This is a genomic window from Corynebacterium fournieri (assembly GCF_030408775.1).
GTDB lineage: Bacteria > Actinomycetota > Actinomycetes > Mycobacteriales > Mycobacteriaceae > Corynebacterium > Corynebacterium fournieri.
Genome location: NZ_CP047210.1, coordinates 1,126,960 through 1,182,781, shown reverse-complemented (window position 1 = coordinate 1,182,781; position 55,822 = coordinate 1,126,960). Strand labels below are relative to the sequence as shown.

The 55,822-nt window shown below is 65.7% G+C and carries 55 protein-coding genes, 1 tRNA gene and 1 rRNA gene (2 of these 57 running past the window's edge); 24 read left to right on the top strand and 33 right to left on the bottom strand.

Annotated elements, in window-relative coordinates; translation table 11 throughout:
* Positions 1–691, top strand: partial view of a twin-arginine translocase subunit TatC gene (gene tatC, locus CFOUR_RS05740; protein WP_085957964.1) — the 3' portion only. The gene continues 320 nt to the left of window position 1, outside the view; 691 of the gene's 1,011 nt are visible here — the last part of the coding sequence; its start codon lies beyond the left edge, outside the window; it ends in the stop codon at positions 689–691.
* Between the two features lie 5 nt (positions 692–696).
* Positions 697–3,459: a DEAD/DEAH box helicase gene (locus CFOUR_RS05735; RefSeq protein WP_085957963.1), complete on the top strand. Its 2,763-nt coding sequence runs from the start codon at positions 697–699 to the stop codon at positions 3,457–3,459.
* Here CFOUR_RS05735 and CFOUR_RS05730 read toward each other — a convergent pair.
* Positions 3,456–4,034 (bottom strand): trypsin-like serine peptidase, encoded by a 579-nt coding sequence (locus CFOUR_RS05730; RefSeq protein ID WP_085957962.1) that lies wholly within the window; start codon positions 4,032–4,034, stop codon positions 3,456–3,458. The genes CFOUR_RS05735 and CFOUR_RS05730 overlap by 4 nt on opposite strands.
* Before the next feature lie 35 nt (positions 4,035–4,069).
* Here CFOUR_RS05730 and CFOUR_RS05725 point away from each other — a divergent pair, with 35 nt between their 5' ends.
* From CFOUR_RS05725 to CFOUR_RS05705, 5 genes are read left to right on the top strand one after another with little or no spacing between them, the layout of a single operon-like run.
* The gene (locus CFOUR_RS05725; RefSeq protein WP_085957961.1) at positions 4,070–5,188 is read left to right on the top strand and encodes a M24 family metallopeptidase; all 1,119 of its coding nucleotides are present in this window, start codon (positions 4,070–4,072) and stop codon (positions 5,186–5,188) included.
* Positions 5,181–5,903, top strand: coding sequence for an SDR family oxidoreductase (locus CFOUR_RS05720; RefSeq protein ID WP_085957960.1), 723 nt, complete (start codon positions 5,181–5,183; stop codon positions 5,901–5,903). The genes CFOUR_RS05725 and CFOUR_RS05720 overlap by 8 nt, the downstream gene beginning before the upstream one ends.
* Before the next feature lie 26 nt (positions 5,904–5,929).
* Positions 5,930–6,478, top strand: a complete 549-nt coding sequence (locus tag CFOUR_RS05715) for an FxsA family protein (protein WP_085957959.1) — start codon at positions 5,930–5,932, stop codon at positions 6,476–6,478.
* 1 nt (position 6,479) lies between these two features.
* Positions 6,480–8,042: an apolipoprotein N-acyltransferase gene (lnt, locus tag CFOUR_RS05710; RefSeq protein ID WP_085957958.1), complete on the top strand. Its 1,563-nt coding sequence runs from the start codon at positions 6,480–6,482 to the stop codon at positions 8,040–8,042.
* Positions 8,043–8,053: 11 nt separating this feature from the next.
* Entirely contained in the window at positions 8,054–9,055 is a 1,002-nt protein-coding gene (locus CFOUR_RS05705) for a polyprenol monophosphomannose synthase (RefSeq protein WP_085958478.1), read from the top strand.
* 78 nt (positions 9,056–9,133) lie between these two features.
* Here the strand turns inward: CFOUR_RS05705 and CFOUR_RS05700 are convergent, their stop codons facing one another.
* Positions 9,134–9,511 (bottom strand): RNA polymerase-binding protein RbpA, encoded by a 378-nt coding sequence (locus CFOUR_RS05700; protein ID WP_085957957.1) that lies wholly within the window; start codon positions 9,509–9,511, stop codon positions 9,134–9,136.
* A 118-nt stretch (positions 9,512–9,629) separates the two neighbouring features.
* Here CFOUR_RS05700 and CFOUR_RS05695 point away from each other — a divergent pair, with 118 nt between their 5' ends.
* Positions 9,630–9,980 (top strand): hypothetical protein, encoded by a 351-nt coding sequence (locus CFOUR_RS05695; protein ID WP_230471843.1) that lies wholly within the window; start codon positions 9,630–9,632, stop codon positions 9,978–9,980.
* Positions 9,981–10,017: 37 nt separating this feature from the next.
* The gene (locus CFOUR_RS05690; RefSeq protein ID WP_085958476.1) at positions 10,018–10,698 is read left to right on the top strand and encodes a YceI family protein; all 681 of its coding nucleotides are present in this window, start codon (positions 10,018–10,020) and stop codon (positions 10,696–10,698) included.
* A gap of 149 nt (positions 10,699–10,847) precedes the next feature.
* Here CFOUR_RS05690 and CFOUR_RS05685 read toward each other — a convergent pair whose 3' ends face one another.
* Positions 10,848–12,167, bottom strand: a complete 1,320-nt coding sequence (locus tag CFOUR_RS05685) for an SAM-dependent methyltransferase (protein WP_085957956.1) — start codon at positions 12,165–12,167, stop codon at positions 10,848–10,850.
* Between the two features lie 134 nt (positions 12,168–12,301).
* Here CFOUR_RS05685 and CFOUR_RS05680 point away from each other — a divergent pair, with 134 nt between their 5' ends.
* The 5 genes from CFOUR_RS05680 to CFOUR_RS05660 all read left to right on the top strand — a co-directional run bounded on the left by CFOUR_RS05680 (position 12,302) and on the right by CFOUR_RS05660 (position 18,480).
* Complete coding sequence (locus tag CFOUR_RS05680) at positions 12,302–13,639, top strand: NAD(P)/FAD-dependent oxidoreductase (protein WP_085957955.1); 1,338 nt, start codon at positions 12,302–12,304, stop codon at positions 13,637–13,639.
* A 291-nt stretch (positions 13,640–13,930) separates the two neighbouring features.
* A complete protein-coding gene (locus CFOUR_RS05675) occupies positions 13,931–15,982 on the top strand; it encodes a pyruvate formate lyase family protein (RefSeq protein ID WP_230471909.1) in 2,052 nt (683 codons plus the stop codon).
* Positions 15,983–16,038: 56 nt separating this feature from the next.
* Positions 16,039–16,290, top strand: coding sequence for an autonomous glycyl radical cofactor GrcA2 (gene grcA2 / locus CFOUR_RS05670; RefSeq protein ID WP_038611508.1), 252 nt, complete (start codon positions 16,039–16,041; stop codon positions 16,288–16,290).
* Between the two features lie 3 nt (positions 16,291–16,293).
* Positions 16,294–17,169, top strand: coding sequence for a pyruvate formate-lyase-activating protein (gene pflA / locus CFOUR_RS05665; RefSeq protein ID WP_085957954.1), 876 nt, complete (start codon positions 16,294–16,296; stop codon positions 17,167–17,169).
* Positions 17,170–17,427: 258 nt separating this feature from the next.
* The gene (locus CFOUR_RS05660; protein ID WP_230471842.1) at positions 17,428–18,480 is read left to right on the top strand and encodes a magnesium and cobalt transport protein CorA; all 1,053 of its coding nucleotides are present in this window, start codon (positions 17,428–17,430) and stop codon (positions 18,478–18,480) included.
* Here the strand turns inward: CFOUR_RS05660 and CFOUR_RS05655 are convergent, their stop codons facing one another.
* On the bottom strand, positions 18,481–18,930 hold the full coding sequence (locus CFOUR_RS05655; protein WP_230471841.1) for a PaaI family thioesterase: 450 nt from the start codon (positions 18,928–18,930) through the stop codon (positions 18,481–18,483). It abuts the gene before it with no gap.
* Between the two features lie 52 nt (positions 18,931–18,982).
* Here CFOUR_RS05655 and gnd point away from each other — a divergent pair, with 52 nt between their 5' ends.
* From gnd to CFOUR_RS05625, 6 genes are read left to right on the top strand one after another with little or no spacing between them, the layout of a single operon-like run.
* A complete protein-coding gene (gene gnd, locus CFOUR_RS05650) occupies positions 18,983–20,452 on the top strand; it encodes an NADP-dependent phosphogluconate dehydrogenase (protein WP_085957952.1) in 1,470 nt (489 codons plus the stop codon).
* Between the two features lie 43 nt (positions 20,453–20,495).
* Positions 20,496–21,812, top strand: coding sequence for a DEAD/DEAH box helicase (locus tag CFOUR_RS05645; RefSeq protein WP_085957951.1), 1,317 nt, complete (start codon positions 20,496–20,498; stop codon positions 21,810–21,812).
* 17 nt (positions 21,813–21,829) lie between these two features.
* Entirely contained in the window at positions 21,830–23,200 is a 1,371-nt protein-coding gene (locus CFOUR_RS05640; protein WP_085957950.1) for a hemolysin family protein, read from the top strand.
* Positions 23,197–24,249 (top strand): hemolysin family protein, encoded by a 1,053-nt coding sequence (locus CFOUR_RS05635; protein ID WP_085957949.1) that lies wholly within the window; start codon positions 23,197–23,199, stop codon positions 24,247–24,249. The genes CFOUR_RS05640 and CFOUR_RS05635 overlap by 4 nt, the downstream gene beginning before the upstream one ends.
* On the top strand, positions 24,249–25,106 hold the full coding sequence (locus CFOUR_RS05630) for a 3-methyladenine DNA glycosylase (RefSeq protein WP_290180232.1): 858 nt from the start codon (positions 24,249–24,251) through the stop codon (positions 25,104–25,106). The genes CFOUR_RS05635 and CFOUR_RS05630 overlap by 1 nt, the downstream gene beginning before the upstream one ends.
* A gap of 49 nt (positions 25,107–25,155) precedes the next feature.
* Complete coding sequence (locus CFOUR_RS05625) at positions 25,156–26,625, top strand: vWA domain-containing protein (RefSeq protein ID WP_085957947.1); 1,470 nt, start codon at positions 25,156–25,158, stop codon at positions 26,623–26,625.
* Positions 26,626–26,717: 92 nt separating this feature from the next.
* Here the strand turns inward: CFOUR_RS05625 and CFOUR_RS05620 are convergent, their stop codons facing one another.
* The 5 genes from CFOUR_RS05620 to secA2 form a co-directional block, all read right to left on the bottom strand.
* Entirely contained in the window at positions 26,718–27,284 is a 567-nt protein-coding gene (locus CFOUR_RS05620) for a MerR family transcriptional regulator (RefSeq protein ID WP_085957946.1), read from the bottom strand.
* 118 nt (positions 27,285–27,402) lie between these two features.
* Positions 27,403–27,963: a bifunctional nuclease domain-containing protein gene (locus CFOUR_RS05615; protein ID WP_085957945.1), complete on the bottom strand. Its 561-nt coding sequence runs from the start codon at positions 27,961–27,963 to the stop codon at positions 27,403–27,405.
* Entirely contained in the window at positions 27,963–28,724 is a 762-nt protein-coding gene (gene ftsR / locus CFOUR_RS05610; protein ID WP_230471840.1) for a transcriptional regulator FtsR, read from the bottom strand. The genes CFOUR_RS05615 and ftsR overlap by 1 nt, the downstream gene beginning before the upstream one ends.
* Positions 28,725–28,744: 20 nt before the next feature.
* Positions 28,745–29,170 (bottom strand): oxoglutarate dehydrogenase inhibitor Odhl, encoded by a 426-nt coding sequence (gene odhI, locus CFOUR_RS05605; RefSeq protein WP_085957944.1) that lies wholly within the window; start codon positions 29,168–29,170, stop codon positions 28,745–28,747.
* A gap of 87 nt (positions 29,171–29,257) precedes the next feature.
* Positions 29,258–31,549 (bottom strand): accessory Sec system translocase SecA2, encoded by a 2,292-nt coding sequence (gene secA2, locus CFOUR_RS05600; RefSeq protein ID WP_085957943.1) that lies wholly within the window; start codon positions 31,547–31,549, stop codon positions 29,258–29,260.
* 109 nt (positions 31,550–31,658) lie between these two features.
* Between secA2 and CFOUR_RS05595 the strand changes: the two genes are divergently transcribed.
* The 3 genes from CFOUR_RS05595 to CFOUR_RS05585 all read left to right on the top strand — a co-directional run bounded on the left by CFOUR_RS05595 (position 31,659) and on the right by CFOUR_RS05585 (position 33,443).
* Positions 31,659–32,885 (top strand): bifunctional alpha/beta hydrolase/OsmC family protein, encoded by a 1,227-nt coding sequence (locus CFOUR_RS05595; RefSeq protein WP_085957942.1) that lies wholly within the window; start codon positions 31,659–31,661, stop codon positions 32,883–32,885.
* Positions 32,885–33,292, top strand: a complete 408-nt coding sequence (locus CFOUR_RS05590; RefSeq protein WP_085957941.1) for a YchJ family protein — start codon at positions 32,885–32,887, stop codon at positions 33,290–33,292. Before CFOUR_RS05595 ends, CFOUR_RS05590 begins: the two co-directional genes overlap by 1 nt.
* Positions 33,293–33,369: 77 nt before the next feature.
* Positions 33,370–33,443 (top strand) — tRNA-Pro (locus CFOUR_RS05585).
* 39 nt (positions 33,444–33,482) lie between these two features.
* Here CFOUR_RS05585 and CFOUR_RS05580 read toward each other — a convergent pair.
* From CFOUR_RS05580 to CFOUR_RS05560, 5 genes are all read right to left on the bottom strand, one after another.
* Complete coding sequence (locus CFOUR_RS05580; RefSeq protein ID WP_085957940.1) at positions 33,483–33,875, bottom strand: VOC family protein; 393 nt, start codon at positions 33,873–33,875, stop codon at positions 33,483–33,485.
* 64 nt (positions 33,876–33,939) lie between these two features.
* Positions 33,940–34,449: a 3-hydroxyacyl-CoA dehydrogenase family protein gene (locus CFOUR_RS05575; protein ID WP_230471839.1), complete on the bottom strand. Its 510-nt coding sequence runs from the start codon at positions 34,447–34,449 to the stop codon at positions 33,940–33,942.
* 23 nt (positions 34,450–34,472) lie between these two features.
* Positions 34,473–35,021, bottom strand: a complete 549-nt coding sequence (locus tag CFOUR_RS05570) for a gamma carbonic anhydrase family protein (RefSeq protein WP_085957938.1) — start codon at positions 35,019–35,021, stop codon at positions 34,473–34,475.
* A 47-nt stretch (positions 35,022–35,068) separates the two neighbouring features.
* A complete protein-coding gene (locus CFOUR_RS05565; protein WP_179154844.1) occupies positions 35,069–36,034 on the bottom strand; it encodes a diacylglycerol/lipid kinase family protein in 966 nt (321 codons plus the stop codon).
* A 36-nt stretch (positions 36,035–36,070) separates the two neighbouring features.
* Complete coding sequence (locus CFOUR_RS05560; RefSeq protein WP_085957936.1) at positions 36,071–37,012, bottom strand: CE1 family esterase; 942 nt, start codon at positions 37,010–37,012, stop codon at positions 36,071–36,073.
* A 20-nt stretch (positions 37,013–37,032) separates the two neighbouring features.
* Between CFOUR_RS05560 and CFOUR_RS05555 the strand changes: the two genes are divergently transcribed.
* On the top strand, positions 37,033–37,824 hold the full coding sequence (locus CFOUR_RS05555; RefSeq protein WP_085957935.1) for a class I SAM-dependent methyltransferase: 792 nt from the start codon (positions 37,033–37,035) through the stop codon (positions 37,822–37,824).
* On the opposite strand, the gene CFOUR_RS05550 is transcribed toward CFOUR_RS05555, so the two are convergent.
* From CFOUR_RS05550 to rrf, 19 genes are all read right to left on the bottom strand, one after another.
* Positions 37,818–38,516, bottom strand: a complete 699-nt coding sequence (locus CFOUR_RS05550; protein WP_085957934.1) for a CE1 family esterase — start codon at positions 38,514–38,516, stop codon at positions 37,818–37,820. The two genes, CFOUR_RS05555 and CFOUR_RS05550, sit on opposite strands and share 7 nt — an antisense overlap.
* 4 nt (positions 38,517–38,520) lie before the next feature.
* Positions 38,521–40,149, bottom strand: coding sequence for a ribosome biogenesis GTPase Der (gene der / locus CFOUR_RS05545; protein WP_085957933.1), 1,629 nt, complete (start codon positions 40,147–40,149; stop codon positions 38,521–38,523).
* Positions 40,146–40,847: a (d)CMP kinase gene (cmk, locus tag CFOUR_RS05540; protein ID WP_290180221.1), complete on the bottom strand. Its 702-nt coding sequence runs from the start codon at positions 40,845–40,847 to the stop codon at positions 40,146–40,148. The genes der and cmk overlap by 4 nt, the downstream gene beginning before the upstream one ends.
* Complete coding sequence (locus CFOUR_RS05535; RefSeq protein WP_085957931.1) at positions 40,847–41,776, bottom strand: pseudouridine synthase; 930 nt, start codon at positions 41,774–41,776, stop codon at positions 40,847–40,849. The genes cmk and CFOUR_RS05535 overlap by 1 nt, the downstream gene beginning before the upstream one ends.
* Positions 41,777–41,787: 11 nt before the next feature.
* Positions 41,788–42,381 carry an SMC-Scp complex subunit ScpB gene (scpB, locus tag CFOUR_RS05530; protein ID WP_230471838.1) on the bottom strand — a complete coding sequence of 198 codons (594 nt, stop codon included), beginning with the start codon at positions 42,379–42,381 and terminating at the stop codon, positions 41,788–41,790.
* A gap of 37 nt (positions 42,382–42,418) precedes the next feature.
* Positions 42,419–43,243, bottom strand: coding sequence for a segregation and condensation protein A (locus CFOUR_RS05525; protein ID WP_085957929.1), 825 nt, complete (start codon positions 43,241–43,243; stop codon positions 42,419–42,421).
* On the bottom strand, positions 43,243–44,112 hold the full coding sequence (locus CFOUR_RS05520) for a ParA family protein (protein WP_085957928.1): 870 nt from the start codon (positions 44,110–44,112) through the stop codon (positions 43,243–43,245). Before CFOUR_RS05520 ends, CFOUR_RS05525 begins: the two co-directional genes overlap by 1 nt.
* A gap of 61 nt (positions 44,113–44,173) precedes the next feature.
* Entirely contained in the window at positions 44,174–45,328 is a 1,155-nt protein-coding gene (locus tag CFOUR_RS05515; protein WP_290180218.1) for a hypothetical protein, read from the bottom strand.
* A gap of 45 nt (positions 45,329–45,373) precedes the next feature.
* On the bottom strand, positions 45,374–46,294 hold the full coding sequence (gene xerD, locus CFOUR_RS05510; protein ID WP_290180216.1) for a site-specific tyrosine recombinase XerD: 921 nt from the start codon (positions 46,292–46,294) through the stop codon (positions 45,374–45,376).
* A 3-nt stretch (positions 46,295–46,297) separates the two neighbouring features.
* Positions 46,298–46,945: an NUDIX domain-containing protein gene (locus CFOUR_RS05505; protein WP_085957925.1), complete on the bottom strand. Its 648-nt coding sequence runs from the start codon at positions 46,943–46,945 to the stop codon at positions 46,298–46,300.
* A gap of 9 nt (positions 46,946–46,954) precedes the next feature.
* Positions 46,955–47,806 carry a copper transporter gene (locus CFOUR_RS05500; protein WP_085957924.1) on the bottom strand — a complete coding sequence of 284 codons (852 nt, stop codon included), beginning with the start codon at positions 47,804–47,806 and terminating at the stop codon, positions 46,955–46,957.
* 12 nt (positions 47,807–47,818) lie between these two features.
* Positions 47,819–49,051, bottom strand: a complete 1,233-nt coding sequence (gene steA / locus CFOUR_RS05495) for a putative cytokinetic ring protein SteA (RefSeq protein WP_101706402.1) — start codon at positions 49,049–49,051, stop codon at positions 47,819–47,821.
* Between the two features lie 52 nt (positions 49,052–49,103).
* Positions 49,104–50,840 carry a DNA repair protein RecN gene (gene recN, locus CFOUR_RS05490; protein WP_290180212.1) on the bottom strand — a complete coding sequence of 579 codons (1,737 nt, stop codon included), beginning with the start codon at positions 50,838–50,840 and terminating at the stop codon, positions 49,104–49,106.
* A gap of 30 nt (positions 50,841–50,870) precedes the next feature.
* Positions 50,871–51,791 carry an NAD kinase gene (locus CFOUR_RS05485; RefSeq protein WP_085957921.1) on the bottom strand — a complete coding sequence of 307 codons (921 nt, stop codon included), beginning with the start codon at positions 51,789–51,791 and terminating at the stop codon, positions 50,871–50,873.
* Positions 51,792–52,616, bottom strand: coding sequence for a TlyA family RNA methyltransferase (locus CFOUR_RS05480; RefSeq protein ID WP_085957920.1), 825 nt, complete (start codon positions 52,614–52,616; stop codon positions 51,792–51,794).
* A 24-nt stretch (positions 52,617–52,640) separates the two neighbouring features.
* Positions 52,641–52,811 (bottom strand): hypothetical protein, encoded by a 171-nt coding sequence (locus CFOUR_RS05475; RefSeq protein WP_179154843.1) that lies wholly within the window; start codon positions 52,809–52,811, stop codon positions 52,641–52,643.
* Between the two features lie 5 nt (positions 52,812–52,816).
* Positions 52,817–53,800 carry an HAD-IIA family hydrolase gene (locus CFOUR_RS05470; protein ID WP_085957918.1) on the bottom strand — a complete coding sequence of 328 codons (984 nt, stop codon included), beginning with the start codon at positions 53,798–53,800 and terminating at the stop codon, positions 52,817–52,819.
* Positions 53,801–53,804: 4 nt separating this feature from the next.
* Positions 53,805–54,788 carry a tetratricopeptide repeat protein gene (locus tag CFOUR_RS05465; protein WP_230471837.1) on the bottom strand — a complete coding sequence of 328 codons (984 nt, stop codon included), beginning with the start codon at positions 54,786–54,788 and terminating at the stop codon, positions 53,805–53,807.
* Positions 54,789–55,767: 979 nt separating this feature from the next.
* Positions 55,768–55,822 (bottom strand): 5S ribosomal RNA (gene rrf / locus CFOUR_RS05460); it runs 63 nt beyond the window's last position.

Here is a 55,822-nt window from a genome sequence, read left to right as displayed (position 1 = left end):
GGGGTTGGTGCTGGCGTCGCCGGTGTGGCTGATGCAGATCTGGAACTTCATTACCCCCGGCCTGCACAAGAATGAGCGGCGCTACACCTTCACGTTCGTCGCCGTCGCCGTCGTCCTTTTCGTCGCCGGCGCGCTGTTGGCCTACTTCGTGCTGGACAAAGGCTTGTACGTGCTCATGACGATGGGCAATGAGTTCCAGGTGGCTGCCCTGACAGGCGGGGAGTACTACAACTTCCTGCTCGCGCTCGTCGTCATTTTCGGTGTCAGCTTCGAGCTGCCGCTGATCATCGTCATGCTCAACCTCATCGGGATTTTGCGCTACGAGCACGTGAAGGAAAAGCGCCGCCTGATCACCGTGCTCATCTTCATCTTCGCCGCGGTGATGACGCCGGGGCAGGACCCGTTCTCCATGGTTGCGCTGGCCATTTCCATCACGCTTTTGGTGGAGCTCGCCTTCCAGTTCTGCCGCTGGAACGACCGCAAGAACCACCGGCAACGCCCGGAGTGGATGGACTTGGACGATGAGCAAGCGTCCGGTCCGATTGCGGCACCGACACCGGTGGGAGGGTCCAGTGCTATCGGCACGGACGCGATTGAGCGGCCCGCGCCGATACAGGAAGCGTCGCCGCGGCGGAACATCGCCTCGCAGCGGGGCTTCGCGGGCGGCACAGATTTCGGGGACGTACTGTAGGGGGCATGCTTTCCCCCGAACCTGGTACCTCGTTTCTGCGGGAATTCGCCGCCGCGAAGCCGTTTGCTCTCGACGATTTTCAGCTCCAGGCCTGCCAGGCGGTGGAGCAGGATCGCGGAGTGCTCGTGTGCGCCCCGACAGGCTCCGGCAAGACCATCGTCGGCGAGTTCGCCGTCGCACTCGCCCTGCACCGCGGCACGAAGTGCTTTTACACCACGCCGATTAAGGCGCTGAGCAACCAGAAGTACCACGACCTCGTTGCAGAGCACGGCGCCGAGGCAGTGGGGCTGCTCACCGGCGACACCAGCATCAACGGCTCCGCCGAGATCGTGGTGATGACCACCGAGGTCCTGCGCAACATGCTCTACGCGGAGTCGCCGCAGCTGGCGCGGCTCTCACACGTGGTGATGGATGAGATCCACTATTTGGCCGATCGCGACCGGGGTGCGGTGTGGGAGGAGATCATTCTCAACCTCGACGATTCGGTGAGCCTGATCGGGCTGTCAGCCACCGTTTCCAACTCGGAGGAGTTCGGCGAGTGGCTCGACGCTGTGCGCGGGGATACCGAGGTGATCGTCTCCGAGCACCGCCCGGTGCCGCTGAGCCAGTACATGATGGTGGGCCGCAAGATGTTCCCCCTGTTCGAGCCGGGCGCGGACGGCAGAGTAAACCGAGGCTTGGAACACGCCATCGAGCGCATTGAGGCGGGATCGTCGGACGAGGGCCGCCGCGACTTCGAAGAGGGCCGCGGGTTCCGCGCGCGTTCACGCAGCGGTCGTGTGCGCGGCCAGGACAAGATCCGCCCAGTCGGCCGCCCGGAGGTCGTCTCCGCGCTGCAGCGCGAAGACATGCTGCCGGCCATCGTGTTCATCTTCTCCCGCGCTGGATGCGACGGCGCGCTGTTTCAGTGCCTGCGCTCGCGCAAGGAGCTGACGTCCCCGCAGGAGCGCGCCGAGATCGAGCAGATCATCGACGAAGGCATCGATGGCATCCCCGAAGAAGACTTGGAGGTGTTGAACTTCCGCCAGGTGCGCACCGCCTGGATGCGCGGCTTCGCCGCCCACCACGCCGGCTTGCTGCCCGCCTTCAAGCACATTGTGGAACAGCTGTTTGTCCGCGGGCTGGTCAAGGTCGTCTTCGCCACCGAAACCCTCGCGTTGGGCATCAACATGCCCGCGCGCACTGTGGTGTTGGAGAAGATGGTCAAGTTCAACGGCGAGGCCCACGTAGATCTCACGCCGGGCCAGTACACGCAGCTCACTGGCCGTGCGGGACGCCGCGGCATCGACCACATCGGCAACGCAGTGGTGCAGTGGGCACCGGCGTTGGATCCGCACCAGGTGGCGGGATTGGCGTCCACACGCACCTATCCGCTCATCTCCCAGTTCCAGCCCGGCTACAACATGGCCATCAACATGCTCGCCATGAACGGCTACGAAGACTCCATCCGCCTGATCGAGCAATCCTTCGCGCAGTTCCAAACGGACCGGTCTGTGGTGGGGGAGGTGCGCGACATCGAGCGGCTGCAGCAGAAGGTGCGCACGCTGCGCGACAAGCTCGACCGCGACATCTCCGCGTTCGCGCCGCCGAGCGACGACGCGGCGGCCGAACTGGTGGAATACTCCCAGCTGCGCCGCGACCTCACGGACGCCGAGAAGCAGGCGCGTCGCGACCACCTGGACAGCCGCCACACCGAGACGAAGAAGATCCTCGGTTCCCTTCAGGTCGGCCAGGTCATCGCTCTGCCCGGCAAGCGCAAACCCGAACTTGCGGCAGTGGTGCAGCCTGCGGGCAAACCGCACGACCCGCGGCCCTGGGTGACCACAGAACGCGGCTGGTCCGGCCGCATCGATGCGGCGGCGTTCACGAACCCGCCCGTCGTGGTGGGCCGCGTGAAGGTGCCGCGCCATATGCAGGACAAGCCGCGACGGCACGCGCGCAAGGTGGCGGATCTGCTCCACCGGGGCCATTTCAACGCACCCAAACGCCTGCGCGAGCACTCCCGCGTGCGGCCCAACAAGCAGATCACTGCGCTGCGCGAGGCTATCCGCAACCACCCGGTGCACGACTGGCCGGCTGCTGACCGCGAACTGCTCGCCCGCACTGCCGAGGACATCGTGCGCGAGGAGCGCGCCCTGGCCAAGCTAGAGCAACGCGTAGACACCTCCACCGATTCGCTGGGCCGCACGTTCGAGCGCATCATCGGATTGCTCACAGAGATGGACTACGTCGAGCTTCACGACGGCGAACCGCAGGTCACCGACGAAGGCGAACGCCTCTCGCGCATCCACAACGTCTCCGACCTGCTTGTGGCGCAGTGCCTCAAGCGCGGCATCTGGGACGGGCTGGACCCGGCGGAACTCGCAGGCGTCGCCTCCATGCTCGTCTTTGAAAACCGACGTGCAACTGGCGGCAACCCCGAAGCAGCGACCGACGCCATGGCCGACGCCATGAACGAGACCATGCGCATCTACGGCGAACTGGTCTCCGACGAGCAGCGCCACAACCTGCCGGCGACCCGCCTGCCGGACCCCGGTTTCTGCTTGTCCGTCCACCAATGGACCGCGGGCGCCCCGCTCGGGTACGCGCTCGCCGCCGCAGCCGAATCTGGCGCAGAGCTGACACCGGGCGACTTCGTGCGTTGGTGCCGTCAGGTGATTGACCTGCTGGAGCAGATCAAGAAAACAGGGTACTCGGACACGATCCGCGACAACGCCAACCGAGCCGTGGACGCCATCCGCCGCGGCGTGGTGGCAATTGGAAACTAGGCGCGTCCGTCCAAACCGCGCAGCGCGGCGGCCAGGCCCACGGGCCACAGCGCCACCGTGGCGATGCGCAAGTTTCGGCCCCACGGGTCCAGGATCAACGACTGCACGCCGACGACCTTGCCGTCGACCAACACCGGCCCGCCCGAATCGCCTTTGACCGCGGGCGGGTTAGCGTATAAAAGCCCCGCCGGGCGCACGCGTGTCGCACCCGTGCGCGACCACGACAGCGGCAGTGTGCCCAGGAACAATCCGGGACGAGTTTGCACGCTATCGGCCCTCCCGCCGAAGCCAAGCGTCATCGTCCGGGAAAGTGGGCGCGGCAGAGGCCCGAGGGGAAGGGGAGAAGCCTCGACCGGCTTTGGCAGGCGCACGAGCGCGACGTCCGTGCCGCGGACTGTGCTGAGGCTGCTAAGCGGGTACGCGGAGCCGTCAACACGCACGCTCACGCTCGAGGCTTCGCGCCGCGCGAAGAAGTGGGCGCAGGTCAGCACCACGTCTGGGCCGATGAGCACGCCCGAGCAGTAGCCGCCGCCGGGGGTGGAAAGGCGGGCTACGCAGCGTTCGAGGGCAGGCATCACGTTCTAGATGGTAGCGATCTACCATCTAGGCCATGACTGCATTCAACTCTGATGTGTACATCGAACGCCGCGCAAAGGCAGGCGAGCTGGTAAAACAGCGCGGCTTGGGGGGGCTAGTCATCGGCACCGGCGCGGAATTTGCTTACCTCACCGGCTCCTGGGCGTCCTCGCACGAGCGCCTCACGGCGCTGGTCATCGCACCTGATGCAGCGGCGGTTATCGCGCCGGTGACGGACATTCAATCGCTCGGGTTGGAGGATGCATCGGACGTCAACGTGGTGGGCTGGCGCGACGGGGATAACCCGTACAAGCTCGCTGCCGAGCGCCTCTCCCAGGGCACGGTGGGACTGGGCAGCTCTCTGACCGCGGACCACGTTTTTGCTCTGCAGGCGCTGCTGCCGGAGACCGAACTCGCCGCCGACGCTGTCGCTGACCTGTTCATGGTCAAAGACGCCGAGGAAGTCGCGCAGCTGAGCGCTGCTGGCGAAGCAATCGACCGTGTGCACGAGCGCGCAGCCGAGCTGCTAAAGCCGGGCCGCACCGAACGCGAGATCGCCGAGGAGCTGCACGCGATGATTCTGCAGGAACACGAGCGCGTGGAGTTCGTCATCGTCGGTTCCGGCCCGAACGGTTCGAACCCGCACCACGATTTCTCCGCCCGCGTGCTGCAGGAGGGCGACCCGGTCGTGGTGGACCTGGGCGGAGCGCTGCCATCGGGCTACCAATCCGATTGCACCCGCACCCACGTCGTGGGCGATCCTGCTCGTGCGCCGCAGGACTTCCTCGATGCCTACGCGGTGCTCGAGCGAGCCTTCCAGGCAGCGTGCGACGCCGCACGCCCCGGCATCACCGCAGGTGAGCTCGATGCCGCAGCGCGCGATGTCATCACAGAAGCCGGGTATGGCGAATACTTCACTCACCGCTTGGGCCACGGCATCGGCCTGTCCGGCCACGAGCAGCCCTTCATCATCGCCGGCAGCGACGTCGTCTTGCGCGAAGGCATGGCCTTTTCCATCGAGCCTGGCATCTACAAGCCCGGCGAATGGGGCATGCGGATCGAGGACATTGTGCGCATGACCGCCGACGGTATTGAACCGCTCAACCGCACCCGCCGCGACCTTGGGCACGACCTCGGGCACGATAATGCCTAGCGGCACCGTGCTGCTGCTGGGCGCACGCAGCGACATCGGCGGCGAGATCGCCCAACGCGTCTGCCGGGGCAGGGATGTCGTTCTGGCGGCGCGCGGCGGCGGGGAACTGGAAGACGTCGAAAAGCAGCTGCGCAGCGCCGGGGCAGCAAGCGTTGTCGCGGTGGACTTCGACGCGACCGACCTCGAATCGCACCGCCGCGTCGTACGCGAGGCCGGTGAGGTGACCACCGCCATCGTCGCATTCGGCATCCTCGGCGACCAGGAGCTGGCAGAGCGCGACGAAACAGAAGCCGCCCGCATTGCCACCGTGGACTACCTCGCGCAGGTGAACATGCTCACGGTGCTCGCAAGTGAGATGGCAGCCGGCGAAATCTACGCTTTTTCCTCCATCGCGGGATGGCGCGCCAGGAGAGCCAACTACGTCTACGGCTCCACCAAGGCCGGTCTGGACGCATACTGCCAGGGCCTGATGGACCGACTGCACGGCACAGACGTCAACCTCATCCTCGCCCGCCCAGGCTTCGTCATCGGATCCATGACGGAGGGGATGAAACCCGCGGTGATGTCGGTGACCCCGGATGTGGTCGCTGAAGCCGTCGTCGAGGCGGCAGGACGCGGCCGCAGCGCCACGGTGTGGATCCCGCGCCGTTTGGCGGTCCTGGCCGCGATCATGCGCCTTGTGCCGCGCCCGGTGTGGAGGCACATGCCGAGGTAGGCGTGCGGCCAGGTAACCTCGTGGCCATGCCGATTCCTCTTCTCGCATACTTCCTCGTTGAAGCGCTCGCTTTCTTCCTGGTGGCCAAGGCCATCGGCGTGGGCTGGGCGCTGCTTGCCATCTTCGTGCTCATGATCGCGGGCGGTGCCGCGGCCAGCTTGTCGCTGCGCGGAGCGTTGCTCGACGCCGCGGACGGGCGCTCCAGCGTGGGTAAACTCGCAGGTGATAGTGCACTTTTGATCGGCGGGTGGACCTTGAGCGTCATCCCCGGCTTTGTCACCTCCTTAATCGGCCTGCCGCTGGTGTTTGGCCCAACGCGCAACCTGATCCGCAAAGCCATGACCCGGCGGGCGCGCGCTGCCGTGGAAAACCTGGGCGTTCGCGTGTACGAGGCGACGCCGATGGGGCAGTTCCAAACCAGCTACGGCTCGTTTACCCAGCCAGGTGGGCCGCAACAGTCTGAGGCGCAGCAGTCGGAGGCGCAGCAGCGCCCGGTCATCGACGCCGAGGAGCTGGAGAAGTGGTACCGCATGGACGGCCCTGAAGACCAAAACGGCACTGGCGGGGCACGCTAAAGTGCCAGCCTTTCTCCGCTTCGGCCTAGCGGCCATTTCCGGCTGGCTGGTGTACTTGTCCTACGAGCCGGTCGGGCTCTGGTGGTCGGCGCTGCTCGGCATCGCTGTACTGTGGCTGACCCTTGTGCCCTGGCCGCGACGCGCCACCTCGGCGCTCGGGATGGCCGGGGAGGCCCAAGAGCGCCCGAGTGTCCGCTTCGGCGCGCTGATCGGTTTTGCGCACGGGCTGTTTTGCTACCTGTTTCTTCTGCCGTGGGTCGGCGAGTTTGTCGGTGCGATGCCGTACATCGCGCTCGCGGTCACCATGGCGCTCTACGCGCTGGCCACCGGCGCGTTCGGGGTGATCCTCGGGCGCTGGCGCTTCGGCGCGTTCGCCTTCCCGCTGGTGTATCTGGCCGTGGAGTTTGTCCGTTCGTCGTGGCCCTTCGGCGGTTTCGCGTGGGTGCGCCTGGCGTGGGGCCAGATCAACGGCCCGCTCGCCGCGCTGGCTGCCTGGGGTGGTCCGGCGCTGGTGACTGTCTCGGCGGTGTGCGTGGCTGTGGGGCTTGTGGCGCTTGTCGACGCAGCTACGCGCCGCGCCGCCGCAGTAGCAGTCGCCCTGCCGCTGGTCGCCGGACTCATCGCGGGCGCGGGCGTCGATGGCGATGACGCGACGGTAGGCCAGGCGCGGGTGGGTGCCGTGCAGGGCAACGTGCCGCGGATGGGCCTGGACTTCAACGAGCAGCGCCGCGCGGTGTTGAGCAACCACGTCAACGAGACGCTGAAGCTGGCGCAGGAGGCAGAGGATTCCGGCGAGAAGCTAGACATGGTGATCTGGCCGGAAAATGCCTCCGACGTCAACCCGTTTACCGACGCAGAAGCTGAGGCGCTGGTGGGGGTTGCGGTACGAGGCGTGGATACGCCGCTGCTGGTGGGTACGCTCACGCGAGACGAAGTCGGTGCCCGCAACACCATGGTGGTCTTCGACCCGGAGACCGGGGCGGGGGAGCGGCACAACAAGCGTTTCCTGCAGCCGTTCGGCGAATACATGCCCATGCGCGATTTCTTCCGCAAGTTCTCGGACCTGGTGGATTTGGCGGGCGATTTCAAGCCGGGCGACGACAACGGCGTCGTGCACATGGGCGGCATTCCGGTCGGCGTGGCCACATGCTACGAGGTGGCGGAAGACGAGGCGTACCGAATGGCGGTACGCGGCGGCGCGCAACTGTTGACCACTCCGACGAACAACGCCACGTTCGGGTTTACCGACATGACGTACCAGCAGATGGCGATGAGCCGGATGCGGGCGTTGGAAACCGACAGGGCAGTGGTTGTCGTGGCGACCTCGGGCGCCTCCGCCATCGTGCGCCCGGACGGGTCCGTCTCCCAGCAGACACGCATCTTCGAACCCGCCCACTTGGCGGAGACGTTGCCGTTGCGCTCCGGCGAAACCCCTGCGGTGCGCTACGGGCGGGTGCTGGAGTGGATCCTTGTCGCGGCTGGAGCACTGCTCATGGTCGCCGCAGCCGTCTCCGCGCGCCGCGGACGGCGGGGGTATGCTCCCTACGAGAACACAACAGCGTAACTACGAGGAGAATTAGCGCCGTGGCCAACGAGACCCTGGTGATTATCCCGACCTACAACGAGGTGGAGAACCTGCCGCTGATCGTCGACCGCGTTTTGGCGGCCAACGATGCAGTGGACATCCTCGTCGTTGACGACAATTCGCCGGACGGCACCGGTGCGAAAGCTGACGAGCTGGCGGCCAAGCACGATGAGGTCAACGTGTTGCACCGCACCGGCAAGGACGGCCTGCTCGCCGCGTACCGCGCCGGTTTCAACTGGGCACTCGAGCGCGATTACCAGGTGATTGTGCAAATGGACGCGGACGGTTCCCACGCTCCGGAGGAGTTGCACCGCCTGCTCGACGCCGTGGCAAATGGGGCGGACCTGGCCATCGGGTCGCGCTACATCGACGGCGGTGAGGTGGTCAACTGGCCGAAGAACCGCTTCCTGCTGTCTAAGCTGGGCAACCAGTACATTTCCGTGGCACTGGGCACCGACGTGGCGGATATGACCGCGGGCTACCGCGCGTTCAAGCGCGAGGTGCTGGAGGAGCTGGACCTGGATTCCCTGTCCACCAAGGGCTACATCTTCCAGGTGGAAATCGCCCACAAGGTGGATCAGCTCGGCTTCGACGTGCGCGAAGTACCCATCACCTTCGAGGACCGTAAGTTGGGCGAGTCCAAGCTTGACGCCAGCTTTGCGACGGCTTCGCTCGCCGAGGTGACCAAGTGGGGAGTGGCGGACAAGACCACCTTTGTCAAGGATTTGGCGACGGAGACCGGCCGTCAGATTGTCTACGCCGTGGAGCACTCGAAGCTCGCCGGGCTGGGCAAGAAGGTCGAGGATGCGCCGGAGCAGATCATCAACGCCATCTCCGAGTTCGGCGCTGTGGCCAAGCACGAGATCCAGGGCGCTGACTTGGGCAAGGCTCGCTCCAAGGCGACCCGCCGCGTCAACGACGCGATCGCGCTCGGTGAGGTGACCCTTAAGCAGGCGCTGCACGCGGTCGGACTGGACGGCAAGCGCAAGTAGCCTCCCGCGTACTAAGGCAACAGCAATGCCCGCCCTGCACACGCAGGGCGGGCATTCATGTTTGTGGAGGACGAGCGGCTAGCTCTGGTTGGCCTGCTGCTGTTCCTTAGCAATGCGGGCGGCGACGCGGCGGCGCTTGCGCAGCTGCTCCAGACGCTCCTCGAGCAACACGTCGAGCTCTTCGATGCTGCGGCGTTCGCGCAGCATGTCCCAGTGCGTCCGCGGGGGCTTCGCGGGCTTGGACTCCACGCCCTCGCCCTCCATCAAGGTGCCAACCTGGCCGTTCTTGCACATCCACTCTTCGGGGATCTCTGCGTCGTCCGCGAACGGCACCTCGAAGACCTCACCGTCGGGGGTGCGGTACTTTGCCATCTGGCGCGGCGCAAGGTCGTGGTCGCGGTCCGTTTCGTAGCTGACTGCGCCCATGCGGCTTCCGCGAAGAACTCGATCAGCCATGGCACTCACCATCCTTTTCAACCCGATTGTTTTCAGTCGCTCCAGTATAACGGTGCGTTTGCGTAATTTGTTCCCGGCTACTTTTTTCAATAAGACACTTGTAATAGAGTAGGGGGCTGTGACGGATAAATTGCGCTCTCTGACTAAGAAGAATCAGCCGGTATGCGCCTGGTGCGGCAAGGAAATTCCCGTCAACCGCGGGCGGGGCCGGAAGCGTAAGTACTGCAGCCCTTCCTGCAAGCAACGTGCGTACGAGCAACGCACCATGCTTGCGGGGACCGCCGTGGAGGAAGACGCGGTGATCCTCAACCGCAACAAGGTCGCCGAGATCCGCGATCGGCTGTACGCGCTGCGGTGCGCGGCGGAGGATATCCGCACAGCCAGCGCCGAAGGGGCCAGCGCCGACGATTTGGCTCCGCTGTGTGACGAATTAGTAGGATTGGCTCAGCAACTGGAAAAGCTGAGGTGATTTCCGAGTGGAAACGAGTGTGGCTAACACCGCAAAAATGCGTAAAACCCTCATCGTCGCTGTGTCCGCTTTCATCGTCTTGGCGGTCGTGGTGGCGATGATTCCGCTGTTCAGAGCCCTGATGCAAGGCGGCGGAGTGAAAACAGAGGGGATTGACGCCAGCCGTGTGTCAGCGGCATCCACAGACGTAGACGGCGACTGGCAGGTCACCAACAAGCCGGGCAGCAACTTCTCGTCCGCCGGCTTTACGTTCGACGAGGTGTTGCCGGGCGAGCGCCGCAGCACGTCGGCTTCCACGAAGGACGTGTCAGGCTTTGCGACGGTCACCGAAGGCACGTTGACCGCCGGCGAGATTGTCGTGGACATGCAGCACCTTTCCTCGGACACCGACAAGCGCGACGAGTCCGTGCGCCGCCGCATTTTCCACACGGACGAGTACCCGGAGGCGACGTTTACGGTGACGCAGCCCGCGGACATTGCTGACATGCCTGACGACGGCACCGTCGGGTCCGTTGAGCTAACCGGAGATCTGACCATCCACGGCACGACCAATCAGATCACTCAGCGCTTCGATGTCGCGCGCTCTGGCGACCGGATCATCGTGGCGGGCGACATCCCGATCAACCGCCTGGATTACGGTGTGGAGACCCCGGAGCTGGTCGCGGCGAAAATCAACGAGGAAGGCGAAGTTAACGTCCGGGTGAACCTGACCAAGTAGTCGGGCCTTATTACGTAACGTTACGTTAAAAGCGGGCTACAGCTGGGCGTCGGGCACGAGAAGCGTGCGGCGCCTTTTCTTTATCCAGGTGCACGAATGTCCGATAATGTACATTATGTCAAGTAGCGTTCTGGAGGGTACGGTAGCCCTTATCGGCGCCCCCTCCTATTGCGCCGCGCCAACGTAATCTGCGCGAGGTCGATCATGCCCAGTCTCGCCATCGCCTCGCGCAGCGCGAACTGCCACGTCCAAAGGCGGCGGAACACCACGTCGTATCCGTCTGCGGCCGCATCGCGCAATTTGCCGTCGAACGTTATGCGCTGCAGGCGCAGCGACGCAGCCAAGTGCTCCGGCGCTGCAGTCTGCGCGACCACGCGCAGATCCGTCTCCCGGTCGACCGTCTTCGCAATCTCCTCAGCGCTGGCAAAGTGCAGCCCCGGCCAGATATAGGCGCGAAGCGATTCCACGGCCAGGTCGGCCGCTCGGGTGTATTTGTCGGTACGCATGATCGCCTGCAGCCCCGCACGGCCGCCGGACGCAAGCAAGCCGTCCACGGCCCGCAGGTACTGCCGTTGTTGCCGCGGCGGCATCGTTTCCAGCGCCTCCATACTCGCCACAGCGTCGTAGACACCATGCCGCTGCTGCGCCAGCGCCTGAGGCCCCTCCGCGACCCTGTCCACGGTGACCGAACCGTCCGTTCCCGACAAGATGAGCCGCTCGCGCATTGCCGCGTACATGCGCGCATCCCTCGCGACCGCGTCGACGGTTGCGCCCCGGGACGCTGCAGTGAACGCGAGCGCACCTCCGCTGGAGGGATACTCAAGCATGTAGGTGCCGGAAGATGCCCCAATTCCGTCTAAAAGCATGTCCATGCTGCGCCGTTGCGCGTCTGCCAGGTCGTCCCGGTCAGACTCCAAAGGTGCGCCGAATTCCGTCACGTCTACGAAATGGTGGGCAGGCTCGGATCCGCGTCCCGCCCCTTTGGTGTGGGATTTGAGCTGAGCACGCTCGGTTGTGGCCACTCCGGTGGCGAAGTGGCCCTGAAAAGCGCTCATGCCGTCGCCGGAAAAGTGCGCCACCAATTCCGGCGGCAGATCCCCTGCCGTGGCCGGACGAGGCGCGTCGACCCGCTGGGTACGCGGGTGGTAACCGGTGCGCAACAGGGCCGTGAGGACGTCGACAAGCTGCTGCGAGCCGGGAGTCGTCCACTCGCCTGCCATGTAGCTCTCCGCGAATCCGACCCAACCACCAGCCGCAATGCGTTGAAACACTTCGGCCCGCTCCACGGTGACGCCCGCATTATCGCCTTCGAGCTCTATCCCCGCCGCAGCGCAGGCCCGGGCGAAGGACGCCTCCGCGCGACGGGTGCGAAACCTCCCCGGCTGCGGCACCGCCGCCACCCCTGGCCAAGCGGCAGCGTCGATGGATTTCAGGTGCGCATACGTGGCTGCAGGCGTGCTCTCGGACATTCCTCGAATGCTAGTGGCCCAACAGCCTTCAGGCGGAGTGCCACGGCGGAGGCAGCCCTCGCCGTTGTGCGGCACACGCGTACTATGTACCCCGTTCCAATAAATAACGTCATTGACCCGAGGAGAGATCACCTATGGCCTCACACGTGTACCGCCCCGAAGGCAGTCGCCACCACGTTGTCATTGTGGGCGCAGGTTTCGGCGGCGTGAACGCGGCGAAGGAGCTCGCGGACGCTGATGTCGACATCACGCTGATCAACAACACCAACCACCACCTGTTCCCGCCGCTGCTCTACCAGGTGGCAACCGGCCTGATGTCCTCCGGCGAGATCACCGGTGACATCCGCCAGATGTTCGCAGACCAGCAGAACGTCCGCGTGGTGCGCGGCACGGTTGAAACTGTCGACGCGAAGGCGAAGATCGTCACCTCCGTCGAGGGCGGCAAGGAGACCACTTTCTCCTACGACTCCCTCATCGTCGCTGCAGGCGCTGGCCAGTCCTACTTCGGCAACGACCACTTTGCGCAGTTCGCCCCGGGCCTGAAGACGTTGGATCACGCTTTCGAGATCCGCGCTCGCCTCATCGCAGCCTTCGAGCGCGCTGAGCTGGCGCAGACGCCGGAAGAGCGCGAGCGTGAGCTGACCTTCGTCATCGTCGGCGCAGGTCCGACCGGTGTGGAGCTGGCTGGCCAGGTCGCCGAGATGGCGCACCGCGCATTCACATCCGGCCGCTACTCCTTCTCCACCGAACAGTCCAAGATCTACCTGCTGGATGGCGCACCGCAGGTCCTGCCGCCGTTTGGCAAGCGCCTGGGCAAGAAGGCGCAGCGTGAGCTGGAGAAGGCGGGCGTGACCGTCATCCTCAACGCGATGGTGACCAACGTGGACGCGGACTCCGTGACCTACAAGGACATGAAGACCGAGCAGGAAACCACCATCGACACCCCGACCAAGATCTGGTCCGCCGGCGTTGCCGCTTCCCCGCTGGGCAAGCAGATCGCCGAACAGCTCGGCGTCGAGGCGGACCGCGCCGGCAAGGTTGCGGTCAACGCCGACCTGTCCGTGGGCGATGAGCGGAACCTGTTCATCATCGGCGACATGATGAACCGCGACCGCCTCCCGGGTGTGGCGCAGGTGGCTATCCAGTCCGGTGCTTACGTGGGCAAGACCATTAAGGAACAGGTTGAGCACGACGTCGCTCCGGAAAGCCGCGACCCGTTCGAGTACTTCGACAAGGGCTCCATGGCGATCATCAACCGCTTCAACGCTGTGGTGAAGATGGGCAAGGTAGAGATCACCGGCTTCATCGGCTGGCTGATGTGGCTCGGCGTGCACCTGTCCTTCCTCACCGGCACCCGCAACCGCCTCGTTGCGGCCAACGAGTGGACCATCAACGCCTTCTCGCGCACCCGTCACAACCTTGCTGTCACCGAGGGTCAGATCGTTGACCCGCAGGTCAAGGACGATAAGTAAACTCAACTCCCCTCCTGCCCGGCCCCGAATCCACTGGTGATTCGGGGCCGGGAATCTTTTTGGGTGAGAGTGGCGACAATCACACCAAACGTATTACCTATTCTCTGTCGCAGCGTCATACAATGGGTGTCGAGCGGCAAGCGCTTTGAAAGTACATGGGATTGAGATTTGGGCAAGCGCAGCCGCAGGTAAGCTTCAAGTTTGACCAAGAAGGACCGTGCAACTGTGACTGTTTCAGCAGAGCCGCAAGTTCAAGACCGCGCGTGGGAAGGCTTCACGCCGGGACCGTGGATGGAACGCATCGATGTTCGCGATTTCGTCCAACGCAACTACACCCCGTACGACGGGGATGCCTCGTTCCTCGAAGGCGCAACGGAGAAGACCCTGCGCCTGTGGGATCACCTTGACAAGAACTACCTGGCCGTCGAGCGTGAGCGTCGCGTCTTCGATGTCGACACCGAAACGCCGGCCGACATTGACGCCTTCAAGCCTGGTTACATCTCGGAAGACGACGATGTCGTCGTGGGCTTGCAGACCGACACCCCCACCAAGCGCGCCATGATGCCGAACGGCGGCTGGCGCATGGTCGAGCAGGCCATCAAGGAGGCCGGCAAAGAGGTCAACCCGGATGTGAAGAAGATCTTCACGCAGTACCGCAAGACCCACAATGACGCCGTGTTCGACATTTACACGCCGCGCATCCGCGCCGCTCGCTCCTCTCACATCGTGACGGGCCTGCCGGACGCATACGGCCGCGGCCGCATCATCGGCGACTACCGCCGGGTGGCGCTCTACGGCGTGGACTTCCTCATCGAGGAAAAGAAGCAGGCCAAGGACGCTTCCCTGGAGAAGGGCTTCTCTGAGCACTGGGCACGCTACCGCGAGGAGCACTCCGAGCAGATCAAGGCACTGAACAAGCTGAAGAAGATGGCGGCCGACTACGGCTTCGACATCTCCGGCCCGGCCACCAACGCCAAGGAAGCCGTGCAGTGGACCTACTTCGGCTACCTCGCCTCCGTGAAGAGCCAGGACGGCGCCGCGATGTCCATCGGCCGCCTCTCCCCCTTCCTGGACGTCTACTTCGAGCGCGACCTCGCCAACGGCACGCTGACCGAGGTTGAAGCTCAGGAAATCATCGACGCGCTGGTGATGAAGCTGCGCATCGTCCGCTTCCTGCGCACCGAGGACTACGACCAGATCTTCTCCGGTGACCCCTACTGGGCTACCTGGACCGACGCCGGCTTCTCTGAGGACGGTCGCCACCAGGTGACCAAGACGGCGTTCCGCCTGCTGCAGACCCTGCGTAACCTGGGTCCGGCTCCAGAGCCGAACATCACCATCTTCTGGGACCCGGCGCTTCCGGCTGGCTACAAGGAATTCTGCGCAGCCATCTCCATCGAGACGTCCTCCCTGCAGTACGAGTCTGACAGGCAGATCCGCGACAAGTGGGGCGACGACGCCGCGATCGCCTGCTGCGTCTCCCCGATGCAGGTGGGCAAGCAGATGCAGTTCTTCGGCGCCCGCGTCAACGCCGCGAAGGCTCTGCTGTACGCCATGAACGGCGGCCGCGACGAAGTCACCGGCAAGCAGGTCACCGACGGCGACCACACGCCGATCGAAGGCGACGGCCCGCTGGACTTCGACGAGGTGTGGCAGAAGTACGAAGAGATGCTGGACTGGGTGGTTGGCACCTACGTCGAGGCTTTGAACATCATCCACTACTGCCACGACCGCTACGCCTACGAGTCCATCGAGATGGCGCTGCACGATTCCGACATCGTCCGCACCATGGGTTGCGGCATCGCTGGCCTGTCCATCGTGGCCGACTCCCTGTCCGCGATTAAGTACGCCAAGGTCACCCCGGTGCGCGACGAGACCGGCTTGATCGTCGACTACGTCACGGAAGGCGAGTTCCCGTTCTACGGCAACGACGACGACCGCGCGGACGACATCGCCGCCACGGTGGTGCACACGGTCATGCAGAAGATCAAGGCCATCCCGCTGTACCGCGACGCTATCCCGACCCAGTCGGTGCTGACGATTACGTCGAACGTTGTCTACGGCAAGGCCACCGGCTCCTTCCCGTCCGGCCACAAGGCTGGTACCCCGTTCGCACCGGGCGCCAACCCGGAGAACGGCGCAGACAGCCACGGCATGGTCGCTTCGATGCTGTCCGTGGGCAAGCTCGACTACAACGATGCGCTGGACGGCATCTCGCTGACCAACACCATCACCCCGTCGGGCCTGGGCCGCAACAAGGATGAGCAGGTGACCAACCTGGTCGGTGTCCTCGATGCCGGCTTCATCATGGACAACGCCGACGTGGCCATCCACCCGGCATAACCCCTGTAAAGCCACAGACCTCCCTACCCCATCTACCCATTCTGAAGGAGAACATCATGTCTACCCCTACTTTCGACGAGCGCCTCGCTTCCATGAAGGCTTCCCGCTCCGCACACAACATGGAGTCCGGCCTGTACCACGCCAACATCAACGTGCTGGATGAGTCCACCCTCGAGGACGCCATGGAGCACCCGGAGAACTACCCGAACCTCACCGTTCGCGTCTCCGGCTACGCTGTGAACTTTGTCAAGCTGACCAAGGAGCAGCAGCGCGACGTTATCTCCCGTACCTTCCACCAGGGCGCATAGTTCATGGCCCAAGACGGAACGAGCGGCGTCGTCACGCTATCGCCCGAACAGGGTGAGCGCGTGCGCGGCGTCGCCGCCGGTTTAGGCGGGCTTTCCACCGACGACCTGGAGATCACCCGTCCCGAGCTGTTTGAGGCACGCCGTTCCGGCGAAATCGGCCTCATCCACTCCTGGGAACTAGTGACCGCCGTGGACGGCCCGGGCACCCGGATGACCATCTTCCTGTCCGGTTGCCCGCTGCGGTGTAAGTACTGCCACAACCCGGACACGATGGAAATGAAGGAAGGCACGCTGGAGCGTATCGACGACGTCGTGCGCCGCGTGCTGCGCTACAAGCCGGTGTTCAACTCCTCCGGCGGAGGGCTCACGCTCTCCGGCGGCGAGCCGTTGTTCCAGATCGCGTTTACGCGCCGCCTGCTCAAGGCGGTGCACGACGCGGGGGTGCACACCACTATCGATACCTCGGGCTTCCTCGGCGCGCGTTTGACGGACGAGGACCTGGAGAACATCGATCTGGTGCTGCTGGACGTGAAGTCCGGCGACCCCGAGACCTACGAGAAGGTCACCTCCCGCCAGCTGCAACCCACGATCGACTTCGGCGACCGGTTGCACGAGATGGGCAAAAAGGTGTGGATCCGCTTCGTTGTTGTGCCAGGTCTGACTGACAGCGAAGAAAATGTCCAGAACGTTGCCGACATCGTCGCGCGCTGGAAAGGCACCGTCGAACGCGTTGAGGTGCTGCCGTTCCACAACATGGGCGCCGACAAGTGGGAAAAGATCGGCATGCACTACGAGCTGGAGGATGTCACTCCCCCGTCACCGGAAAAGGTCGAGCATGTTCGTTCGGTCTTCCGCTCCCGCGGACTGACCGTCTTCTAGTACCTAGGGCTCACGCCCTAGGTACTAGGGCAGTCCTCGCGCGAGCAAGCGGTGGTGACCCGGTGTTTTACCGGAGCATCACCGCTTTTGTCCGCTTCGTCCCACCCCCGTTAGACAAGCGCCTAGTAGCGCGTAATATCACCTAAGTTGTCGTGCGCGCGTGTTGCGCGCACTGTCCCGCAGCACAGGGCCCGCACCACTTGGCGCAGGCGCTCGCACAAGTGAAAGGGGGCTGCAGCAATGCCACCACGTATTCCCATGCCAGGTCAACGACCGAAGAAGGTACAGCCCCCTACTGCCGGCATCCCCGTCCCGCTCGAGCGTCAGATCGACTTTTGCCGGGTGTTCGTGGACGGCAAGCGCCAGCCCGGCAACGTGCGCATGGCCCACGCGCTCGAGGTGGTCGATCGCTACGAAAACGCATTTGTGTGGCTGAGCCTGAAAGAGCCCTCCACGGAGCAGATGGAAAAGATCGCGGAGATCTTCGACGTGGAGGATCTGGTGGTCGACGACGTCGTTGACGCGCATCAGCGGCCGAAGATCGAGCGCCACGACGAGCAGCTGTTCATGGTCGTGCGCTCGGTGTCCTACCGCGATGACGAAGAAGTCTCGGATGCCCGCGAGATCATTTCCACCGGCGAGGTGCAGATGATTGTGGGCGAGAAGTTCGCCATCACTATTCGCCACGGCGCGCGTCTTCCGGACCTCACGGCGAAGCTGGAGGAAGAAGAAGAGCTCGCTGTCCTCGGCCCGACCGCTGTCGCCTGGGCGGTGTCGGACTATCTGGTGGATAACTATCTGAAGGTCACGGATCTGTTGGAGGGCGATGTGGACGAGCTCGAAAACGAGGTGTTCACGCCGCACCGCACGATCAACATCGACAAGATCTACACCTACAAGCGTGAGATTTTGGAGATGCGCCACGCCATCGACCCGCTGGCTCCTGCGCTGCGCAACGGCCTGACCAACAACAAGGATGTCATGCGTAAGGTGCTGCGCACCTACTTCCGCGACGTGCAGGACAACTCCACTATCGTGAGCGACCGTCTCTCAGGCTTCGACGAGCGCCTGACGTCGCTGCTGGATGCCTCGGTGGCGAAGATCACCATGCAGCAAAACTCCGACATGCGCACCATCTCCGCGGTCGTGGGCATGGCTGCGGTGCCGACGCTGGTGGCCGGCATCTACGGCATGAACTTTGAAAACATGCCCGAGCTGGGGTGGCGCTACGGCTACCCCGCCGCGCTGTTGGTCATGCTCGCCGCGATTTCTGCGATGTGGTGGTGGTTCCGCAAGAACCACTGGCTCTAGCTACTGCTCGAGCACCATTAATTTGAGGTTGGTCACAGCCGCTAGCTTGTCGCCGTGACTCATCTCCACGCGCCACAAGTGCGTGCGCTTGCCGACGTGCACCGGTTCGGCCACTGCCCGAATCGTTTCTCCTTCACGCACACTGCCAAGCAGGTCGGTGTAGTTGCTCATCCCCACGGCAGGTTTGCCGCTGGCCGCTACAGCGGCGATGGAGGCGACCGTCTCCCCGATCACGCAGTAGAGACCGCCGTTGACAATGCCGGTGGGTTGCAGGTGGCGCTTATCCACCACGAGTTCGCCTTCCAGGCGGTCCTTGGAGCAGAAGGTCAGCTTCAGCCCCAACCGTTGGGCGAAGTCGAAGTCGGTCGAGTTGATGTACACAAGTTCTTCCTGGGTCAGGGGATCCTCGATGACCTCGTGGTAAAGACGCATTTGCTGTGCGGATTCCATGTTGCCGATGATACGGAAACAGCGTGCGGCTGCCCCGCGTAGAATTCGCCCTATGACTGCAGAACGCAACGGTGACCAGCTCGCTCAAATCGGTGTTGTCGGCATGGCGGTGATGGGCTCCAACCTCGCCCGCAACTTCGCCTCCAAGGGCCACACGGTGGCTATCTACAACCGCTCCCCGGAAAAGACCCGTGCGGTGATGGAGGAGTTCGGCTCTGAAGGCAACTTCCTGCCGGCGGAGACGATCGAGGAGTTCGTCGCCTCCCTGGAGCGCCCGCGCAAGGCCGTGATCATGGTGCAGGCCGGCGCGGCCACGGATGCGGTGATCTCCCAGCTGGTGGAGGCCATGGACGACGGCGACATCATTATCGACGGCGGCAACGCGCTGTTTACGGACACGATCCGCCGCGAACGCGAGGTCGCCGCAGCGGGGCGCCACTTCGTGGGTGCCGGTATCTCCGGCGGCGAAGAAGGCGCGCTGCGCGGCCCCTCGATCATGCCGGGCGGACCGGTGGAGTCCTGGGAAACACTCGGCCCGCTGCTGGAGGACATCTCCGCGAAGGTGGACGGCACTCCGTGCGTCACCCACATCGGCCCGGACGGCGCCGGCCACTTTGTCAAGATGGTGCATAACGGCATCGAGTACGCCGACATGCAGGTCATCGGCGAGGCCTACCACCTGCTGCGCTACGCGGCCGGGCTCGAGCCGGCGGAAATCGCCGACATCTTCACCGAGTGGAACAAGGGCGATCTGGACTCCTACCTCATCGAGATCACGGCAGAGGTGCTGCGCCAGGTGGATGCGCGCACCGGCAAACCGTTCATCGACATCATCGTCGACGCGGCCGGCCAGAAGGGCACCGGCAGGTGGACGGTGAAGGAAGCGCTCGACCTGGGCGTGCCCACCACGGCCATCGGCGAGGCTGTCTTCGCGCGTGCGCTGTCTTCTGCCCTGGCACAGCGCGAGGCTGCGCAGGAGACCACGCTGCCGTCGGGTGAGACTCAAACGCTGGAGACCGTAGGCGTCGACAAGCAATCGTTCATCGAAGACGTGCGCCGGGCACTCTACGCCTCCAAGCTGGTGGCCTATGCCCAGGGTTTCGACGAGATCAACGCCGGTTCCCAGGAGCACAACTGGAACATCAAGCCGGGCGATCTGGCCCGCATCTGGCGCGGCGGCTGCATCATCCGCGCAAAGTTCCTCGACCGCATTACGGAGGCCTACGAAAAGGACCCGGAGCTGCCGTCGCTGCTGCTCGACCCGTACTTCAAGGGCGAGCTGGAAAAGGGGCTGGTGGATTCCTGGCGCCGCGTCGTCATCGCCGCGACGCAGCTCGGTCTGCCGGTGCCGGTGTTCGCCTCCTCGCTGTCCTACTACGACTCGCTGCGCGCCACGCGCCTGCCGGCGGCCCTGATTCAGGGCCAGCGCGACTTCTTCGGCGCCCACACCTACAAGCGCGTGGACATGGAAGGCACCTACCACACCACCTGGTCCGGCGAGCGCGAGGAGCTGAGCTACTAGCTTGGCTAGTCTCCCGGAGTGAGCACCACGTAGACTGTGCCGGATGACTACTTTCGCCGAGCTCGGTTTACCCCGCGGCATCGTGAACGTCCTGCACAGGCAGGGCATCACGGAGCCTTTCCCCATCCAGGAGGCGGCGATCCCCGACGCGCTGGCCGGCCGCGACGTGCTCGGCCGCGGGCCGACAGGATCCGGCAAGACCTTCACGTTCGGCCTACCCATGCTGGCGCGGCTCGCAGGCGCGCCGAGCACGCCCGGCCACCCTCGCGCCCTGGTGCTGGCGCCGACGCGTGAGCTGGCCGCGCAGATCCGCGAGCGGCTCGAGGAACCCGCGGGTGCGCTCGGCTTGCGGGTGCTCGACGTGGTCGGCGGTGTGAACATCAACCACCACATCCGCTCGCTGGCCTCTCCGGTGGACCTGCTGGTGGCTACCCCGGGCCGTGCAGAGGACCTGATCAACCAGAAGAAGCTGTCGCTTAATGCCGTCGAGATCACCGCGCTCGACGAGGCGGACCAGATGGCGGACATGGGCTTTTTGCCGCAGGTGCGTAAACTGCTCGACCGCACGCCGAAGGACGGGCAGCGGCTGTTGTTCTCCGCGACGCTCGACGGCGACGTGGAAAAGCTCATCTCGCGCTACATGCACGACCCGGTCACCCACTCCACTGCACCTGTTCAGGCCGCGGTCGACACGATGGAGCATTACCGCCTCATGGTCGGCGGACGTGAGCAGCGCAACGAGATCGCCCTCCAGATCGCCGCCCGCGACGGCAAGACCATCATGTTCATGCGCACCAAACACGGTGTGGACCGGCAGGTGAAGAAGCTCCGCCGCGCGGGCATTTACGCTCAGGGCTTGCACGGCGACAAAGGCCAGGGTGCACGCACCCGCGCCTTGGAGGGCTTCGCGGACGGCTCGACCCCGGTGCTGGTGGCAACGGACATCGCCGCCCGCGGCATCGACGTCGACGATGTCTCCCTCGTCGTACACGTGGATCCGCCCGCCGAGCACAAGGCCTACCTGCACCGGGCTGGCCGCACCGCGCGTGCCGGCACCTCCGGCACCGTGGTCACGCTGGTGATGGACGACCAGGCGAAGGAAGTTGCCCAATTGCTGCGGAAGGCTGGTGTGGACGCCTCCGAGGTCAGGGTCGCTCCAATGTCGGAGTCCTTGGTTACAATCACCGGTGCACGTATCCCGGACGGCGCACCTCTTCCTCCCCCGGGCCAGTCCCCGCGTGGGAGCAAGCCGGCCGGCAATTCCCGCCGTAAGGCGGGAGGCAACCGGAACCGCAATGCATCCGCGAACCGCAACCGCACCCGTCGCACGGGTCGAAGTCGAAGGAGTAACGGCCGCTAAGGCACAGACCACCACCTATGGACCTCTTGCTTTCCATTCTCGCTCTCGTTGCGTTTGTGGTGCTCACAGCATCAACCGGGCTGTTCGTCGCGATCGAGTTCGCCATGACCGGTCTTGAGCGCTCCACCATCGACACCCATGTCAAGGAACGCGGCGACAGCACCGCACGCGCGGTAGCGCGCGACCACGGCAACCTCTCCTTCGTGCTTTCCGGCGCGCAGCTGGGTATTACGGTGACGACCCTCGCCGCCGGATTCCTCGCCGAGCCGGTGCTGGGCAAGTTCTTCACTCCCGCTTTAGAGGCTGTGGGGCTGCCCGCCAGCGCCTCAACTACGGTCGCGCTTATTTTGGCGCTGACGGTGGCAACGCTGCTGTCGATGGTGTTCGGCGAGCTGGTGCCGAAGAATATGGCGATCACGGACCCGCTCAACACCGCCCGTGCGGTGGTGCCGCCGGTGCACTACTTCAACACCGTGGCAAAGCCGTTTATCCACTTCCTCAACACGTCGGCGAACTGGGTGGTGCGCAAGATGGGCATCGAGCCTGCCGACGAGCTCGCGTCGGCCCGCTCCTCGCAAGAGCTCGGCGCTATGGTGCGCAGCTCCGCTGAGGCCGGGGGCCTGGACGCCGCTACCGCTGCGGTGATCGACCGCTCGTTGCGCTTCGGCGAAACCACGGCCGAGGAGGTGATGACGCCGCGCTCCACCATCGATTCCTTGGACGCCGACGACACGGTGGCGGACCTGATCACGCTGGCGCGCCAGACGGGCCACTCCCGGTTCCCCGTGCGCCGCGGCGATTTGGACGACACCCTCGGCGTGGTGCACATCAAGGATGCCTTCTCGGTCCCGCACGAGCTGCGGTCGAGCACGAAGTTGGGCTCTCTCGCACGCCGGGTGCCCTTTGTGCCCGGCACCCTTGACGGCGATTCGGTGCTCAACCGGGTGCGCTCTGCAGGCTCGCAGGTCGTCCTCGTCGCCGACGAGTACGGCGGCACCCAGGGTTTGGTCACTATCGAGGACCTGGTCGAGGAAATCCTCGGCGAGGTCTACGACGAGTACGACGACGTGGAAAGTGAGAAGGATTTCACCCGCTTTGGCACGTCTTGGCAGGTGGCGGGGCTTGTACGCCTGGACGAGCTGGAAGAAAAGACTGGTTTTACCGCGGCGGACGGCCCGTACGAGACGCTCGGCGGCCTGATCATGGCCACGCTGGGCCGCATCCCCGAGGTCGGCGATGAAGTGGTGCTCAGCGGTGCTTCCGGCAGCTTCCAAGAGGAGTTCCAATCCGGCGGCGCCGGCAATTGGCTGGCGCAGGTGACCGATATGGACGGCCGCCGCATCGACCGCGCCATGCTGCGCCCGATTCCCCCGGAGGAGGCCGAATGAACATCTGGCTCGCCGCAACCCTGATCATCGCGCTGTTGGCGGCAAACGCGTTCTTCGTGGCAATCGAGTTCGCGCTTGTGTCCTCCCGCAAAGACCGCCTGGAAAACCTTCTGGCCCAGGGCAAAACCAAGGCCGAAGGCGTCCTCTACGCCACCGAGCACTTGTCCATCTACCTGGCAGGCGCCCAGTTTGGCATCACGGTCGCCTCCCTCATCTTGGGCAAGGTGGCAGAGCCAGCAATCGCTTCCTACATCGAGGCCCCGTTTGAAGCACTCGGGATGCCGGGCGACCTGCTGCATCCGGTGTCGTTCGTGATCGCCCTGCTCATCATTTCCTTCCTGCACATCCTGTTCGGCGAGATGGTGCCGAAGAACCTGGCCATCGCCGGCCCGGAGCAGATGGCCATGTGGCTCACACCTGCGATGACGGTGTGGATGAAGCTGACCCGCCCGGTGATCGAATTGCTCAACTGGATCGCGCGCAAGACGCTCCTGTTGTTCGGCATCGAGCAGCGCGATGAGCTTGAATCCACGGTGGACCAGGAGCAGCTGGCCAGCATGATTCAAGAGTCCCGCGAAGAGGGCCTGCTGGACGCGGAGGAAACGGTGCGTCTGGCCAAGGCGCTGCGGCAGGACTCCCGCCAGCTCAACGAGGCGATGATCCCGCTTTCGCAGGTGACCACTATCCCCTACGACCCGCGCGGCATCCGCCTGTCCGTGATTGAGCAGGCGGTGCAGGACACCGGCTACTCCCGCTTCCCTGTGCGCATCGACGCCAGCTCGCTGGCCGGCTACGTCCACGTCAAGGATATTTTGGACCTGATGGAGTACCCGCAGGGCGATCCGCGTGTTTCGCTCAAGCGCATCCGCCCGCTGACCACGATCGAGGCAACGCAGTCCATGGACGACGCGCTTGCCCTGCTGCACCGCCGCTCCGCCCACATGGCGGAGGTCCACGACGGCGGCAAGCTGGTCGGCGTGGTGGCGCTGGAGGACCTGATCGAGGAGTACGTGGGCACTGTGTCCGACTGGACCCACGAGGACGAATAATGCAGGTGCTCAGCGCCAACGAGTACCTGCCGCGCATCGCCGCGCACGAGGCCCGCGCCGAGCGCTGGGCGGGACCGCGCGTCGCCCGCAGAGCCCGGGGCGAATACCACCCGGTGTGGGACTTCCTGTTCGACTACTACCCGCAGCGTCCCTCGCACCTAAAGCGGTGGCACCCTGGCGTGGGAGTTGGTCTGGAAGGCGCCGAGTCGTTGCCGCATGCGGGCTGGCGCGATTACGTGTGCGACGACGGCGTTGTGCGTGTCGACGTCCACAGGTTTCTCGCTCACCGTCGTGCCGATGTGGAGGAGGCGGAGGCGATCCTGCGGTCCGTCGATAAGCGTGAAGCCCACTTCGACTGCTTCGGCATGCACGAGTGGGCGATGGTCTACCGCACCGACAAACCGCGCCATAGCCTGCCGCTGCGCCTCGGCGTTGAAGGCACAAACGCTGTCGTAGAGGCGCACAACATCAAGTGCTCCCACTTCGACGCCTTCCGCTTTTTCACGCCTGCGGCCCGCCCCCTGAACCTGACCGTGCTCACGCGCGACACGCAGCCGGACAACGACCAAGCCGGATGCGTGCACGTGAGCATGGACTTGTACAAGTGGGCGATGAAGCTCGGCCCCCTGGTCCCCGGCGAGCTGCTGATGGATTGCTTCGAGCTCGCCGCGGATGCCCGGCGGCTGGACATGGAGGCCTCCCCCTACGACTGCCGCGAGCTCGGCTTCGGCGTGGTGGAGGTGGAAACCCCGGAGGGCAAAGCGCAGTACGTCGCCCGCCAGCGCGAGCTTTCCCGCCGGGCGCAACCGCTGCGGCAGCGGCTTGTCGCGGTCATCGACGCTGCCTACGACAGCTAGACTCGAGAAGAAGTTTTCACTCGTTCGATCTACAGAGGCGGCGATTGCGGTGGCGAAGCACGCAAGTGGCAAGAACAACTACACATTGTCCGGGGAGTTGATCGCCTTACTCATAGCCGTTGCGCTGGTCCTCGCCGGAATCATCTGGTGGGCGACACACCGCGGCGGCAGCGACGGCACGGACGGCACCGAGGCGAAGCCGCAGGACTGCGTCGCCGGCGAGCTCACCCTCCCCGTCGCAGCCTCTGACAAGGGCGCGGGGCAATCGCTTATCGACGCCTACGGTGCCTCCTCCCCCGTCGTCCGCGACTTCTGCGTCAAGCCCCAACTCGTGGACAACATCGCAGACGCAGCCGTCTACGTTGCCCCGAACACGACCGTGACCCACCAGGCGCTGGACAATGCCGGCCGAACGCAGGCAGTGTCCGACCCGCAGCCCGCCTACAGCGAACCCGTCGGCGTGGCAGGCAAGGACAAGGCCGCGCTGGACAGCCTGACGCTGGACAAGCTGCGCTTCCCGGTCGCCGACGAGCCCGCCGCCTCCGCACTGGTAGCCTCCCAGGTGGCCGGCAACGACAACGACGCCGTGCAGGCGCTGACGGACCAGCGCATCGGAAAGATCGACGAGTTCAACGCGGAAGACGGCCACTACCTCGCCACTGCGCAGGACAGCGTGCCCGAGGACCTGGAGTTTTCCCCTGTCGGTGCGGATGCGGTCTACACCGCCTTCCCGCTGAACCAGAACGAGAAGGTCGATGAGGACAAGGCCCGCGCCGGGCAGGACTTCGCGCGTTTCGCCGCCGAGCAGTTCGACGGCTCCGCAAAGGACCAGCCGGCCATCTCCGACCTGGTGTGGGCGGCGGCGCTTCCGGCCGGCGGCGAGTCCATCACCGCGGACGCGAAGAACGCCAACGACGCCCAAGACGGCGCCGACGCCGCCAAGCCGGCCGGCGATCCGGGTGATAAGGCCGCCCAGCAAGCCGGTGCCCTGCAGCCGGAGAACACCCTGTTCCTCTTGGACACCTCCGACGGAATGGCCCCTTACATCCAACCCGCCAAGGAGGCCATCGCGGACGCCGCTATCGACCTCGGCGGACGCGGCAAACAGGTGGGCCTGTGGAACTACTCCTCGCCGCTGAACCCGGGCGTCGTCGTCGGCTACCGCCAGAACCTCAACGTCTCCCCCGACGCTGAGTCCGTCGCGGTGGCTGTGCGCCGGTTCCTCACGGGCGGTGTCCCGCAGACCCGCCAGGCTGTGGAGGCCGCCGCGCTCGCCTACGGCGACGTGGACGCGCCGACCCGCGTGGTTGTGGTGACCACGGGCACCGCCGATGCTGGCGACGACAAGGCATTCGAGGACGCGGTGCGCAACGCCGCGGGCGACAAGGTCGACGTCACCGTCGTGCGGGTCGGCGAAGGCGAGCCCGATGCGGCGCTCGAGGCGCTGTCGGCCAAGACCGTCGACGCGAAGCAGGCTGACACCATCGCCGGTGCGGTCAAGCAGGCCGCCGGGCTCTAATACAGCCGGGCGTTCACGGCCTACACACATGCGAAAACCCGGGCTGGAGGGAGTAGTTCCCAGCCCGGGCTTTCTGCCGTTTGCGGAAGGTTTTAGGAGGTCTTGCGGCGGCGACGGTCCGCGAGTTCATCGAAGCCGATGACGTTGTCGGCCGCGTCGTCGATCACGCGCTCGGACGGGAACGCGGAGATGGTGCCGGTGAGTTCCTTCATAATCTGCGGCACTGCGATGCCGAAGACGCCCTGGCCGCCGCCGAGCAGGTCGATGATCTCCTCGTTGGAGCGGCACTCGTAGACAGTCACGCCGTCGGAGACAAGCGTGATCTCCGCGATGTCGGACACACCACGATCGCGCAGCTTGTCCACGGCGAGACGAATGTTCTGCAGGGAGATGCCGGTATCCAACAGGCCCTTGACAATCTTCAGCACGAGGATGTCTTTGAAGGAGTACAGGCGCTGGGAACCGGAGCCCTTCGCGCCGCGGATGGACGGGCGGACCAGACCGGTGCGCGCCCAGTAGTCGAGCTGGCGGTAGGTGATGCCGGCGACCTGGCATGCGATGGGCACGCGGTAGCCGACCTCGTCGGTCGGTCCGACGTCGAAAAGCGATTCCTGCACAGCCTGGATTTGGCCGTCCTGCGTTTCCTCGATGATGCTCACGTAATTACTCCCATGAAAGTTAGCTGTAAGCCTAGTGACTATTAAAGGCTAAGCATACGTAACCGGTCAATAGTCACATGCGTAACACGCCGAAACTCTCAAGGAATACTTGAGGGTTTTACCCCTCCTCGGGGTCATCCTCCCCTAAATCCGCATCCTCGACACCGAGGTTGCGCATCAAGGCCTCAAAATCCGCGTCCGCTTGAGCATCGCCGCTGGCGGAGGTGGAATCATCCACGAGCTCCGCTTCTTCGATCTCGGCCTGCAGATAACGCAGGGCATCCTCCTTGGAAAGGAAGAGCGATGCCTGGGCGGCGACAGTCTCATCGACCGTGAGCTCCAAGTCCAACTCGCTGGCCAACAACAGCGCGTCTGAGGCACGGAGATCGATCTCGGCACCGCCGTACAGCGTCAACGTGGCCATGAACGTGCCGTTGACGTAGTTGGACAGCTCCAGACTCTCCGCACCGTTGGTGGTGCTGTCGATGAGGTCGGCAATCGCGTCGACGGGGCGCGGTCTGTTCGGTGCCCATCCATCGATACGGGCCGCCAGTTCCGCGCCCTCAATCGGCGGCAACCAGACCGGAATGCAACGCCCGCCCAGTGGTCGCTGCAGCAGCGCGCAAAGGAAGTCTTCCGGTCCAACCGGAAAAACGCCGATCAGGCTGACGGCCTCCATTAGCTCCCCAGCTGCTTGCGCAGCTCGTTTTTCACCAACGACGCGTGCAGGGAAACCACCAGCGCGGACATCTGCTGCGCGATCTCTTCTGCCTTCTGCTTTGCGGTCACCTTTCCGGATTTCGCCACCGGCTCCGCCACCTGGTTGATCATGTCCGCCTGGCGGGCCGCAGCAGTACGCAGCGTTTTCAGGTGGCGCGCGTCGAAACCGAACTCCGCAAGCGACAGTGCGGTGGTAACGGTACGCACGTCGTCAGCCGTGAACAGCCCTGCTGCATCCGGGGTGATCAGGCCGACCTTGATGTACTCCTCCACCGTCGACGGGTCGGCCTGGGCCTGCTCCGCCACGTCGGCGTCGGTCAGCTGTGTTGCGGACGGCGCGCGGAAGGTCTCCGGGGAGATCATCGGCTCGGACTCGCCCGCAGTGAGGATTGCGGTGACATGGCCGGAGTCCATCGCCTCCAGCTGCTCCCGAATCACCTTCAGCGGCAGGTAGTTGTCGCGCTGCGTCACCAGGATGTAGCGCAGACGCTCCACGTCCTCTTCGGTGAAGCGGCGGTAGCCGGACGCGGTGCGCTGCGGAGTGATCAGTCCCTCGGATTCGAGAAAGCGGATCTTGGAGACGGTCACATCCGGAAACTCTGCGCGCAGCCGCTCAAGCACCACGCCGATGGACATGGTCTTGGCGGTCTTCGCGACCTTCGCCGGCTTCGCAGACGCGGCGGTGGTTGCTGTGGGTGCCGTCTTACGGATAGCGCTCACGTGATCGAACTCTTCTCTAACTACTTGCTGGCGGTGATGAAGACGAGACGGAACTTACCAATCTGGATCTCGTCGCCGTGCGTCAGCTCCTGCGAATTGCGCGGCTCGCGGTTGACATAGGTGCCGTTGAGGGAACCCACGTCCACGACTTCGTAACCGCCCTCGTTGCGGCGGAACTCCGCGTGGCGGCGCGAAACGGTCACGTCGTCCAGGAAGATGTCGGCCTCCGGGTGGCGGCCTGCGGTGGTGGACTCCTGGTCCAGAAGGAAGCGGGCGCCGGCGTTCGGGCCACGCTTGACTACGAGGAGAGCCTCCCCATCCGACAGCTGGTCTGCGCCCGCAGCCGAGTCGGCGGACGACGCTGCCCCGGACTCCATTTCCTTGAGCAGGTCAGCGCGGAACACCGAGGTGGTTTCGACCTGGTTCTGCGGCGTGTTGTCGCTCATGGGTAACTCCTGACTTTCGAGTCGTGGTTGAGATCTCTCGCCATAATAGCGCCCGACCCGCCCGCGGGTGGGCCGAGCGGAAAATGCTTAGCGGAAAATATTGCCGATTCCAGAGATTACCGAGTTTCCAGACCCGGCAAGCGGGTTGTCGGAAACCATGTAGGTCCACGTCGCGCTCGGCCGCTTCCAGCCCGCGTCGGCCAGGTGCGCGCCCTGCGCGTCGATCTCGACGGTGCCAAAGGTCTCTACTGCCGCTTCCACCGCGCGGTTGGCCAGATCCTTGAACTCTCGCACGGCAATGCGGTGGTATTCATCAATCGGCGTCTCACGCGCAATGGCGCGCAGGTGGATCGACTCGCGGACATCGTCCATCAGCGCCAGGTGCTCGGACCACTCCGCATCGAGGTGGAACAGCATGATCTCGCGCGCTGCCTGCTCGAGCACGTCTTGGGGCAGGCCAGACAGTTCCGCGGCGCGCTGCGGCGCGCGCTGGGACAACTCCCGCCAGGCGGTGTCGGTATCCAGCAGGGCGGCGCGGCGCTCGTCGAGGATGTCGCGGTGATCCGCGAGCAGCTTGTTGTACTTCCAGGTCTGCGAGTGGATCTCCAGCAGCTGCCCTTCGGTCACCCGCTGGCAGTGCTCAATGAAGTGCTGCGCGCGATTGCCCGAGATCCGACCGTCCGCTTCCGGGTGAGCGGTGAACTGTTCGCCGTCGCCGCCGCTGGTGACAATGTCGTCGTCGAGGGAGACAAAGAACACGCTCAAGCCCGGGTCTCCCTGGCGGCCGGCACGCCCGCGCAGCTGATTATCCAAGCGCGCGGTGCGGTGGCGCGCGGTGCCGATGACCGCCAGCCCGCCGAGCGAGGCCACCTTGTCGTGGTCGCGCTCGTCCGCCCCGCCGAGACGGATGTCGGTGCCGCGGCCCGCCATCTGCGTGGACACGGTCACGCGCCCGACATCGCCAGCCTCTGCGATGATGCGGGCCTCCTCCGCATCGTTTTTCGCGTTGAGCACGTTGACGTCGATGCCACGCTGCTTCAGCGCCTCGGCCAACGCCTCCGACTCCGCCACATCGTGGGTGCCCACCAGCACCGGCTGGCCGGTGTGGTGGAGGTGTTCGATTTCATCGACGATGGCGGCGTTTTTCTCCTCCATCGTGGCATAGATCCGGTCCGCCTCGTCGAAGCGCTGCAGCTCGTTGGCGCGGTCGATCACGGATACGTGCAGGCCGTAGAAGGAGCGCAGCTGGTCGGTCGCTTCCACGGCGGTACCGGTCATGCCGCACACCAGCGGGTAGCGCCGCATGAGCGCTTGCAGCGTGATCGAGTCCAGGATGCGCCCGCCCTCGGAGACGTCCAGGCCCTCCTTCGACTCGACGGCGGCCTGCAGCCCGTCCGGCCAGCGCTGCAGCTCGGCCACGCGGCCGCGGGATGCGTCCACGAGCGCGACCTTGCCGTCTTCCACGATGTAGTGCACGTCCCGGATCAGCAGCGCCTTGGCGTGCAGCGCGAGGTTGACCCGCACCAGCGTGGAGCCGATGTGCTCGTCGGAGTAGAGCGAGTCGATGCCCAGCAGGCGCTCGACCTTGGTCGCGCCGTCGTCGGTGAGGAAGGCGTTCCTGCCGTCGGCGTCGATGGTGTAGTCCTTGCCCTCGTCGAGGTGGGAGACGGCCTCGGTGATCTGGCCGGTGGCTTGCTGGGAGCCTTCGGAGCCAGCGAGCACCAGCGGGACGAGCGCCTCGTCGACGAGCACGCTGTCAGCCTCGTCGACCAGTGCGACATCGGCCGGCGGTTGCACCGTCTGGTCGCGCGAGGTGATCTGGTTGTCCCGCAGGTAGTCGAAGCCGATCTCGGTCACAGGCGCGTAGATGACGTCGCTGCGGTAGGCGGCGACGCGCTCGTCGCGTGTCGACGCCTCCGTGACCGCCGCCACCGTCAACCCGAAAAACTCCACGAGCGGGCACATCCACTCCGCGTCGCGGGCCGCCAGGTAGTTGTTCACGGTGATCAGGTGCACGCGCTTGCCCTGCAGCGCGAACCCGGTCGCGGCCATGGCGCCGACGAGGGTTTTGCCCTCGCCGGTGGCCATCTGGATCACGTCGCCCTCGAGCAGGCGCAGCACTGCCTGGTTCTGGACTTCAAACGGGGTCATGCCCAGGGTGCGCTGGGAGGCGACGGACAACCCGGCGAGGAACCGGGGTTTGTCTGCGATCGCCCCGTCGCGCACGGTGGTGCGGACTGCGGAGGCCAGCGAAGCATCGTCGAGAAGCGACAGCTCCTCGATCAGCCCGTGCGCGTCCGCGACCACGGCCTTCGACTTTTTGTTGTTGCGCTCCGAGGTGGAGCCCATGGCCTTCCAAAACCAGTCAAACTTGCCCATAAGAGGTAAGAATAACGCCAACGTGCCAAACCGTTGGTGCGACGATTAGTCTTGCAGCGAAAGTAACCGTTGCGTACAACCGCCGAGCCGCAGGAGGAAACGGCTACCCATGCTGTCTATGAACGTCAAAGTCCCGTCGTCGAAGGGCCACATGATGGCTGGCACCATCGACCGCCCGGACGGGCCCGCGCAGGCCTACGCCATCTTCGCGCACTGCTTCGCCGGATCACGCCACACCCCTGGCGCGTCCCGCATTTCGAAGCGCCTGACCGAACACGGCATTGCCACCCTGCGCTTCGACTTCCCCGGCCTGGGCCAGTCCGAGGGCGAGTTCAGGGACACCTCGTTTTCTGAAAACGTCGACGACATCGTCGCGGCCGCGCAGTGGCTGGAGGAAAACTACAAGGCGCCGCAGCTGCTCATGGGCCACTCCCTGGGTGGCGCGGCAGCGCTGAAGGCCGCCACCCGCCCCGAGCTGAAGAAGATGATCAAGGCGGTGGCCACCGTCGGCGCGCCCTTCGACCCCGCGCACTCCGTGCTGCACTACGCCCACGCGATCGGCGAGGCGGACGCAAACGGTTCCGTCGGCGTGGTCCTCGGCGGGCGCGAGCTGACCATCTCCCGCGAGTTCTTGGAGGATCTGGCGGAGACTAACCCGGAGGAATACCTGCCGAAGCTGCGCAAGCCGCTTCTGATCGTGCACTCGCCTATCGACGTCACCGTCGGCATCGACAACGCCCAGAACATCTTCTCGCTGGCCCGCTACCCCAAGTCCTTGATGTCGCTGGACAAGGCGGACCACCTGCTCACCCGCCAGGGCACCGCGCAGCGGGCTGCGGACATCATCGGTTCCTGGGCCGTGCAGTACACCGAGCAGCTGTTCGTGCCGGCGAAGACCACCGACACCAACGCGGTTTCCTACTCCGCCCGCGGCACGAAGTACGGCGACGTGGTGCGCACCTCCGATGTGGCGATTACCACCGACCGCTCCAAGAACACCGGTGGCAAGGGCCAAGGCGTGACCTCCACCGGCCTGTTCATGTCCGCGCTCGCCGTGAGCTGCTCCCAGGCCGTGCGCGAGGCTGCCAAGGGCATGCCGCTTGACGACGTGCGCGTGGAAGTCAACCACAACGGCGACGGCACCTTTACCCGACTGATCACGCTCTACGGCGACTTGTCCGACGCCGAGGTGGAGAAGCTGCGCGCCGCCGGTGCCGCCTCCACCGTGGACGGGTACGTGGAAAAGGGCGAGATCGCCACTACCGTGGAGACCGCCTCCCTGGAGCGCCGCCGCCGCCAGAACAGGCTCCACCGCGCGGAGCGCCTGGGCAAGTAATGGCTTCTGCGTCTTCCGGGCCTTCTGCGTCTTCGGGGTCGAAGCTGTGCCCCTGCGGCCTGGGCATGCCCTACGAGGCATGCTGCGGCCGCTACATCTCCGGTGCGGCCACCGCACCCACCGCTGAGGTGCTCATGCGCTCGCGCTACACCGCCTACGTGCGCGGCGCGGGCGACTACGTGGCGGCGACCTGGGCCGAGGAGACCCGGCCCGCGGATTTGCCTGTGGAACCGGCCGGCGAGCCGTTCACCCAGCTCGAGGTGCTCGACACGGAGCGCGGCGGGCCTTTCGACGCTGCCGGCGTGGTCGAGTTCGCCGCCCACTACCCCGGCGGTGTCATGCGGGAACGCTCTCGCTTCGAGCGACGCGCCGGCCAGTGGGTCTACGTCGACGGTGTTGTCCAGTGACCGTCCAGTGACCTGCCGGTTTTGGGTGCGTATGACAGTGCTGTAATATTTACGGAGTTACCGTTTCGGTAGCGGATCGGGCTGTGGCGCAGTTTGGTAGCGCACCACACTGGGGGTGTGGGGGTCGCAGGTTCAAATCCTGTCAGTCCGACAAAGTCTTTTTGGGGGGTCGCGGGGTTGGGGGCTCCCGCTAGTCAATTGGTGCGACCCGAATTTTGTTGCCGTCGGGATCAGCAACGACGAATGTCGTGCCGAAGACGTCTTCGTAGGGCGCACTCAGCACGGCCACGCCCTTGCCCTTCCAGGCCTCAAAAGTGTCCATGACACGCTCGGAGTCCATGTTGAGGCAGATCTCTGTCGTGCGTGCGGGAGCATGGCTCAGCTCTTCTGCATTGCCGGTCCATAGCGCAAGCGCCACACCATCCGCCAACGCAAACGTGACGTATCGAGGAGACACGAAGTCCGTCTCCAACTCGAGTAGCTCAGAATAGAACGCTACAGCCTTGTCTATGTCGCTGACGTAGACGATAAAGACTATTTCTCTCGACACTTCGAAATCCCTCCACGCTCGGGTATTACGCATAAAAAGGCCCTCGGCAGAAGGCTACAGCACTCTGCCGAGGGAGGGTATTGACTTCCCCGTGGGGCTAGGACACGATCTTGCCGTTGGCGTCGTAGGTGAAAAAGCCACGGCCCGCTTCGAGCCCGGTCCTGCCGTCCGCGATCATCGGCTTTAAGGTCTTTTCCACGAAGTCCTTCTGCCATTCGGGGGCGTTGGCGTTGGACTCGATCACCGCGACCAGGGTGCGTACGCCGACGAGGTCCATGATCTCGATGGGCCCGCGCGGCGAGCCGGTGGAGTTGCGCCAATCGCGGTCGATGTCGACAGGGTCAGCGATGTCGTGGTGCAGCAGGTACATACCTGCGCTGAGCAGTGGCACGAGCAGCGTGTTGAGCACGTAGCCGAGCTGCTCGACGTACCTCGGGTTGGCGCCCTCGTGCGGCATGATCTCGGCGGTGTTCTGGATCCAGATGTGGTTGGCAAAGTGCAGCACCAGGAAGCGCTCCGGAGCTCCGGTTACATCTGCGAACTTGCTCGGCATCAGTGTGGAGGTGTTGGTGGCGAGCACGGCGTCTTCCGGGGCGTACTGCCCCACCCTGTGTGACTGTGGATGCATTTTTACTGTGACATTTTGGACACATCCTCGCGCGTAACCGGGACCAAGCCGCTCGCGGCGCGCCGGCCCAGCTCGACGTAATACGCGGCGTGCTTTAACCGCGCCGCAAAGGTCTCCGGCTCGAGAGTGCGCTTCACCTTCGCCGGCACCCCGGCCGCCAAAGAAAAGGCCGGCAGTTCCTGCCCCTCCAGCACCACTGCTCCCCCGCCGACGATGCTGCCCTTGCCAACCCGGGAGCGCGACAGCACCGTCGCGCTCATGCCGATCAAGCAGCCCGGCTCGATGTGGCATCCGTGAACCATGGCGAGGTGGCCGATGGTCACGTCTTCTTCGAGCACGGTCTCGCCGTCGGTATCCACGTGCAGCACCGAGCCGTCCTGAACGTTGACGCGCTCGCCGATGCGGATGGTGCCCACGTCGCCGCGGATAACAACACCGGGCCAGATGTTGGCGTCCTCGCCGATGGTCACATCGCCGATGATGGTGGCCTCCTCCGCGACGAACGCGGAAGGATGGATTGTCGGAGTTTTGCCTTCGAAGCTGTAAATCATGGGGCCCATTGTGCCCTCAGCGGCTGCGGTGGCGCCTGCGCTGCCATTCAGCACACCACACGCAAGGTGCCCGGCATCACGTCGAAGCTCACGGAGCTGACCGCACCGGCCGAGTCGCCGTCGAGCTCCAGCGGCTCCGGCTCGGCGAATTCCAAAGTGATCCGCCGGCCCGCGAGGTACTGCATCGTCGACGGCGTGGCCCCCGATGGGCGCGCCGGGTGCCCGCCCGGCAGCAACGCATTGATGTTGCCGCGCACGGTATCCACCGCCAGCTTGCCGCCGATGCCGGCCCAGTCCGCTACGTCCTGAGCGCGCAGGCACACGGCGTCGAGCACGCCGTCGTCCGGCAACGCATCCGGCAGCAGCGGGATGCCGCCGACGAGGTCGCTGCAGTTGCCCACGATGAAGGTGTGCAAGGCGGTGGTGACCGGAGGATCGTCGTCAAGCGAGATGCCCACCTCGACGCTGTTGCCGCCGCCGAGGGACTGCAGCACCGCGGGCACATACGCCAACGGGCCAACCGCAGCCTTCACGCTCTCCCGGGTCCGGCGGATCATGCCGGCATCGACGCCGACGCCCGCCATCACCGCGAAACCGGAGTGCTCCGTGCGCCCGGACAGATACGTCATTTCCGCACGGCACAAATCAATCAGCCGATCCCCGCCAGCAAACGCACGGTGCACGGCGCTCTCCAACAGCAACGGGATGCCCAGGTTGCGGGCCAGCATGTTGCCCGTGCCCGCCGGGACGATCGCCATGGGCACCCGCGAACCGGAAACGGCCAGCGCGACCATGCGCACCGTGCCATCGCCGCCTGCCGCAATGACCAAGTCTGCGCCTTCCTCCACGGCGTGGTCGGCCTGGGCGAATCCGGGCCCCTCACAAGTCGTGGCCGCCCACTGAACGCGCGCGGAAGGCCACGCATAGCGCTCCACCGCCCGCCGCAGCCGGCCCAGGTGCACCTTGGCAGGGTTGTAGACGACCGTCACCTGGGGGTTCGGAGGAACATGCACAGCATTCATGGTAGCCGGATCGAACGCGCGCTGCCCCTACGACAAACCGACGCCGAGGAACTTCAACAGCGTGTTGGTGGCAAATCCCGCAGAGACCAACCCGGAACCGTCGACGCTGCCGCCGGGCCAGACGTGCGGCCCGCCGTCGATGCGGAAGTGCGCTTGCGCGGCATCGCACCCCTCCCAGGTGAGCTCCGTGACCGTCGGGGACAGCGCAACGTCTTCGCCCCTGCCCGCGCAGTGGTTGCGCACCGCGGATTCCTCCAGCATCTCCGGCGTGGAGTTGTACACCGTTTCGTGGCGCTCGCCGCCGTCATAGGAAATCACCGGGTCCGCGGTGCCGTGGAAGTCCACGTGCTTCATGGGGATCTGCGAGCACTGCTCCGATACGCGCTGGTAAAACGCGCCTGCCACGGTGGCGATGCCGCTGAACTCTTGGGGGCGCTGGCACCCCACGAACGCCGCAAACCCGCCGCCGTTGGAAAACCCGGCGGCGAACACGCGGGTTTTGTCTATGGAGAACTCCCCCTCCAGCTGGGAGACGACGTCGTCGACAAATTGAAGGTCCTGCTGCCCCGTCGTCTCCGCGTAGGGCGCGGGCGCCCAGGCATTGCCCACGCCGTTCAGAAACGCCACCACAGCGTCCGCCCGATCCAGCTGGGAGTGCTGGCGGAACCGCTCCGCGTCCTCCCGGTAGCCGTGAAAGGCGAGGATTAGCGGCAGCCGCTCGCGCTGTTTCGCCCCCTTCGGCACCGACACGATGTAGCTGCGCTTCAGCCCGGCCGAAGTGACCTGCCGGCTTTCGCGGGCGGGATCGGACCACGGTTCCACTTCCCGCACGACGTCCTCCGGCTGGTCGGGCAACGTCGTAATCGCGGTGCGCAGCCCGCCGGACTGATCCGAGCACCCGGCCACGCTCAGGCACCCGGCTACCAGCACGGTGGGTGCCACTGCGCGCACTACGTCCCGGAAAAACACGAAAGGTAGATTAGACCATCATGCAGGCGAGCGGAACACAGCCGGGGCCCAGCAGGAAAGCCGGGCCCACGTTTAGGGACCCGAAGCACAGAAGCGGCACTGCAGCCGCCTTTTCCCGCGACGCCACCCGCTACGACGCGGCGCGTCCCACCTACCCCGCCGCCCTCGCCGAGCTCGTCGGCCCGGGCGTCGTCTGCGACCTCGGCGCCGGCACGGGCAAGTTCACGCAGTTGCTTCTCGACGGAACACGTTCCGTTTACGCCTGCGATCCCAGCGAGGACATGGCCCGGGTATTCCAGCGCGTCCTGCCGGAGGTACCAGTCTGGCGCGCCACCGCCGAAGCCACCGGCCTGCACAACGCCTCTGTGGACGCACTGACCTGCGCCCAATCCTGGCACTGGGTGGACGCCAACGCCGCGAGCGCCGAGGCCGACCGCGTGATCCGGCCCGGCGGCCGGCTCGTGTTGTGCTGGAACACGCTGGCCGTGCGCCACCCCTGGGTGTTGCGCCTGAGCCGCATCATGCACTCCGGCGACGTCCAGCGCGAGGGCTTCTACCCGGACGTCGCCGCCCCGTGGGAGCTCAAGCGGGAACTGCGCAAGGAGTGGGTGCACCCAATCGCGGTGGAGCACTGCTTCGAGCTCATGGCCACCCGCTCCTACTGGCTCAGAGCCAACGAGCGCACCCGCGCCAAGATGGAAGCGAACCTCAATTGGTACCTCTACGAGGGCCTCGGCTTCGACCCCGGCGACACCGTTCCCCTGCCCTACCGCACCGACGCCTTCGTCTACCAGCGCCAGCGTGGTCAGTAATCCACGCCGAAAAAGTCCAGCACCGCCTCAGTGGCATCCACGCCGCGCCGGGCGGCCGGCATGCCTGTGGGCCACGCGTGCCCCATCCCCTCAACGCGGATCAGCTCCGCGCGGGCCCGCCCCTCGTTGCGCCTGGCAAATGCGGCCACCACGTCGGGCGCGCCGAAGGTGGTGTCGTCCTCGGCACCGCTGTACGGGGAGCGCTGCTCGCCGTGAAACGGCACAACATCGTCGAACGTGCCGTGGATGTTCAAGTAGTCCAGTGCGTCGCCCGCGGCAATCTGGCGCGGGGTGGCCCGCACCGCGGCGGCGACGGTGGCCACCCCGTCCAGCTCGAGGTCGCTCAGCGCCAAGTGCACGGCCAGGCCTCCGCCGTTGGAAAACCCGGCCACGAAGGTCTTCGTTGTGGGGAAGGTAGACCGGAGGTCATCGATAATCGCGCGCACGCACGCCACATCCTCCTCGAGCGAGGTCTGCGCGTACGGCGCGGGCGCCCACGCAAGACCCACGCCCGTGGGCGTCGCAACGATCGCGCGCGCCCGGTGCAAGCCCGTGCCGGCGAGAAAGTCGTGGCCGTTGTCGCCTTTGCCGTGCAGCGCCACAACGACCGGCAGCGCAACGGCTGTGCCCTGGGGGACGCTCAGGTGGAAGCTGCGTTCACGCCCCATGACGTTCACCGTGCGCTGGCGCATCGTGCTAGCCCTTCTTGCCGCGGCGCTCGCGCACGCGTACAGCGATGCGCACCGGGGTTCCGTGGTAGCCGAACTGCTCGCGGAACTTCCGCTCCAAGTAGCGGCGGTAGCCGGCATCCAAAAAGCCGGTCGTAAACAGCACGATTGTCGGCGGACGCGTGCTCGCCATCGTGGCAAACAGCAGCTTGGGCAGGCGGTTGTTCTTCATCGGAGGCGGGTTCGCCGCGATCGCCTCACGCAGCCAGTTGTTCAGCTGGCCGGTGGAGATGCGCTTGTCCCAGTTGTCCAGCGCTTCCTTCATCGCCGGTTCCAGGCGGTGCAGGCCGCGGCCGGTGTCCGCGGAGATGTTGAGCTTGGTCACCCATTTGAGCTGACCCATCGTCTCGTCGAACTCGCGGTCGAAGTCGTACCTGCGGTCCTCGTCCATGAGATCCCACTTGTTAAAGCAGATCACCATCGCCTTGCCGGCCTCGAGCACCATGGAGATCACGCGCTGGTCCTGCTCGGAGATCTCCTCCGAAGCGTCGATGAGCACCACGCACACCTCGGCAGCCTCGATGGTGCCGCGGGTGCGCAGCGAGGCGTAGTACTCGTGCCCCTGCGCGTTTTTGACCTTCTTGCGCAGACCGGCGGTATCGATAAACGTCCACAGGTCGTCGTCGAGCTGCACCAACTCGTCCACCGGGTCCACCGTCGTACCGGCGACGTTGTCCACCACAGAACGGTTGGACTTAGTCAGCTTGTTCAACAGGCTCGACTTGCCCACATTCGGCCGCCCCACAAGCGCAACGCGCCGCGGGCCGCCGGTGATCGATTCCTTCACCCGCGGCTCGTCCGGGAACAGGCGCAGGATCTCATCGAGCACGTCCGCGCCGCCGCGGCCGTGCAGCGCCGAGACCGGCCACGGATCGCCCAGACCCAGCGAGTAGAAGTCGGCCACGTCGCCCCACTGGCTGTCGGACTCGAACTTGTTGGCCACCAAAATCACCGGCACCTCGGCGCGCTGCAAGTTGCGGGCCATCACGGCATCGGTCTCCGTCACACTGGTCTTGGCGTCGACCACCATGACAATCACGTCGGAGGTGGCCATCGCCGCCTCAGCCTGGCGGGCGATGGCGGCGTGAATGCCCTTCGCGTCCGGGTCCCAACCGCCGGTGTCCTGCACCCAAAAGCGGCGCCCGCCCCAGTCCGCGATGTAGCTGACGCGGTCGCGTGTGACACCCGGGTGGTCCTCCACCACAGCCTCGCGGCGGCCGATGAAGCGGTTGACCAGCGAGGACTTGCCCACATTCGGGCGGCCGACGATGGACACCGTCGGCAACGCCTCGGTGACGACGTCGGGCTGGGCCAGACCATATTCGGCCTCGAGAGCAGCCCACTCTTCCTCAGTCAGCTCGTCGTCGCTGTCGTATCCGTCGCCGTAGTCGGCTTCGCCGAACTCCGCTTCGTCGAACCCCTGAAGGTCCTCCTCGGCATCGAAGTCCTTGTCTTCGTAGTACTCCGCGCTGTCCGCGTCGACCTCGTAGGCCTCCATCGCGCTATAGCCGGACGCGTCGATGCCGGGCTGGATGAACTGGGTCTCCGGCTCGGCCTGCTCGCCGTTTTCACCAGTGTTGTGCGTGCGCTCGCTCATCGCGCGCTCCTTTCCACGATCCCGGTCAGCGCCTGAAGCACCTCGTCCGGGGTCATCTCGGAGGTATCCACCAAAACGGCATCGTCCGCTGGCTTCAGGGGGCTGGTCGCGCGGGAGGAATCAGCCTCGTCGCGGCGCTGCACGTCCGCCAGCACAGCATCGAAATCCGCTTCGCGGCCTGCGGCAACATCCTGGTCGTAGCGGCGCTTTGCGCGCACCTCGGCGCTGGCGGTCATGAACACCTTCGCCGGCGCGTCAGGCAAGACGACGGTGCCGATGTCGCGGCCCTCCACAATCGCGCGGCCCGCCTCACGGGCGAGCTTGCGCTGCAGCTCGACCAGGTTGACGCGCACCTCCGGGATAGCGGAGACAGCGGAGACGTGGCGTGTGACTTCCGCGCCACGGATCTCAGCCTTCACGTCCTCGCCGGCGAACAGCACCTGCGTGGAATCCGGGTCGTCCGAAACCTCCAGAGGCAAATCCGCGGTGGCGTCAATGACCTTGGCCGTATCAGCGGGATCGATGCCGGCACGCAGCACTGCGAGGGTGGCCACGCGGTACATCGCGCCAGTATCGACGTACTTTGCGTCGAGACGCTTCGCCAGCGCACGGCACATGGTGGACTTGCCGGTGCCCGAAGGCCCGTCGACAGCCACGATGAGCCCGCCGCTTTCCGTGTTGGACAGCTGCTGTGCCATCACATCCCCACCGCCTTGTACAGCGAAGCCAGCTCGGAGGAGTTCAACGCTCGCATGGAGCCCGGCTTCATGTCGCCGAGCTGCACGGTGTGGAACTTCGTGCGCACCAGGCGCTGCACCGGGAAACCAGCCTCCTTGAGCATGCGGCGCACGATGTGCTTGCGGCCCTCGTGCAGCTCCACGCGCACGATGGACTGACCGTTGTGGACGTCCACGATCTGCGCGTAGTCAACCTTCGCCGGGCCGTCGTCAAGCTCGATGCCCTGCTTGAGCTGCTTGACCAGGGCGTTGTTCGCCTCGCCCAGCACGGTGGCCAGATAGGTCTTCGACACCTCGTACTTCGGGTGAGTCAGCCGGTTGGCCATCTCGCCGTCGTTGGTCAGCAGCAACAGCCCCTCGGTGTTCGCATCCAAACGCCCCACGTGGAATAGGCGCTGGCCGGCGGCAGTGCGCTCGGACAGGTAGGAGCCGACGGACGTGCGGTCGAGCTCGTCCTTCATGGTCGAGTGCACGCCGCGCGGCTTGTTAAACACGAAATACTCGTGCTCCTCATTGACGTTGATGCGCGCACCGTCGACGCGGATGATGTCCACGTTCGGGTTCACACGCAGGCCCTGGCGGTTGACGATCTTGCCGTTAACCTCCACGCGGCCCTGCTCGATCATCGCCTCTGCGTGCCGGCGCGATGCCACACCAGCCTGGGCGAGCACCTTCTGCAGGCGCACTCCCTCGGCGGCTGCCTTCGCAGCACCGGGATCCTCGTCCCACCAGTTATCGTCCAGCGGGTTCGGCTCGTTCTGGGCGGCGTTTTCACGCCTCTTGTTCAAGCGGACATTCTGTTTCTTCGCCGGCTTGGCGTAAGAGATGTAGAACGGATCGTTCTTCTCACGCTTTTCCGGTGTGCCGTCTCGGCGAGCGGGTGGTGTCATACCCGCGGAGCTTACCAGGCGTCTTCGATGGAATCGACGTCCGGAAGCAGCGGCGCGAGCTCCGGGAGGCGCTCGAGTGAATCGATGCCCAAAAGCTCTAAGAACAGCTCCGTGGTGACGTAGCGGTGCGCGCCGTGCCCGCCCACTGCGCTCTCGTTGTCCTCGCTGTCACCGTTTTCGCCGCCGGGATCCACCTCCGCAATCAGCCCGCGCAGGGCCAGGGTGCGCATCACTCCGTCGACGTTGACCCCGCGCACGCCCGCCACCTGCGCTCGCGTGACCGGCTGGCGGTACGCCACCACCGCCAGCGTTTCCATGGCGGCGCGCGAAAGCTTCTTCTGCGTGCCGTCCAGCAAAAACGCCTCCACCGCATCGGCGTTGTCCGTGCGCGTGTACAACCGCCACCCTTCGGCTGTCTCGCGCAGGTCCATGCCGCTGCCCCGCTCGTCGAGTTCTCGGGAAAACTCCCGCAGCTGGTCGGAGACCTCCTGCGAGGCCGCACCGAGCGCGCGGGCCAACTCCTCCACCGCGACGGGCGCGTCTACCACCAGCAGCACCGACTCGATGCGCGAGCGCAGCTGCGAGACCATGGGCAAGTGTTCCATGCTTCGGCAGTGTATCGGGTGGCTTTGCTGGGGGCTGCTACGTCCAGTTCGACGCCGCCACCACTGCTGGGTCCACGTCCAGGCCGGTCCACGACACGTCGAGCCGCCCCAGCGCCTCCGGCTGCTCCGTCTCCACCGCCTTGGCCTTGTACAGCTCCAACAGGGCGAGGAAGCGGCCCACCACCTCCATGGAACGGGTGCAGTCGCGTGTCAGCGCCGCGAAGGTGAGCCACGCACCGGAACCGGCGAGCTTGAGGGTGTCCAGAATCTTGCCGGCCTGTTCGGGCACGGAAACCGCAACGGCGTGGAGGTGGTCTGTGCGCACCTCCTCCGGCGGGCGCGGGCGGAACACGCTGGCGGCCAGCTCCGCGAAACTCGCCGGGGTGTGGCCCAGCTCCACCGGCGGCAGGAGATCCACAAAACGGGGCTCCATCGACACGGCGCGCGGGTAGCGTCGCAAAGCATGCTTCTGCCACTCGGCGAACTGGTCCGCCACACGCTGGTAGGCGCGGTACTGCAGCAGGCGGGCGAAAAGGAGGTCGCGCGCCTCCAAAAGCTCCAGGTCCTCGATATTGTCGCCGTCGCTGCCCGGCAGCAGCCGCGCAGTTTTCAAGTCCAGCAGCGTCGCGGCCACCACGAGAAACTCCGTGACCTCGTCGAGCGCCTCCGTCTCGCCGAGTGCGCGCGTGTACGCGATGAACTCGTCGGTGACCTCGGCCAGCGCCACCTCCGTCACGTCCAGCTTCTTCGACTGGATCAGGCTCAGCAGCAGGTCAAACGGGCCCTCGAAGTTCTGCAGGGCGAGGGTGAACCCGGTGATCTCGGGCTGGGGGTACTGCTCCGCAGCAGCGGGCGCGGCCACTAGCTGGTGCGCTCCAGCACCTCAAGCGCCAGATCGCGGTACTGCTTCGCGCCCTGGGAGTTCGGCGCCCAAGTGATAATCGGCTCGCCGGCCACAGAGGTCTCGGGGAAGCGCACGGTGCGGGTGATCACGGTGTCGAAGACGCGCTCGCCGAAGACCTCCACCACCCGGTCCATCACTTCGCGGGCGTGGGTGGTGCGGCGGTCAAACATGGTGACCAGGATGCCCACGATGTCCAAGTCGAAGTTGATGCGGTCGCGCACTTTTTCCACCGTGTCCGTCAACAACGCCAGTCCGCGCAGCGAGAAGTACTCGCACTCCATGGGAATGATCACGCCGTGCGAACAAGCCAGCGCGTTGACGGTGAGCAGACCCAACGACGGGCCGCAGTCCAAGATGATGAAGTCGTACTCGTTGCGCACCGGACGCAGCGCGCGAGCGAGGGTGTGCTCGCGCCCCACCTCGTTGACAAGCTGAATCTCCGCCGCAGACAAGTCGATGTTCGCCGGCACGACGTCCAAGCCGGACACGTTGGAGGTCTTGATCGCGGCGTGGATGCTCGCGGTGTTGTCGAACAGCAGGTCGTACACGGTGACCTGGTCCTCGTCGTACGCCACGCCGAGGCCGGCGGAAAGCGCACCCTGCGGGTCCAAGTCCACCAACAGCACCTTTCGGCCCTGCTCCGCCAGGCAGGCGCCGAGGTTGATGGTGGAGGTGGTCTTGCCCACTCCGCCCTTCTGGTTGACCATCGAGATCACCGTGGCGGGCCCGTGCCGGTCCAGCTCTTTGGGCTGGGCGAATTCGCGCCACGGCCGCCCGGTCAGAAACGTTTTCTGGTCCGCAGCGTCAAACAGCGCCTCGTCCGCCATGGCCGATCCTTCCCTCGATCACGTCCAAACCCTTGACTTCCGCCATCTTACAACGTTGTGATTATGCCCGCCCACGACGCTTGCGCAGGAAGACGATGAGCAGAGCCAGCGCCGCCAACAGAGCCACGCCAGCGATCGCCAGCGGCACAACATCGCTCAGTGACGTTGATTCGTCAACCCCACGGCCTTGATTGTCCCGTTGGGCGTAGGAGCCGTACTCGTTGTCGGCGTTGTCGTCGCCGGCCTGCTCGACGGGCGAGCCGGAGGAGGTGATCACCGCAACGAAGTCGGCTTTGCTGTCGCGCACAACCTCCATGATGAAGGGGTTGTCCGGCGTCTCCCCCTCTGGGTAGGTCAGCGTGATGGTGCGGGCGGCCTTATCCACCTTGCGCTCGACGCCTTCGATGATCTGGCCGTTGACGTCCAGGTAGCGCAACGTGGCGCCCTCGGTGTCGTAGCTGGCGTACTGCATGAGGTCTTTCACGCGGTTTAGCGGAACCTTGACCACAATCTTGTTGCCCTGAATTTCGCCGTCGAAATACAGCTTCTTCGCCGCCGAGCTATCTGCGGCCTCCGCCTTCGAGCGCTGCGGGTGCGACACAGCGGGTGCGCCCTCGCCGCCAGCACCACCCGAGCTGGCAGAGCCGCCGGATTCGCCAGACTCACCCGAGTCAGCCCGGCTGCCGCCCTGCTCGCCGCCGCTGCGTTCACCGTCGGACTGCGCGGAACCGCCAGCGCCTTGCTCAGCACCTGCGTCCGCGCCGTCGTTGCCGCCTTGCGATGCCGAGCCAGCTGCCCCTGCCGAGCCGCCGCCACCAGCGTCCGCGGAGCCCTCGCCGCCGAAGTCCGCGGAGCCGTCATCCACGGCCACCAGGTTCACGGATGCGGTGTAGCCGCCGGCACTCGCCGGCACAGACGCCGTCGCACCGGGCTGATCCGGCGCGCTCACCGTCACAGACGTGCCCGAGGACGTCACCGTCCAGCCGCCCGAGGAGTAGTTCACGTCCACCGGCACCCCCACGTCAACGGTCGTGCTCTGCCCCGCCGGAACGGAGATCTCGCTGGGGATCATGGACTGCACCTCGTCCGGGCTCATCCCGTTGGGCAGCTGCGCGCTAGCCAGCGGCGCGACCGGCGCGGCGAGCAACGCCGCTGCGGGCACGGCAAGCAGCGCGAGGCGGCGCTGCCGGCGCGGTCTGGGGGTTTCGGAACGCATGACGGGATCCTCTCGTCGCTTGAGACATCAATCAAGCAGCCGAGTCTACGCACGCGGATGCGTACTGCGCCAAACTTCCCGCAGGTTATCAGCTGTGATGTGCGTGTAGATCTGTGTGGTAGTTACTGAAGCGTGCCCGAGCAGTTCCTGAACGCTGCGCACATCCGCCCCGCCTTCCAGCAGGTGGGTGGCAAAAGAGTGCCGCAGGGTGTGCGGAGAAATGTCCTTGTCAATGCCGGCTCGTTGCGCGGCCTGCTTGATCGCGTTCCACGCACTCTGGCGCGACAGGGCTCCACCCCGCTTGTTCAGCAACAGGGCGTGCGAGGTGCCGTTGGCAAACGCCGGGCGGCCGCGCACGAGGTAGGCCTCGAGCGCCTCTTGCGCCTTGGAACCGAGCGGCACGAGCCGCTGCTTGTTGCCTTTGCCGGTTACCGCCAGCACGCCGCCGTACTCCGTGCTGAGCGCGGCATTGGCGTCGTCGACGCTCAGGTTCAGCACCTCCGAGACGCGGGCGCCTGTGGCGTAGAGCGTTTCCAAAAGCGCCTTGTCGCGCAGCCCGGAAGGGGTTTCGGTCGGGCACGCGTCGAGAAGCTTTGCCACTTCGTCGATGCTCAAGGTGTCCGGGAGCCGTTCGCCTGTCGACGGCGGCGAAACGTCCGCCGCCGCATCCGCCGGAAGCACGCCTTCTTCCACCCCGAACTTGTGCAGCCCCCGCGCCACAGTCAAGGCGCGCCCCGCCGACGCCGCCGCCAGCGGGCGAGCCCCGTCCACCCCACGCCGCAAGTCCGCCACGTAGGCCTCGATGTCGGTGGCTGTGACTTCACCCAGGTCGGACTTTCCCGCCACTGTAAGCCAGGCGATGTAGCGGTTGACGTCGCGCGTGTAGTTGCTCAGCGTGTGCGCGGACACGCCCCGCTCCACCGCGAGGTGCGTCAGCCAGCGCTGCCCCAGCGCCTGCGCGTCCACCCCCTAAATCCGCTTCATGTCGGGCACGACGCCCTGCTGCGCACGCCGGGCCGCCAGCGACGACGGGCGGAAACGGAACGGCTCGTCGACAGGCCTCGCGCTCTCTCCCCGGGCCACCAGACGGGCGGCAGCCAGAATGCCGGATACCGCGATGGAGTTGACGATCTCGCCCGAAAGAGCCTTATCTGCGGCGGTGTCCAGGTCCATCCACGTAAAGCCCATGTCGGCTTCCTCGTTTTCCGCCTCCGGCTGCTCCACTTCGCTGAGACCGCGGGCGATGAATACGCGCACGGCCTCCTCGGCGAATCCAGGGGAGGTAACCAAGTCGATCAGCACACCCCACTCATCAGCGGCCAGCCCCGCCTCCTCTTGGAGCTCGCGCTTCGCGCACTCCAGCTCGTCTTCAGCATGCATGTCCAAAAGGCCAGCGGGCAGCTCCAGCAGGCGCTCGCCCACGCTGTGACGGTACTGCTCCACCATCGCGACGCGGCCCTGCTCGTCCAACGCAACCACCGCGACGGCACCGAAGTGCTCCACTATCTCGCGGGCGGCGGTGGCCCCACCAGGCATGACCACCTGGTCTCGGCGGACGGCGATAATCGGTGCGTCGAGCACCACCTCGGAATCGGTGACGGTGAAATCGTGGCTCATGCCACCAGCCTACGAGCCCGCACTGCCGGAGGAAGACACGGCCAACACGGACTTGATGCGCCCCGCTTCCCGCTCGACGCCGCCGACGACCTTGACGCCGTCGATCAGGTCGGGCTCCTCGCCTTCCACGGCAAGCGCGGTCTTGCCTTCCGCGCCCAGCGCCTTGGCAAAGTCGCCGACAACCTTGGTGCCGAAGTCGCCGGCGCGTTGCGGCCCGTCCACGATCACCACGGCACCAGCGGGCACTATTGACCCGCTGAACTCGATAAAGCCCGCCTGGTGGAGCGTGTCCAGCACCAGCGTGCGATCGGCGGGCAGGGATTTCGCTTCCCCGGAGTTGCCGTCGTCGAACAGCACCGCAGCCAGCGATTCGCCAGCGTGCGTGCCCGGCGAACGGTCTTCCACCGATAGCTGCGCCCCGGAGGGCAGTGTGTTGGCCACGATGGTGGACAGCTCGTCGGCTCCCGACTGATCCGTAAACCGCTCGGTGAGCGTGAGCTCACCGGCATCAGAGGCGCCGGCGGCGTTGAGTAGCCAGCGCACCGATTCGACGTCGTCCGCGTTCGCTGCGGCGGTGCGTACAATCGTCACCGGCACCTCCTTGAGCGCCCCGGAGACGATGGATCCGGACTCCTGGGCGAGCAGCTCGTTCGCCTCGTCGGCCCGCGCTTCGGCGGCGGCGATATCCGCGTCGTCCACCGTCGGCTTCGCCGGCGCGTCGGGTTTATGCTCGGCAAACCCCAAATCCACCGTGCCTGGCATCGCCGGCGCCAGCACGAGCGTGCCCAACGCGATACCGAGGGCTGCGCCCCAGCCCAGGCCAGCAGCCACCAGCCCGGCTCTGCCTTTCGTTTTCGCCATGACGCTTCCCTCCTAACTGATCCAGTTGTCGAACCAACCGCGTACCGTCAGCGCGATGGTGTTCCAGGTATCGACAAGGTTGTCGGCGAAATTGCCGGTGCCGTTCAGTCCGGCGATCAGGATCGCGGTTGCGGCGGCCACCAAGATGCCCAAGATGGCCCAGGCCCACGCCACCCCTGCCCCGGAGTCGACGGCGTAGAGGTTGGTAATCACCGTGGAGTCCACGATCTTGCGCCCGGCTTTCAGGCGCGCGAGCAGCGCCGCTGGCTCGGTGGCCGGAGTGCCGGCCGTGTTCGCGGAGTCCGCGAAAATCCGGTCCAGCTCCACCGGCTGGCCCACGGTGACGATCATCTCCGCGTCGTGGAAAGTAGCCAGAAAGATGGCCAAGTCCGTCGGCGAATCAGTCGCGGCCGGGAACGTCATCGCGCCCACGCCCAAATCCTGGATCCGTTCCAGACCGGGAGCGTAGCCGTCCGGCTCAGCCGGCAGGATCACCTTCGCATCCGAGCGCAGGTTTTCCGCTGCGACGTCCTTCGGATCGCCGACGATGATGTCCGGCGCGTACCCCATGTCCGCCAAGGTGTCCGCCGCCGACCCCACGCCGATGACCACCGGCGTGTACTCCTGCATGAAGTTCTTCAGCTCACCCAGGCGCTGGCGCGTGTCCGGCGCGGGAGAGACCACCACGACCTTGCGCTCCGCCATGATGTCGCCCAGCTCCGGGGCGCCGACACCATCGATGAGCAGCGCGGATTCGGAGTGGATGAACTCGATGGTGTTGCCGAAGTAGGCTTCCATGTTCTCGACTAAGCCGCGCTGTGCCTGGCCAAACGTCGCGTCCACTTCGGTGCGCGTGACCGGCTGCGCCTGCCCCGCTACCTTGCGGCCGACGGTGACCTGGCCCGACGGGGAGATCACCGCCTTTTTGCCGTCGCGGATCTTTTCGCGCATTGCCTCACCGGTGGCCTCGAACAGCGGAACGTCGGCGTCGAGAAGCAGATGCGGCCCGAACGTGGGCAGCGCACCTGTGGAATACGGCGCGAGGTTGACCACTGCGGCCGGGCGGTGGGCGATGATCTGCTCCGCCAGGCGGCGCTGCATGTCAGGGGCATCGACAAACACGATGTCGCCCTCGCCGAGCCGGCCCAGGCCCTTGCCCTGCGGAGTGCAGTCGCGCAAGGTGCCGCGCAGCTCGACCGCGGGCGGTTCCTTTGAGGGGTCTACGGCGGAAGGTGCAACAGTCATGGGCCCCATTGTGCAACGGTGACCAGCCTGGATCGGGGAGGCGCGCGGGGGTCTAGCCGCGCAACTGCGCAACCTCCGTCTGCGCGCGCTCGAACAGCTCCGCGGCGTGGGCGCGGCCGGTGTCCGAATCGTCCATGCCGGCCATCATGCGCGCGAGCTCCTCGATGCGGTCCTCGCGCGCTAGAGCGGCAACCCCCGAGGTCACGGCCTCGTCGCCCACGTCCTTGGACACGTGCAGGTGCGTGTCGGCGTAGGCCGCCACCTGCGGCAGGTGGGTCACCACAATGACCTGGTTGCCCGCCGCCAGCCGCGCGAGCCGCCGGCCGATCTCCACCGCTGCGCGACCACCCACACCGGCATCCACCTCGTCGAAAACCAGGGTGGCGCCGCTGGAAGACTCGGACAAGATCACTTCCAGCGCCAGCATCACGCGCGAGAGTTCGCCACCGGATGCGCTGGTGGCAAGCGGTTTCGGCTCCAGCGAGGAGTTCGGCGCCAGCAGGATCTCCACCGCGTCCGCGCCGTCGCGGCCGTACTGTGCCTGCGCGACGTTGACCGTCAGTTGCGCCTTTGGCATGGCCAACCCGTGCAGCTCCTCGGTGACGGCTTTGCCCAGCTTGGCGGCGGCGCTCGTGCGCGCCTTCGTCAGCGCGGCGGCCTTTTTCTTCATCGCCGTTTCCAGTTCAGCCACTTTCGCCCGCAGCTTCTCGACGGCACCTTCGGACGTATCGATCTTGGCCAAGCGCGCGCCCGCCTTCTCGCGCCACGCCACCACTCCGGCCGCATCCGGCGCGTACTTGCGGGTCAACCCTTTGATGTCCTGCTGGCGCTGCAAAAGACGCTCCAGCTCCTCCGGGTCGGACGGCAGGCTGCCGGTGTAGCTGCCCAACTCGGCGGAGACGTCAGAAAGCACGCCGGCGACCTCGCCGAGTCGTGCGCCGAGATCACGCAACTCCTGGTCACTCGCGGCCTCGAGCGCGGCTTGGGCGCGGCCGACCAAGTCGGAGGCCGCCGCCGCTTCCCCGCCGACATCACCAACACCGCCGATACCGTCTGCGCCGTCGATAGCCACGAGCGCAGTTTCCGCTGCCTCGCGCAACGCATCGACGTCCTGCAGGCGGTTGATGGCGGCGACGAGCTCCTCGTCCTCGCCGGTTTGGGGCGAGACCGCGTCAATCTCGTTGACGGCGAATTGCAGGCGATCAACTTCCTGCGCCAGCTCCTGGCGCTTCTCGGTGCGCTCTTTGAGGTCTTTCGCCGCAGCGCGCCACGCTGTGTACACCTCGCGGTAAGCATTAAGCTTCGCGGCGATAGCCGGATCGAAGCGGTCCAGCGCGGCCAGCTGCTGCTCCGGCGCCATCAGGCGCAGCTGGTCGTTTTGGCCGTGGATGGTGAGCAAGTGGCCGGCCATCTCGCTGAGGGTGGCTGCCGGCACCTTGCGCCCGCCGAGGTGCGCGCTCGACCGCCCAGAGGCTTTGACCGACCGCGAAACCAGGTATTCGCCGTTTTCGTCCGCTTCCGCTCCGGCGCCGGCGGCGATGTCCTCCACCGCTTCGCGCACCTCCGCCGGCAGCTCAGCGGTGCCGAAGGCGCCCTCTATCACCGCACCGTCGGACCCGGTGCGCACGCGCGAGGCGTCAGCGCGGCCGCCGGTGAGCAGCCGCAGGCCCGTGACCACCATCGTTTTGCCCGCGCCGGTTTCACCAGTGAGCACGGTCAAGCCGGGCGAGAGCTCAGCCGAAGCGTGGCTGATCACGCCCAGGTTGGAGATAGCGATCTCAGCGAGCAAAGAGGAACCTCCCTGTGTGTCGACGCTTTACTAGGCCCCGCGCGGGCCGCGCCACCCGGAAACCGGGAGCTGGAACTTGTCCACGAGTCTGTCCGTGAACGGCCTGTCGTCCAAGCGTACCCACCGCACCGCGCGAGCGCCCCGCACCACTTCAACGCGGGATCCGGCCGGCACCGTCAGGCGTCGCTGGCCGTCCATGACGGCGGTTGCCTGCGTGGTCAGCCGCTCGGATTCCACCGCCACAGTGGACGTGGGCGCCACCACAAGCGGCTTGGCAAACAACGCGTGTGCGTTGTTCGGCACCACCAGGATCGCGTCCAGCTGCGGCCACATCACCGGCCCGCCGGCGGAAAAGGCATAGGCGGTCGACCCGGTGGGCGTGGAGATGAGCACCCCGTCGCAGCCGAAGGAGGACACCGGGCGGAAGTCCACCTCCAGCGTCGCGTCGAGCACCCGGGTGCGGTCCGAGTTCTCAATGCTGCACTCGTTGAGCGCCCAGCTTTGGCCAAGCACCTCCCCGCTCTCGCTTTTGACGGCCACGTCCAGCGTCATCCGCTCCACGACGCGGTAGGAACGGTCGATGACCTGACCGATCACCTTCTCTAAGCTCGCCGCCTCCCCCTCGGCGAGGAATCCCACGTGCCCCAGGTTGATGCCCAGCACCGGGATGTCTTGTGCGCGGGCGTAGCTGGCGGCTCGCAGGAAGGTCCCGTCGCCGCCGAGGACCAGCACCAGCTCGCAGCCCGCCGCTGCATCCTCGTCGGCTGTCGCGCGCGACAGCCCGCACAGCACCGGGTTGGTCTCGAGTTCGTCCATCCGCTCCTGCTCCAGCAGCCGCACCTTAATGCCGGCCTGCTGCAAGAGCTCCGCGGCCCGCGCCGCCGAGTCGATGTTGGAGGCCCGAAACAGGTGCGGCACGAGCAGGATCTCGCGGTGTGTCGTCTCACCCATCTATTTCGGCCCTTCCTCGATTGCTCGGTTGACCAGCGCGGTCAGTTCAGCGTCGTCAAGCATCTGCGCGCCACCGTCTTTGACCAGCCACAAGAAGTATTCCACGTTGCCGCTCGGGCCTGGCAACGGAGAGGCGGTCACGCCCCGCACGGACAGACCCAGCGTCTGGGCAAAGCGCGCCACGTCCAGCGTGACCTCCGCCCGCAGCTCGGCAGAGCGCACCACGCCGCCGCTGCCGAGGCGGTCCTTGCCCACCTCGAACTGCGGCTTGACCATGGGCAGCATGTCCGCGCCGTCGACCATGCACTCCACAAGCGCAGGCAGCACCAGCTTCAGGGAGATGAAGGACAAGTCGCCCACCATCAGATCCGCGGGCCCGCCCATCATGTCCGGGGTCAGGTTGCGGATGTTCGTGCGGTCCAGCACCCTCACCCGCTCGTCGTTTTGCAGCCGCCACACCAGCTGGCCGTAGCCCACATCCACGGCGACCACTTCGCTCGCGCCACGCGAGAGCAGCACGTCGGTGAACCCACCCGTCGATGCCCCCGCATCCAGAGCCTTTCGCTTAGCGATGACGAGCCCGTCCGCCCCAAACACTTCAAGCGCGCCAAGCAGCTTGTGCGCCCCGCGCGAGGCCCAATCGTCCACGTCCTGCGTGTTGACCTTGATGGATGCGTCCGGCTCCACCACCGTCGCCGGCTTAGTGGCGGTAAACCCGCCCACTTGAACGCGGCCTTCTTTAATCCAGGTCTGCGCCTGCTCGCGCGAACGCGCAATCTTGCGACGGACCAGCTCGGCGTCGAGCCGGGTGCGTTTCGGTGCCACGGCGGTCGAACCTCCTTCGTCTACCTAGTTCTCGGAAAGCGCCTCGTGCAACACGGCGTGCGCGCGCGTGAGTGCATCCACTTCCGCGGCGAGATCATCGGTGGGCTCGGCCAAAATCGCCTCGACGCGCTGGGTGACTTCCTCGGCGCTGACCTTCGCCGCCCGCGGATCGCGGGGAATCGGAGCAGGGCTCATCGCTGTCACCACCACTGCGAGACAGCCGCTTCGGCCGCATCCGACTCTGCCCGTACCTCTGTGGGCGCTTCGGCCGCCTGCCACGCCGCTGCGAGCGCCGTACGCAGTGCCGCCACGCTCGACGCGACAGAATCCCCGCCGGTCAGGACGACCGCGGAGCCGTCGACACGCGCGGCAAAGCCCCCTTGCTCGCCCGGGGTGAGCGTCTCGGGCTCCGCGCTGAGCGCGCGCATATCCGACCCGATGTAGGTCGGGCGGTGCTCCGGAGGCGCCTGCAGCAGCGCATAGGGCCCAGAGACACCAGTGAGCACGTGCAGGGCGGGCATGCGAGCCGCGACACCTCCAGCGATGTCGGTGTCCAACCTGTCGCCCACCGCCAGAGGGCGCCGCAGCCCACGCTGCTTTGCCGCCTGTAAGAACATCGCCGGCTCCGGCTTGCCGGCGGCCTGCGGGGTAACCCCGGTTGCAGAGGTCACCGCGGCGACCATGGAACCGTTGCCCACCATCAGGCCACGTTCCATCGGCAAGGAGGTATCCAGATTCGTGGCCAGGTACTTCGCGCCCCGCTGGATGCTCAGCGCCGCCTCCGACAGTTCGCGCCAGCCGGTGTCGGGATTGTGCCCGTGCAGGACCACCTTCGGCGCATCGTCGGCCGAGTCCGCGAGCCTGTAGCCGGCCCCGGTGACCAGATCGCGCAGGGAGGGAGCGCCGACCACGTACACGGCGTCGCCAGGCTCCAAGTACTGCTCGGCCATGGTCAGCGCCGCCATCGCCGAGGTCAGCACATCGCTCTCCTCCGCCACAAGTTCAATGGCGCGCAACATCTGTGCCACATCCGCCGCGCTCCGAGACGCATTATTGGTCACGTACATCGCCGGCAGCCCGGATGCCGTGATGGACTCGACTGCGTGCTCAATAGCCACGCCTCCAGCCCACACGGTGCCGTCCAGGTCCAGCAGCAGCCCGTCGTGCTCGTCCGCCAGAGTCATCCGGTTAACCCAGCTCAGCGACGCGATCTGCCGCGTCAGTCATACCGTCGACGTCAATCTTTGCCACGTGCTCGAACCACCGCTTCGCCTCGGCCTTCTCGCCGGTGGCCAGGAGTGCATCCGCGTACGCGTAGCACAGCCGCGCCGCCTCGAAGCCCTGAGAATCCAACGACGGGTTCAGCCGCTGCAACTGCGCTACGGCCGAATCGTGCTGTCCAAGGTCGTGCCGCGCACCAGCCAGCACGATTGCCAGCTCGATCTGTCCCGCTTCATCCAGCTCCTTGGCCTCCGGGCTCCGGCCGAGCTCCAGTGCCTTTTCCGGACGACCCAGACCACGCTCGGCATCCGCCATCACAGCCAGCAAACCGGGCCCGCCGGAGATGCGGCGTGCCGCCCTCAGCTCGGAGAGTGCTTCCTTCCACTCCCCGGCGTGGTAAGCGACCACGCCATTTGTCTCACGGACCACTCCGACGCGGCCCGCACGGTTCTTCGCCGCGCGCGCATGCCGCAGCGCGAGCTGCGGGTCGTCGTAGAGGAGGTCGGTCGCCATGAGCATATGCTTTGCGACGCGCTCCGCATTATCCTTCGACAACACCTTCAAATCCTGCAGTACCGAAGGATCCAAATCGGTGACTTCCAGGCCCTGGGGCAGATCCGGCTCCAGCTCCTTCTGCGCCATTCGGTTCTCGCGGAATCCCTCACGGCGCGGGTTGGAGCGGTCATGCCGCACCCCGCCGCGGCCGCCACGGTTGTCCCGGCCGCCACGGTTGTCGCGTCCACCGCGACCGCCATTGCGGCTGCCTTCGCCGTCGCGACCATAGCCGCGGCCCTTGCCTTCGCCCCTCGACGACCCGTAACCGCCACGACCCCCGCGAGACCCCCGGGACTCGCCCCTTCCGTAGCCGCGGGAATCGCGTCCTCCGCGACCTCCGCGTGCATCGCCTTCAGAGGAGCGCTCGTGCGCTCGTCCTTCGTCCACACTTGCCATAGGAGACCTCCGTTTCCAATCTCGACCATTATAGGGAAACCAGCACAGCCCACACACCCGCGCCCCACCCCACCAGCGGCGCCGACGACGCCGCATCAAACCTTGCCTGATCAGGTCGGTTCATCGCAGCCGCCCCCTTGCTAGCGAATGGTAGCGTTGCGGCTTGTTGGGGTGTGGTTGTCCGCATTGCGGAAGTCCGAGCTGTGCTGCAGGGGTGGGCGCGGTTCTGCTTAGCGCCCTGGTGGTCGGGGGTTGTGTTCAGGGGGTTTGCGCATGATTTGACGTTGCGGTGGTTTCCCGGCGGTGTTTTGCCTGGTGGCGATTGAGGTGTGCCAGATCGTGCGCGTTGGAACGTGAGTCGGGTCGGCCCGGTCCGCAAGGGCGGCTGACTCGCAATGGGTGAGTCCGCAATGAGTCAGTCCACAACTGGTAGCCGCCGGGACGATCGCCCAATGTTCCCCGTGGGTGATTGGTTGGCGTGCCCCATTGTTGGTCGGGGTCTCGTTGTCCGCAATGTGGAGTCCGCAGTAGGACGGTCCGCAACGCAACGGCTGCAACGCATCGGTCTCCGCTTCATGGGTCGTGACCAATGATTGGAACCGGTCTACTTGTCCGCAATGTGGAAGCCGGCGTGCGTGGGGGTGTTCGTGTTGGTCGAGTGGTGGAGCTCGAGTTCATCGGTGTGCGCGGGTGTACTCGACGTCCGGTACTCGACTTTCGCCCCACAGGAGGCGTCATGGTGGCTGCGTGTGCTGGCCCCGCGACCTCTGTGGCCCCGTGACAGGTCGTGCCCCGCCGGGTGATGTCGCCCCGGGGTTTTCATGGGTACGCACCAATGATGGGTGGTGGTGTGGTTGTCCGCAATGCGGGGGATCCCCCCATACGCCCTTGTGGGTGACTGGCTGCGCATATGTAAAAGCACCCGCTGTTGGTCTTCGTGGTGGTGATCAACGGCGGGTGCTTTATTGTGAAGTTGTTGGGTCGGCGGTAACCTACTCTCCCACTCCCTCCCGGGGGCAGTACCATCGGCGCGG

What these genes read in the sequence shown, in the direction of transcription:
- odhI (WP_085957944.1), bottom strand. Translation starts at nt 29,170, where the DNA reads ATGAGCGACAACACGCCGCAGAACCAGGTCGAAACCACCTCGGTGTTC.
- cmk (WP_290180221.1), bottom strand. Translation starts at nt 40,847, where the DNA reads ATGGCACAGCAGCTGTCCAACACGGAAAGCGGCGGGCTCATCGTGGCT.
- CFOUR_RS05500 (WP_085957924.1), bottom strand. Translation starts at nt 47,806, where the DNA reads ATGGCGAAAACGAAAGGCAGAGCCGGGCTGGTGGCTGCTGGCCTGGGC.
- CFOUR_RS05735 (WP_085957963.1), top strand. Translation starts at nt 697, where the DNA reads ATGCTTTCCCCCGAACCTGGTACCTCGTTTCTGCGGGAATTCGCCGCC.
- CFOUR_RS05615 (WP_085957945.1), bottom strand. Translation starts at nt 27,963, where the DNA reads ATGGAGGCCGTCAGCCTGATCGGCGTTTTTCCGGTTGGACCGGAAGAC.
- CFOUR_RS05595 (WP_085957942.1), top strand. Translation starts at nt 31,659, where the DNA reads ATGCTGTCTATGAACGTCAAAGTCCCGTCGTCGAAGGGCCACATGATG.
- CFOUR_RS05475 (WP_179154843.1), bottom strand. Translation starts at nt 52,811, where the DNA reads ATGAGCCCTGCTCCGATTCCCCGCGATCCGCGGGCGGCGAAGGTCAGC.
- CFOUR_RS05555 (WP_085957935.1), top strand. Translation starts at nt 37,033, where the DNA reads ATGCAGGCGAGCGGAACACAGCCGGGGCCCAGCAGGAAAGCCGGGCCC.
- CFOUR_RS05635 (WP_085957949.1), top strand. Translation starts at nt 23,197, where the DNA reads ATGAACATCTGGCTCGCCGCAACCCTGATCATCGCGCTGTTGGCGGCA.
- CFOUR_RS05470 (WP_085957918.1), bottom strand. Translation starts at nt 53,800, where the DNA reads ATGACTCTGGCGGACGAGCACGACGGGCTGCTGCTGGACCTGGACGGC.
- pflA (WP_085957954.1), top strand. Translation starts at nt 16,294, where the DNA reads ATGGCCCAAGACGGAACGAGCGGCGTCGTCACGCTATCGCCCGAACAG.
- CFOUR_RS05630 (WP_290180232.1), top strand. Translation starts at nt 24,249, where the DNA reads ATGCAGGTGCTCAGCGCCAACGAGTACCTGCCGCGCATCGCCGCGCAC.
- scpB (WP_230471838.1), bottom strand. Translation starts at nt 42,381, where the DNA reads ATGGAACACTTGCCCATGGTCTCGCAGCTGCGCTCGCGCATCGAGTCG.
- CFOUR_RS05580 (WP_085957940.1), bottom strand. Translation starts at nt 33,875, where the DNA reads ATGCGTAATACCCGAGCGTGGAGGGATTTCGAAGTGTCGAGAGAAATA.
- CFOUR_RS05535 (WP_085957931.1), bottom strand. Translation starts at nt 41,776, where the DNA reads ATGACACCACCCGCTCGCCGAGACGGCACACCGGAAAAGCGTGAGAAG.
- CFOUR_RS05550 (WP_085957934.1), bottom strand. Translation starts at nt 38,516, where the DNA reads ATGCGCCAGCGCACGGTGAACGTCATGGGGCGTGAACGCAGCTTCCAC.
- CFOUR_RS05645 (WP_085957951.1), top strand. Translation starts at nt 20,496, where the DNA reads ATGACTACTTTCGCCGAGCTCGGTTTACCCCGCGGCATCGTGAACGTC.
- CFOUR_RS05660 (WP_230471842.1), top strand. Translation starts at nt 17,428, where the DNA reads ATGCCAGGTCAACGACCGAAGAAGGTACAGCCCCCTACTGCCGGCATC.
- CFOUR_RS05515 (WP_290180218.1), bottom strand. Translation starts at nt 45,328, where the DNA reads ATGCGTTCCGAAACCCCCAGACCGCGCCGGCAGCGCCGCCTCGCGCTG.
- CFOUR_RS05680 (WP_085957955.1), top strand. Translation starts at nt 12,302, where the DNA reads ATGGCCTCACACGTGTACCGCCCCGAAGGCAGTCGCCACCACGTTGTC.
- CFOUR_RS05725 (WP_085957961.1), top strand. Translation starts at nt 4,070, where the DNA reads ATGACTGCATTCAACTCTGATGTGTACATCGAACGCCGCGCAAAGGCA.
- steA (WP_101706402.1), bottom strand. Translation starts at nt 49,051, where the DNA reads ATGACTGTTGCACCTTCCGCCGTAGACCCCTCAAAGGAACCGCCCGCG.
- CFOUR_RS05590 (WP_085957941.1), top strand. Translation starts at nt 32,885, where the DNA reads ATGGCTTCTGCGTCTTCCGGGCCTTCTGCGTCTTCGGGGTCGAAGCTG.
- secA2 (WP_085957943.1), bottom strand. Translation starts at nt 31,549, where the DNA reads ATGGGCAAGTTTGACTGGTTTTGGAAGGCCATGGGCTCCACCTCGGAG.
- CFOUR_RS05485 (WP_085957921.1), bottom strand. Translation starts at nt 51,791, where the DNA reads ATGGGTGAGACGACACACCGCGAGATCCTGCTCGTGCCGCACCTGTTT.
- CFOUR_RS05465 (WP_230471837.1), bottom strand. Translation starts at nt 54,788, where the DNA reads ATGGCAAGTGTGGACGAAGGACGAGCGCACGAGCGCTCCTCTGAAGGC.
- CFOUR_RS05640 (WP_085957950.1), top strand. Translation starts at nt 21,830, where the DNA reads ATGGACCTCTTGCTTTCCATTCTCGCTCTCGTTGCGTTTGTGGTGCTC.
- CFOUR_RS05570 (WP_085957938.1), bottom strand. Translation starts at nt 35,021, where the DNA reads ATGATTTACAGCTTCGAAGGCAAAACTCCGACAATCCATCCTTCCGCG.
- CFOUR_RS05505 (WP_085957925.1), bottom strand. Translation starts at nt 46,945, where the DNA reads ATGAGCCACGATTTCACCGTCACCGATTCCGAGGTGGTGCTCGACGCA.
- grcA2 (WP_038611508.1), top strand. Translation starts at nt 16,039, where the DNA reads ATGTCTACCCCTACTTTCGACGAGCGCCTCGCTTCCATGAAGGCTTCC.
- gnd (WP_085957952.1), top strand. Translation starts at nt 18,983, where the DNA reads ATGACTGCAGAACGCAACGGTGACCAGCTCGCTCAAATCGGTGTTGTC.
- CFOUR_RS05700 (WP_085957957.1), bottom strand. Translation starts at nt 9,511, where the DNA reads ATGGCTGATCGAGTTCTTCGCGGAAGCCGCATGGGCGCAGTCAGCTAC.
- CFOUR_RS05685 (WP_085957956.1), bottom strand. Translation starts at nt 12,167, where the DNA reads ATGTCCGAGAGCACGCCTGCAGCCACGTATGCGCACCTGAAATCCATC.
- CFOUR_RS05720 (WP_085957960.1), top strand. Translation starts at nt 5,181, where the DNA reads ATGCCTAGCGGCACCGTGCTGCTGCTGGGCGCACGCAGCGACATCGGC.
- CFOUR_RS05690 (WP_085958476.1), top strand. Translation starts at nt 10,018, where the DNA reads ATGCGTAAAACCCTCATCGTCGCTGTGTCCGCTTTCATCGTCTTGGCG.
- CFOUR_RS05675 (WP_230471909.1), top strand. Translation starts at nt 13,931, where the DNA reads ATGGAACGCATCGATGTTCGCGATTTCGTCCAACGCAACTACACCCCG.
- CFOUR_RS05715 (WP_085957959.1), top strand. Translation starts at nt 5,930, where the DNA reads ATGCCGATTCCTCTTCTCGCATACTTCCTCGTTGAAGCGCTCGCTTTC.
- CFOUR_RS05655 (WP_230471841.1), bottom strand. Translation starts at nt 18,930, where the DNA reads ATGGAATCCGCACAGCAAATGCGTCTTTACCACGAGGTCATCGAGGAT.
- der (WP_085957933.1), bottom strand. Translation starts at nt 40,149, where the DNA reads ATGAGCGAGCGCACGCACAACACTGGTGAAAACGGCGAGCAGGCCGAG.
- CFOUR_RS05730 (WP_085957962.1), bottom strand. Translation starts at nt 4,034, where the DNA reads ATGCCTGCCCTCGAACGCTGCGTAGCCCGCCTTTCCACCCCCGGCGGC.
- CFOUR_RS05520 (WP_085957928.1), bottom strand. Translation starts at nt 44,112, where the DNA reads ATGGCGGACGAGGCGCTGTTTGACGCTGCGGACCAGAAAACGTTTCTG.